This window comes from Streptomyces cylindrosporus (assembly GCF_022698165.1).
GTDB lineage: Bacteria > Actinomycetota > Actinomycetes > Streptomycetales > Streptomycetaceae > Streptomyces > Streptomyces cylindrosporus.
This window is the reverse complement of record NZ_JALDAY010000001.1, coordinates 854,088-908,988: the sequence shown is the minus strand read 5'-3', so window position 1 is coordinate 908,988 and position 54,901 is coordinate 854,088. Positions and strand designations below refer to the sequence as shown.

General features: G+C 71.6%; 55 protein-coding genes and 1 pseudogene (2 of these 56 only partly in view). 33 read left to right on the top strand and 23 right to left on the bottom strand.

Annotated elements, in window-relative coordinates; all coding sequences use genetic code 11:
- Positions 1–9 carry the end of a cysteine desulfurase/sulfurtransferase TusA family protein gene (locus MQP27_RS04035; protein ID WP_242760866.1) on the top strand. Its footprint begins 1,368 nt before the window's first position, so the window shows 9 of its 1,377 coding nt (coding positions 1,369–1,377); the start codon falls outside the window, past its left edge; it ends in the stop codon at positions 7–9.
- Positions 10–18: 9 nt separating this feature from the next.
- Here MQP27_RS04035 and MQP27_RS04030 read toward each other — a convergent pair whose 3' ends face one another.
- Positions 19–993 carry a carbohydrate kinase family protein gene (locus tag MQP27_RS04030; protein ID WP_242760865.1) on the bottom strand — a complete coding sequence of 325 codons (975 nt, stop codon included), beginning with the start codon at positions 991–993 and terminating at the stop codon, positions 19–21.
- A gap of 196 nt (positions 994–1,189) precedes the next feature.
- Between MQP27_RS04030 and MQP27_RS04025 the strand changes: the two genes are divergently transcribed.
- Positions 1,190–1,399, top strand: a complete 210-nt coding sequence (locus MQP27_RS04025) for a hypothetical protein (protein ID WP_242760864.1) — start codon at positions 1,190–1,192, stop codon at positions 1,397–1,399.
- A gap of 209 nt (positions 1,400–1,608) precedes the next feature.
- Positions 1,609–3,561, top strand: a complete 1,953-nt coding sequence (locus MQP27_RS04020; protein WP_242760863.1) for a hypothetical protein — start codon at positions 1,609–1,611, stop codon at positions 3,559–3,561.
- An 85-nt stretch (positions 3,562–3,646) separates the two neighbouring features.
- Here the strand turns inward: MQP27_RS04020 and MQP27_RS04015 are convergent, their stop codons facing one another.
- Positions 3,647–4,003 carry an iron-sulfur cluster assembly accessory protein gene (locus MQP27_RS04015; protein WP_030582488.1) on the bottom strand — a complete coding sequence of 119 codons (357 nt, stop codon included), beginning with the start codon at positions 4,001–4,003 and terminating at the stop codon, positions 3,647–3,649.
- 239 nt (positions 4,004–4,242) lie between these two features.
- Between MQP27_RS04015 and nadA the strand changes: the two genes are divergently transcribed.
- Positions 4,243–5,427, top strand: a complete 1,185-nt coding sequence (gene nadA / locus MQP27_RS04010; protein ID WP_242760862.1) for a quinolinate synthase NadA — start codon at positions 4,243–4,245, stop codon at positions 5,425–5,427.
- Positions 5,428–5,519: 92 nt separating this feature from the next.
- On the opposite strand, the pseudogene MQP27_RS04005 reads toward nadA, so the two are convergent.
- The 6 genes and pseudogenes from MQP27_RS04005 to MQP27_RS03980 form a co-directional block, all read right to left on the bottom strand.
- Positions 5,520–5,742 (bottom strand): annotated as a pseudogene (locus tag MQP27_RS04005) (serine/threonine protein kinase); the annotation flags it as partial.
- A gap of 17 nt (positions 5,743–5,759) precedes the next feature.
- The gene (locus tag MQP27_RS04000; RefSeq protein ID WP_242760861.1) at positions 5,760–6,830 is read right to left on the bottom strand and encodes an ABC transporter substrate-binding protein; all 1,071 of its coding nucleotides are present in this window, start codon (positions 6,828–6,830) and stop codon (positions 5,760–5,762) included.
- A gap of 80 nt (positions 6,831–6,910) precedes the next feature.
- The gene (locus tag MQP27_RS03995; protein WP_242760860.1) at positions 6,911–7,594 is read right to left on the bottom strand and encodes a response regulator; all 684 of its coding nucleotides are present in this window, start codon (positions 7,592–7,594) and stop codon (positions 6,911–6,913) included.
- A complete protein-coding gene (locus tag MQP27_RS03990; RefSeq protein ID WP_242760855.1) occupies positions 7,591–8,814 on the bottom strand; it encodes a sensor histidine kinase in 1,224 nt (407 codons plus the stop codon). Before MQP27_RS03990 ends, MQP27_RS03995 begins: the two co-directional genes overlap by 4 nt.
- A gap of 162 nt (positions 8,815–8,976) precedes the next feature.
- On the bottom strand, positions 8,977–9,255 hold the full coding sequence (pspAA, locus tag MQP27_RS03985) for a PspA-associated protein PspAA (protein ID WP_242761397.1): 279 nt from the start codon (positions 9,253–9,255) through the stop codon (positions 8,977–8,979).
- A 31-nt stretch (positions 9,256–9,286) separates the two neighbouring features.
- Positions 9,287–10,066: a PspA/IM30 family protein gene (locus MQP27_RS03980; RefSeq protein WP_242760853.1), complete on the bottom strand. Its 780-nt coding sequence runs from the start codon at positions 10,064–10,066 to the stop codon at positions 9,287–9,289.
- Positions 10,067–10,357: 291 nt separating this feature from the next.
- Here MQP27_RS03980 and MQP27_RS03975 point away from each other — a divergent pair, with 291 nt between their 5' ends.
- The 3 genes from MQP27_RS03975 to MQP27_RS03965 all read left to right on the top strand — a co-directional run bounded on the left by MQP27_RS03975 (position 10,358) and on the right by MQP27_RS03965 (position 12,880).
- Complete coding sequence (locus tag MQP27_RS03975; RefSeq protein ID WP_242760851.1) at positions 10,358–10,954, top strand: DUF3043 domain-containing protein; 597 nt, start codon at positions 10,358–10,360, stop codon at positions 10,952–10,954.
- Positions 10,955–11,034: 80 nt separating this feature from the next.
- Positions 11,035–11,739, top strand: coding sequence for a class I SAM-dependent methyltransferase (locus tag MQP27_RS03970; RefSeq protein WP_242761395.1), 705 nt, complete (start codon positions 11,035–11,037; stop codon positions 11,737–11,739).
- Between the two features lie 76 nt (positions 11,740–11,815).
- Complete coding sequence (locus MQP27_RS03965; RefSeq protein ID WP_242760845.1) at positions 11,816–12,880, top strand: S1C family serine protease; 1,065 nt, start codon at positions 11,816–11,818, stop codon at positions 12,878–12,880.
- Between the two features lie 44 nt (positions 12,881–12,924).
- Here MQP27_RS03965 and MQP27_RS03960 read toward each other — a convergent pair whose 3' ends face one another.
- Positions 12,925–13,137, bottom strand: a complete 213-nt coding sequence (locus MQP27_RS03960) for a hypothetical protein (protein WP_242760844.1) — start codon at positions 13,135–13,137, stop codon at positions 12,925–12,927.
- 149 nt (positions 13,138–13,286) lie between these two features.
- On the opposite strand from MQP27_RS03960, the gene MQP27_RS03955 reads away from it, so the two are divergent.
- Positions 13,287–14,495, top strand: a complete 1,209-nt coding sequence (locus tag MQP27_RS03955) for a bifunctional adenosylcobinamide kinase/adenosylcobinamide-phosphate guanylyltransferase (protein ID WP_242760843.1) — start codon at positions 13,287–13,289, stop codon at positions 14,493–14,495.
- Here MQP27_RS03955 and MQP27_RS03950 read toward each other — a convergent pair.
- Complete coding sequence (locus MQP27_RS03950) at positions 14,484–15,026, bottom strand: methyltransferase domain-containing protein (RefSeq protein WP_242760841.1); 543 nt, start codon at positions 15,024–15,026, stop codon at positions 14,484–14,486. The genes MQP27_RS03955 and MQP27_RS03950 overlap by 12 nt on opposite strands.
- A gap of 138 nt (positions 15,027–15,164) precedes the next feature.
- Between MQP27_RS03950 and cobT the strand changes: the two genes are divergently transcribed.
- From cobT to MQP27_RS03935, 3 genes are all read left to right on the top strand, one after another.
- Entirely contained in the window at positions 15,165–16,241 is a 1,077-nt protein-coding gene (gene cobT, locus MQP27_RS03945; RefSeq protein ID WP_242760840.1) for a nicotinate-nucleotide--dimethylbenzimidazole phosphoribosyltransferase, read from the top strand.
- A gap of 170 nt (positions 16,242–16,411) precedes the next feature.
- Positions 16,412–18,148: a phosphatidylglycerol lysyltransferase domain-containing protein gene (locus MQP27_RS03940; protein ID WP_242760838.1), complete on the top strand. Its 1,737-nt coding sequence runs from the start codon at positions 16,412–16,414 to the stop codon at positions 18,146–18,148.
- Positions 18,149–18,158: 10 nt separating this feature from the next.
- The gene (locus MQP27_RS03935) at positions 18,159–18,857 is read left to right on the top strand and encodes a hypothetical protein (protein ID WP_242760836.1); all 699 of its coding nucleotides are present in this window, start codon (positions 18,159–18,161) and stop codon (positions 18,855–18,857) included.
- On the opposite strand, the gene MQP27_RS03930 is transcribed toward MQP27_RS03935, so the two are convergent.
- The gene (locus tag MQP27_RS03930) at positions 18,803–19,561 is read right to left on the bottom strand and encodes a G protein-coupled receptor family protein (protein WP_242760835.1); all 759 of its coding nucleotides are present in this window, start codon (positions 19,559–19,561) and stop codon (positions 18,803–18,805) included. The two genes, MQP27_RS03935 and MQP27_RS03930, sit on opposite strands and share 55 nt — an antisense overlap.
- 60 nt (positions 19,562–19,621) lie before the next feature.
- On the opposite strand from MQP27_RS03930, the gene MQP27_RS03925 reads away from it, so the two are divergent.
- A complete protein-coding gene (locus tag MQP27_RS03925) occupies positions 19,622–20,416 on the top strand; it encodes an adenosylcobinamide-GDP ribazoletransferase (RefSeq protein WP_242760833.1) in 795 nt (264 codons plus the stop codon).
- Positions 20,417–20,457: 41 nt separating this feature from the next.
- Entirely contained in the window at positions 20,458–21,069 is a 612-nt protein-coding gene (locus MQP27_RS03920; protein ID WP_242760832.1) for an RDD family protein, read from the top strand.
- Here the strand turns inward: MQP27_RS03920 and MQP27_RS03915 are convergent.
- A complete protein-coding gene (locus tag MQP27_RS03915; protein WP_242760830.1) occupies positions 21,029–21,808 on the bottom strand; it encodes an endo alpha-1,4 polygalactosaminidase in 780 nt (259 codons plus the stop codon). The genes MQP27_RS03920 and MQP27_RS03915 overlap by 41 nt on opposite strands.
- 256 nt (positions 21,809–22,064) lie before the next feature.
- Between MQP27_RS03915 and MQP27_RS03910 the strand changes: the two genes are divergently transcribed.
- From MQP27_RS03910 to sucB, 3 genes are all read left to right on the top strand, one after another.
- The gene (locus MQP27_RS03910; protein ID WP_242760823.1) at positions 22,065–23,600 is read left to right on the top strand and encodes a leucyl aminopeptidase; all 1,536 of its coding nucleotides are present in this window, start codon (positions 22,065–22,067) and stop codon (positions 23,598–23,600) included.
- Positions 23,601–23,870: 270 nt separating this feature from the next.
- On the top strand, positions 23,871–25,259 hold the full coding sequence (gene lpdA, locus MQP27_RS03905; protein WP_242760819.1) for a dihydrolipoyl dehydrogenase: 1,389 nt from the start codon (positions 23,871–23,873) through the stop codon (positions 25,257–25,259).
- Between the two features lie 59 nt (positions 25,260–25,318).
- Positions 25,319–27,139, top strand: coding sequence for a 2-oxoglutarate dehydrogenase, E2 component, dihydrolipoamide succinyltransferase (gene sucB, locus MQP27_RS03900; RefSeq protein WP_242760818.1), 1,821 nt, complete (start codon positions 25,319–25,321; stop codon positions 27,137–27,139).
- A 64-nt stretch (positions 27,140–27,203) separates the two neighbouring features.
- On the opposite strand, the gene MQP27_RS03895 is transcribed toward sucB, so the two are convergent.
- Entirely contained in the window at positions 27,204–27,917 is a 714-nt protein-coding gene (locus MQP27_RS03895; RefSeq protein WP_242760817.1) for a hypothetical protein, read from the bottom strand.
- Between the two features lie 257 nt (positions 27,918–28,174).
- Here MQP27_RS03895 and MQP27_RS03890 point away from each other — a divergent pair, with 257 nt between their 5' ends.
- From MQP27_RS03890 to MQP27_RS03875, 4 genes are all read left to right on the top strand, one after another.
- Positions 28,175–28,798 (top strand): GntR family transcriptional regulator, encoded by a 624-nt coding sequence (locus tag MQP27_RS03890; protein WP_242760816.1) that lies wholly within the window; start codon positions 28,175–28,177, stop codon positions 28,796–28,798.
- Between the two features lie 235 nt (positions 28,799–29,033).
- The gene (gene aceE / locus MQP27_RS03885) at positions 29,034–31,736 is read left to right on the top strand and encodes a pyruvate dehydrogenase (acetyl-transferring), homodimeric type (RefSeq protein WP_242760815.1); all 2,703 of its coding nucleotides are present in this window, start codon (positions 29,034–29,036) and stop codon (positions 31,734–31,736) included.
- Between the two features lie 55 nt (positions 31,737–31,791).
- Entirely contained in the window at positions 31,792–32,766 is a 975-nt protein-coding gene (locus MQP27_RS03880; RefSeq protein WP_242760814.1) for a helix-turn-helix transcriptional regulator, read from the top strand.
- A gap of 56 nt (positions 32,767–32,822) precedes the next feature.
- A complete protein-coding gene (locus MQP27_RS03875) occupies positions 32,823–33,341 on the top strand; it encodes a DUF4240 domain-containing protein (RefSeq protein WP_242761393.1) in 519 nt (172 codons plus the stop codon).
- A 3-nt stretch (positions 33,342–33,344) separates the two neighbouring features.
- Here the strand turns inward: MQP27_RS03875 and MQP27_RS03870 are convergent, their stop codons facing one another.
- Positions 33,345–33,578: a hypothetical protein gene (locus MQP27_RS03870; RefSeq protein WP_242760813.1), complete on the bottom strand. Its 234-nt coding sequence runs from the start codon at positions 33,576–33,578 to the stop codon at positions 33,345–33,347.
- Positions 33,579–33,679: 101 nt separating this feature from the next.
- Positions 33,680–34,687, bottom strand: coding sequence for a methyltransferase (locus MQP27_RS03865; RefSeq protein WP_242760812.1), 1,008 nt, complete (start codon positions 34,685–34,687; stop codon positions 33,680–33,682).
- A 251-nt stretch (positions 34,688–34,938) separates the two neighbouring features.
- Between MQP27_RS03865 and MQP27_RS03860 the strand changes: the two genes are divergently transcribed.
- Positions 34,939–36,066, top strand: coding sequence for a lipid II:glycine glycyltransferase FemX (locus tag MQP27_RS03860; RefSeq protein ID WP_242760811.1), 1,128 nt, complete (start codon positions 34,939–34,941; stop codon positions 36,064–36,066).
- Between the two features lie 7 nt (positions 36,067–36,073).
- On the opposite strand, the gene MQP27_RS03855 is transcribed toward MQP27_RS03860, so the two are convergent.
- Positions 36,074–36,823 carry a peptidoglycan recognition protein family protein gene (locus MQP27_RS03855; protein WP_372511131.1) on the bottom strand — a complete coding sequence of 250 codons (750 nt, stop codon included), beginning with the start codon at positions 36,821–36,823 and terminating at the stop codon, positions 36,074–36,076.
- A 334-nt stretch (positions 36,824–37,157) separates the two neighbouring features.
- Here MQP27_RS03855 and MQP27_RS03850 point away from each other — a divergent pair, with 334 nt between their 5' ends.
- On the top strand, positions 37,158–38,342 hold the full coding sequence (locus MQP27_RS03850) for a MarP family serine protease (RefSeq protein WP_242760809.1): 1,185 nt from the start codon (positions 37,158–37,160) through the stop codon (positions 38,340–38,342).
- Between the two features lie 49 nt (positions 38,343–38,391).
- On the opposite strand, the gene MQP27_RS03845 is transcribed toward MQP27_RS03850, so the two are convergent.
- Positions 38,392–38,880, bottom strand: a complete 489-nt coding sequence (locus MQP27_RS03845) for a GNAT family N-acetyltransferase (protein WP_242760808.1) — start codon at positions 38,878–38,880, stop codon at positions 38,392–38,394.
- 73 nt (positions 38,881–38,953) lie between these two features.
- Between MQP27_RS03845 and MQP27_RS03840 the strand changes: the two genes are divergently transcribed.
- A complete protein-coding gene (locus MQP27_RS03840) occupies positions 38,954–39,847 on the top strand; it encodes a TIGR01777 family oxidoreductase (protein ID WP_242760807.1) in 894 nt (297 codons plus the stop codon).
- A 252-nt stretch (positions 39,848–40,099) separates the two neighbouring features.
- Positions 40,100–41,440, top strand: coding sequence for an NAD(P)/FAD-dependent oxidoreductase (locus MQP27_RS03835; RefSeq protein ID WP_242760806.1), 1,341 nt, complete (start codon positions 40,100–40,102; stop codon positions 41,438–41,440).
- An 86-nt stretch (positions 41,441–41,526) separates the two neighbouring features.
- Here the strand turns inward: MQP27_RS03835 and MQP27_RS03830 are convergent, their stop codons facing one another.
- Positions 41,527–42,966: an NsdA family TPR-like regulatory protein gene (locus MQP27_RS03830; RefSeq protein ID WP_242760805.1), complete on the bottom strand. Its 1,440-nt coding sequence runs from the start codon at positions 42,964–42,966 to the stop codon at positions 41,527–41,529.
- Positions 42,967–43,182: 216 nt separating this feature from the next.
- Between MQP27_RS03830 and lipB the strand changes: the two genes are divergently transcribed.
- The 4 genes from lipB (at position 43,183) to MQP27_RS03810 (ending at position 46,244) form a co-directional block, all read left to right on the top strand.
- A complete protein-coding gene (gene lipB / locus MQP27_RS03825) occupies positions 43,183–43,983 on the top strand; it encodes a lipoyl(octanoyl) transferase LipB (RefSeq protein ID WP_242760804.1) in 801 nt (266 codons plus the stop codon).
- Between the two features lie 74 nt (positions 43,984–44,057).
- A complete protein-coding gene (gene lipA, locus MQP27_RS03820) occupies positions 44,058–45,047 on the top strand; it encodes a lipoyl synthase (RefSeq protein WP_242760803.1) in 990 nt (329 codons plus the stop codon).
- Positions 45,048–45,273: 226 nt separating this feature from the next.
- Positions 45,274–45,474 (top strand): SCO2195 family GlnR-regulated protein, encoded by a 201-nt coding sequence (locus tag MQP27_RS03815; protein ID WP_242760802.1) that lies wholly within the window; start codon positions 45,274–45,276, stop codon positions 45,472–45,474.
- A gap of 68 nt (positions 45,475–45,542) precedes the next feature.
- The gene (locus MQP27_RS03810; protein WP_242760801.1) at positions 45,543–46,244 is read left to right on the top strand and encodes a DUF4191 domain-containing protein; all 702 of its coding nucleotides are present in this window, start codon (positions 45,543–45,545) and stop codon (positions 46,242–46,244) included.
- A gap of 97 nt (positions 46,245–46,341) precedes the next feature.
- Here MQP27_RS03810 and MQP27_RS03805 read toward each other — a convergent pair whose 3' ends face one another.
- The gene (locus MQP27_RS03805) at positions 46,342–46,809 is read right to left on the bottom strand and encodes an RDD family protein (protein ID WP_242760800.1); all 468 of its coding nucleotides are present in this window, start codon (positions 46,807–46,809) and stop codon (positions 46,342–46,344) included.
- A gap of 197 nt (positions 46,810–47,006) precedes the next feature.
- On the opposite strand from MQP27_RS03805, the gene glnA reads away from it, so the two are divergent.
- The 4 genes from glnA to pspAB all read left to right on the top strand — a co-directional run bounded on the left by glnA (position 47,007) and on the right by pspAB (position 50,434).
- A complete protein-coding gene (glnA, locus tag MQP27_RS03800; protein WP_242760799.1) occupies positions 47,007–48,416 on the top strand; it encodes a type I glutamate--ammonia ligase in 1,410 nt (469 codons plus the stop codon).
- Positions 48,417–48,550: 134 nt separating this feature from the next.
- Positions 48,551–48,808, top strand: a complete 258-nt coding sequence (locus MQP27_RS03795; protein WP_242760798.1) for an SCO2583/SCO2584 N-terminal domain-containing protein — start codon at positions 48,551–48,553, stop codon at positions 48,806–48,808.
- A 111-nt stretch (positions 48,809–48,919) separates the two neighbouring features.
- The gene (gene htpX / locus MQP27_RS03790; RefSeq protein WP_242760797.1) at positions 48,920–49,846 is read left to right on the top strand and encodes a zinc metalloprotease HtpX; all 927 of its coding nucleotides are present in this window, start codon (positions 48,920–48,922) and stop codon (positions 49,844–49,846) included.
- Positions 49,847–49,849: 3 nt separating this feature from the next.
- Positions 49,850–50,434 carry a PspA-associated protein PspAB gene (gene pspAB / locus MQP27_RS03785; RefSeq protein ID WP_242760796.1) on the top strand — a complete coding sequence of 195 codons (585 nt, stop codon included), beginning with the start codon at positions 49,850–49,852 and terminating at the stop codon, positions 50,432–50,434.
- A gap of 2 nt (positions 50,435–50,436) precedes the next feature.
- Here pspAB and MQP27_RS03780 read toward each other — a convergent pair whose 3' ends face one another.
- Positions 50,437–50,727 carry a hypothetical protein gene (locus MQP27_RS03780; RefSeq protein WP_242760795.1) on the bottom strand — a complete coding sequence of 97 codons (291 nt, stop codon included), beginning with the start codon at positions 50,725–50,727 and terminating at the stop codon, positions 50,437–50,439.
- Positions 50,728–50,993: 266 nt separating this feature from the next.
- On the opposite strand from MQP27_RS03780, the gene MQP27_RS03775 reads away from it, so the two are divergent.
- Complete coding sequence (locus MQP27_RS03775) at positions 50,994–51,527, top strand: DUF1269 domain-containing protein (RefSeq protein WP_242760794.1); 534 nt, start codon at positions 50,994–50,996, stop codon at positions 51,525–51,527.
- Between the two features lie 41 nt (positions 51,528–51,568).
- Here the strand turns inward: MQP27_RS03775 and MQP27_RS03770 are convergent, their stop codons facing one another.
- The 3 genes in view from MQP27_RS03770 to MQP27_RS03760 are tightly spaced (at most 34 nt apart) and all read right to left on the bottom strand, a layout consistent with a single transcriptional unit that may run on beyond the window.
- Positions 51,569–52,300 carry a GAF and ANTAR domain-containing protein gene (locus MQP27_RS03770; RefSeq protein WP_242760793.1) on the bottom strand — a complete coding sequence of 244 codons (732 nt, stop codon included), beginning with the start codon at positions 52,298–52,300 and terminating at the stop codon, positions 51,569–51,571.
- Between the two features lie 34 nt (positions 52,301–52,334).
- The gene (locus tag MQP27_RS03765) at positions 52,335–53,198 is read right to left on the bottom strand and encodes an ANTAR domain-containing protein (RefSeq protein ID WP_242760792.1); all 864 of its coding nucleotides are present in this window, start codon (positions 53,196–53,198) and stop codon (positions 52,335–52,337) included.
- A gap of 9 nt (positions 53,199–53,207) precedes the next feature.
- A protein-coding gene (locus MQP27_RS03760; protein WP_278195681.1) for a CheR family methyltransferase crosses the window boundary here: on the bottom strand, positions 53,208–54,901 show its 3' portion. 190 nt of this gene lie beyond the right edge of the window; the window shows 1,694 of its 1,884 coding nt (coding positions 191–1,884); the start codon falls outside the window, past its right edge; it ends in the stop codon at positions 53,208–53,210.

Sequence of the window (54,901 nt, the reverse complement as noted above, 5' to 3'; positions counted from 1 at the left end):
GTCTCGTGACCCTCTCGGTTACGCCAGGTGCTTGCGGACCTCGGCGGCGGCCTCGTCGCCGTAGGTCTTGGTGAAGCGGTCCATGAAGTGGGTGCGGCGCAGCTGGTACTCCTGGGTGCCGACCGTCTCGATGACCAGGGTGGCGAGCATGCAGCCGACCTGTGCGGCCCGCTCCAGCGAGACACCCCACGCCAGTCCGGACAGGAAGCCCGCGCGGAAGGCGTCACCGACGCCCGTGGGGTCGGCCTTGCGCTCCTCCTCGGGGCAGCCGACCTCGATGGGCTCCTCGCCGACGCGCTCGATGCGGACGCCCTTGGCGCCGAGGGTGGTGACGCGGTGGCCGACCTTGTCGAGGATCTCGGCGTCACTCAAGCCCGTCTTGGACTCGATGAGCCCCTTCTCGTACTCGTTCGAGAAGAGGTACGTCGCACCCTCCAGCAGTATCCGGATCTCGTCGCCGTTCATCCGGGCGATCTGCTGGGAGAAGTCGGCGGCGAAGGGGATGGACCGGGAGCGGCACTCCTCGGTGTGGCGCAGCATCGCCTCGGGGTCGTCGGCGCCGATCAGGACCAGGTCGAGGCCGCCCACACGGTCGGCGACCGTCTTCAGCTCGATCTGGCGGGCCTCGCTCATCGCGCCCGTGTAGAAGGAGCCGATCTGGTTGTGGTCGGCGTCGGTGGTGCACACGAAGCGGGCGGTGTGCAGGGTCTCCGAGATGCGGACGGAGTCGGTGTCGACGCCGTGCCGCTCCAGCCAGGCGCTGTACTCGTCGAAGTCGAAGCCGGCCGCGCCGACCAGGATCGGGCGGGTGCCGAGCTGGCCCATGCCGAAGGCGATGTTCGCGCCGACGCCGCCGCGGCGGACGTCGAGGTTGTCGACGAGGAAGGAGAGCGAGACCGTGTGCAGTTGGTCCGCTACGAGCTGGTCGGCGAAGCGGCCGGGGAAGGTCATGAGGTGGTCGGTGGCGATGGAGCCGGTGACTGCGATGCGCACGGCGGGGACTCTCCTGTGGGGAGACGGATTGACAGTTCACGCTACCCGGTCGGCGCGGGGTGCTGAAGCGATTGGGGCAGGGGGCGGAAGCGATTGGGGCAGGGTGCGGAATCGGCCGTCGCGGCGCGCGGAAGCGGCCAAAACTACCCGATAGTAGATCTTTCTTCGCGGGCGTCGGCGTGCATACGGTTCCGCTATGACGAACCTGAAGGTCCCTGCTGCGGCCCCGGTCGATCTGGAAGGCGACCTCGCGTCGCTGCGCGGTGACTGTGCCCGGATGGTCCCCCATTGGGCCGCGCCCGACCGGATCACCGCCCGGCCGGTCTCCCCGTCGCTCATCCACGGCGTGACCGTACCGCCGAAGTCGGCGAGGCTGCTGGACGCGATGTCCGACTACGGCGACTGACGGCGCCGCCACCGCCCGCGACACCGGGCCCCGGCGGCCGGAGAGGCGTCCGTGGCCCGGATCGGCGCGTGCGAGGGAACCGTGCGCTCCCCCGGTGCGTCCCATCGCCGTCCCCCGGAAAGGGGATGCGCGATACGACCCCTATCCGCCCGTTTTTGACAGGGCCGGGTCAGGGTCATGGACAGCTGTGCACGTGAAGGAGCGATGCGGTGAACACCGAGCGACCCGACAACGACGCCGCGGGCTCCGCCGAAAAGCGGGGCGACGGCGAGGAGCAGCGCGCCACGGGCGCGGGGGCTCCCGGGGGTACGGAGGCCGACTCGGCCACTCCGGAGCGGGCCGCGGCCGTGGAGGCGGGGGCCGACGGGGGTTCGGTGACCGCGAGCACGGAGAGCGGGGGCGGGGACGCCGGGGGCGGGGTGACTGACGCCGGAGGCGCCAAGGCCGAGACGACTGGCGCCGGGGAAAACGAGGCCGGGGGCGCGGGGACCGGGGCGACGGACGCCGGAGACGTCGAGGTCGGCACCACGGACGCCGGAGACGTCGAGGTCGGCACGGCTGACGCCGGAGACGTCGAGGCCGGCACCACGGACGCCGGAGACGTCGAGGTCGGCACGGCTGACGCCGGAGGCCCCGAGGCCTCCGCCACCACCCCCGCTGAAGCCTCCGGATCCCCCACCACCAGCCCCACCGAAGTCCCCGGCCCCCACGAAACCCCCTCCGGCTCCCCCCGCCCGCCCCGGCGGCGCTCCCCCGCTCTCGTCGCGTCCGTTGCCGCTGCCGTGTTGCTCGTCGGTGGGGGTGGGGCCTATCTCGCTGCCTCCGCCTCCGGTGGGGGCGGTGGGGGTACGGGCTCCGGGGCGTCCGGTGATGGCGGTACTCCGCCGCCGCTCGAGCTCGACGGGTACAGCGGTGGCAACGGGATCGCGCCCGGGGAGCCGAATCCGTACGGCGTGACGTACAAGGCCGACGGGGATCTTCCGGGTGGGCCCGGGTCCGCGGCCGTGTACAAGGCCTCCGGCGAGGTCACCAAGGACGAGGTCGCGCGGCTCGCGAAGGCGCTCGGGCTGGACGGGGCGCCCGTGGCGCGGGGGCAGGCCTGGCAGGTGGGGCCGAGCAAGGACGGGTCCGGGCCGAGCCTCGTCGTGAACAAGCAGGCTCCCGGGACCTGGACCTTCCACCGCTACGCCGCCGGGACCGACGCCTGCCAGAGCACGATCGTGTGCCAGAAGGACCCCGCCAACCCCGCGAACGACACCGTCAGCGAGGAGGCCGCCAAGAAGGCCGCCGCGCCGATCCTGAAGGCGGTGGGTCAGGACGACGCGAAGGTCGACGCGAGCCAGGTCATGGGCGCCCAGCGGGCCGTCAATGCCGATCCCGTGGTGGGCGGGCTGCCGACGTACGGCTGGACGACCGGGCTGACCGTGAGCGCGCAGGGCGAAGTCGTCGGCGGCAGCGGGCAGTTGAAGGCGCCGGTCAAGGGGGACACGTACCCCGTGCTGGGCGCGAAGAAGACGCTGGAGCTGTTGAACACGGCACCCACCGTCGACCACCGCATGGGCATCGGCGGCTGCGCCACCCCCGTACCGCTGAAGGACCGTCTGGAGGCGCCGTGCGGTCAGGGGACCTCGGCCGCGACGGCCTCGGCCGCTCCGACGCAGAACACCGTCACCGTCGAGAAGGCCGTGTTCGGGCTGGCCTCGCACACCGTGGGCGGACAGCCCGCGCTGGTGCCGTCCTGGCTCTTCGAGGTACGGGCGTCGGGCGCGCAGGACCCCTTCACGGTGACGTATCCCGCGATCGACCCGAAGTACCTGGCCTCGAACACGCCCTCCGGTGAGCCGAGCTCGGCGCCGGCCACCCGGGACATCAAGGTGGACGGCTACGTCGCCGACGGCAACGCGCTGACCGTGACTTTCACGGGCGGGGTCTGCGGCGACTACGACGCGAAGGCGACCGAGGGTTCGGCCGAGGTGACCGTGACGGTGACCGAGACGCCCTGGCAGGGCAAGGTCTGCATCATGATCGCCAAGGAGATGACGAAGACCGTGCAGCTGGACGAGCCGCTCGGCGACCGGAAGGTCGTGGGCTCGGACGGCAAGGAGATCCCGCAGGTGAAGCCGGGGGCGCGGCTGCCGAGGACGACGGCCGGGGTGCAGTAGAGCCCGCTCCCCGGACGTGCGCGAAGGCGGCGGCCCTGTCGGAGGGGGCCGCCGCCTTCGGCGTGTTCTGGTGGTGGCGCGGTGCTCAGCTGAAGCTGTCGCCGCAGGCGCAGGAACCCGTCGCGTTCGGGTTGTCGATCGTGAAGCCCTGCTTCTCGATGGTGTCCACGAAGTCGATGGACGCGCCGCCCAGGTACGGGGCGCTCATGCGGTCGGTGACGACCTTGACGCCGCCGAAGTCCTTGACGACGTCGCCGTCGAGGGAGCGCTCGTCGAAGAAGAGCTGGTAGCGCAGGCCGGAGCAGCCGCCGGGCTGTACGGCGACACGCAGGGCCAGGTCGTCACGGCCTTCCTGGTCGAGCAGGGCCTTGACCTTCGCCGCGGCGGCGTCGGACAGGATGATGCCGTCGGTGACGGTGCTGGTCTCGTCCGATACGGACATCTACATCTCTCCCGGGTTGTACGGAGACTGCTTGCCGACTGGTGCAACCGGCAAGGCCGCGGATTCATTCCGGGCCGGACGCCGTTTTTCGGCGCCTTCTTCATGCTCGCACATGCGGTCGCCGTCAGAAAATGCCGCTTCGGGATTCACGTCACATCGACGCAATGACCATCGTCAAAGTGACACGAAGCGGGTTATGATAGATAACGTCAGTTCGACGAAAAGAAAGGGTGCGTGTCGTGACCACCGCCCAGACCCCGGAGCTCGACGTACAGCCGTCTCCGCTCGCCCTGCTGCTGCTCGGCCGTGAGGCCGACCCGAAGAGCGAGCGGGGCGTCGAGTGCCCCGGCGACCTGCCCTCGCCCTCCGACCCGGACCTGGTCGAGCGTGCCCGCGCCGCCAAGGCGAAGCTCGGCGACAAGGTGTTCGTGCTCGGCCACCACTACCAGCGCGACGAGGTCATCCAGTTCGCGGACGTCACCGGCGACTCCTTCAAGCTGGCCCGGGACGCGGCCGCCCGCCCGGAGGCGGAGTACATCGTGTTCTGCGGTGTGCACTTCATGGCCGAGTCCGCCGACATCCTGACCTCGGACGACCAGAAGGTGGTCCTGCCCGACCTCGCCGCCGGCTGCTCGATGGCCGACATGGCGACGGCCGAGCAGGTCGCCGAGTGCTGGGACGTGCTGACCGAGGCCGGCATAGCCGAGCAGGTCGTGCCCGTCTCGTACATGAACTCGTCCGCGGACATCAAGGCGTTCACGGGCAAGCACGGCGGCACGATCTGCACCTCGTCCAACGCCCAGCGGGCCCTGGAGTGGGCCTTTGAGCAGGGCGAGAAGGTGCTCTTCCTGCCCGACCAGCACCTCGGCCGCAACACCGCGGTCCGCGACATGGGCATGTCCCTGGAGGACTGCGTCCTCTACAACCCGCACAAGCCGAACGGCGGCCTGACCGCCGAGCAGCTGCGGGACGCGAAGATGATCCTGTGGCGCGGCCACTGCTCGGTGCACGGCCGCTTCTCGCTGGAGTCGGTCGAGGACGTCCGCGCCCGTATCCCCGGGGTGAACGTCCTGGTCCACCCCGAGTGCCGGCACGAGGTCGTGGCCGCGGCGGACTACGTCGGCTCGACGGAGTACATCATCAAGGCGCTGGAGGCCGCGCCCGCCGGTTCCAAGTGGGCCATCGGCACGGAGCTGAACCTGGTCCGCCGCCTGGCGAACCGTTTCGCGCCGGAGGGCAAGGAGATCGTCTTCCTCGACAAGACCGTCTGCTTCTGCTCGACCATGAACCGCATCGACCTCCCGCACCTGGTCTGGGCCCTGGAGTCGCTGGCCGAGGGCAAGCTGGTCAACCGCATCGAGGTCGACAAGGAGACAGAGGCCTTCGCGAAGCTGGCGCTGGAGCGGATGCTGGCGCTGCCGTAACCCTCGTAGGTCCGTCCCCGCTCACGTCCGGTCCGGGTGGGCGGGGTCGAGGCGGGTGCCCAGGGCAGCGACCCGGTCGCCGGGGCCGGCCTGGGCGGGACGGAGGGCGCCGGGCAGGGCCGCTCGACCTCGGGATCGGCATCGACGACGGGCGCGGCGAAGGCGCCGCTCAGCTTGCGGACGGCGTCGATCTCCTGCCGGAAGCGCGCGGAAGACCTGATCCTCGGCGTGCTGGGCATGCACCACCTTGACGGCGACCTCCCGCCCGGACCGAGCCCGCTCCCGGTACACCATCCCCATCCCACCGGCCCCCAGCCGATCCGGCCGCCGGGCTAGGTGGGTCGGACTCGGAAGCGGCCCGGTTCTGACGGATCTCGTTCCACGACCTGGACCGGTGGCCAGGTCCACTGCCAGTTGTTGATGCCCGGGGTGCGGGTGAAGTGGATCCGGCCCCGGGTGGCTTCGGTTGTGATGTGGGGCCAGGATTTCGCGATGTCCGCCCTGGTTGTGCCGTGGGTGCGCAGGGCCGAGGTCAGGGCTTTGACCGTGTCGTAGCCCTCGAAAGCGACGAAGGAAGGCGCGGTCGTCAGCTTCTCGCGCAGGGACGCGGCTACTCGTTCGCCGAGCGGGCCGAGGGGTGCGGGCAGGTAGCGCAGGAACGGGATGCCCGTGCCGTACGGCGTCGCCCATTCGGTGAGTTCCGGCTGGCCGGCCGGGGCACCGATCAGGACGTCCGCCACGCGCCGGTCGCCTCGGACGGACCGCACGATCGATGCCGCCGGTTCCGGGTGGCCGGTCAGCAGGAGAAGGGCTGTCGCGCCGTTGGCGGCCAGTTCGTCGCAGACGGCTGTGGGGGTCAGCGCGGTCATGTCGAGTTCCGTCACCGTGCCGGCGTGCGGAGCCAGGTGGTCGCGGAGGATGCGGGTGCCGGCGGCCCAGTAGACGCTCGGCTGCGTCGCCACCGCGATGTGGGTGTGGCCCGCGGAGAGGAGGTGGTCCGCGTAGATCCGCCAGGCGTGGGACTGTGCCGGGGCCACGCGGGCCACCCAGTCCGTCGGGTGGTCGGTCAGTTCGTCCAGGACCGCCGACGAGCAGAGGAAGGGCACGCCGAGGGCGTCCGCCCTGGTGGCGACCGCCCGCGCCACGACACTGTGGTACTCCCCCGCCAGCGCGGCCACGCCCAGCTCCGCCAGTTCGTCCACCGCCGCCGTGGCCCGCCGCGGGTCGGCCGCGGTGTCCCGGACCAGCAGTTCCAGCGGCCGTCCCGCGATCCCGCCGGCATCGTTGACCTCGTGCGCCGCCAACTCCAGGCCGGCCAGCAGGTGTCGGCCCGCCTCGACCCAGCCGGGGCGGGTCAGCGGGACGAGCGCACCGATGCGGATGGACGGGCCGCGAGCGGGCAAGGGTCATCACCTCAGCGAGTCAAGAGCGTGCAGCCTATCCGTGCACCGGGACACGGTCCAAGGACGTTTCCGCCCTTCGCTCACTCCACCCGTGGACGTACCAGCCCCGACTCGTACGCGATCACCACCAGCTGGGCCCGGTCGCGTGCGCCCAGCTTGGCCATGGCCCGGTTGACGTGCGTCTTCACGGTCAGCGGGCTGACCTCCAGGCGCTCGGCGATCTCGTCGTTGGAGTGGCCGCCGGCGACCTGGACGAGGACCTCGCGCTCGCGGACGGTGAGCGCTTCGAGGCGTTCGGCGCGGGCGGGGTCGCGGTCGTCGTCGAGGCCGTCGCCCTGGGCGAGGAAGCGGGCGATCAGGCCCTTGGTGGCCGTCGGGGAGAGCAGGGCCTCACCGCCGGCCGCGACCCGGATGGCGTTGAGCAGTTCGTCCGGTTCGCTGCCCTTGCCGAGGAAGCCGGAGGCGCCGGCCCGCAGGGACTGCACGACGTAGTCGTCGACCTCGAAGGTGGTGAGGATGACGATGCGGACGTGGGCGAGAGTCGGGTCGGTGCTGATCATGCGGGTGGCGGCGAGACCGTCGGTGCCGGGCATCCGGATGTCCATCAGGACGACGTCGGCCCGCTCCTGCTTCGCGAGGCGTACGGCCTCGGCGCCGTCGGAGGCCTCGCCCACCACCTCCATGTCGGGCTCCGAGTCCACGAGTACGCGGAAGGCGCTGCGCAGCAGGGCCTGGTCGTCGGCGAGCAGGACACGGATGGTCATGCGCTTCCCCCGGTGGTGGCCGTGCGGGTCTTGACCGGCAGGATCGCATGCACGCGGAAGCCGCCGCCGTAGCGGGGGCCGGTGGTGAGGGTGCCGCGCAGGGCGGTGACGCGCTCGCGCATGCCGAGCAGGCCGTGGCCGCCGCCGTCGGAGGGGTCCTGGTCCTCGCCGCTGCCGTTGTCGAGGACCGTGATCTCGACGTTCGGGCCGACGCGTACGACGCTGACCTCGGCCTTCGCCTCCGTACCGGCGTGCTTCTGGACGTTGGTGAGGGCTTCCTGGATGACGCGGTAGGCGGCCAGGTCGACGGCGGCGGGGAGGGTGGTGCCGTGGTCGGCGCGGGCGACCTCGACGTGCAGGCCGGCGCTGCGGAAGGTGCCGACGAGTTCGTCGAGGCGGCTGAGGCCGGGGGCGGGTTCGGTGGGGGCCTCCGGGTCGCCGGACTGCCGGAGCAGGCCGACGGTGGCGCGGAGTTCGTTGAGCGCGGAGCGGCTGGCCTCGCGGACGTGGGCGAGGGCTTCCTTGGCCTGGTCGGGCCGCTTGTCCATGACGTGGGCGGCGACACCGGCCTGGACGTTGACCAGGGCGATGTGGTGGGCGACGACGTCGTGCAGGTCGCGGGCGATCCGCAGCCGCTCCTCGGCGACCCGCCGCCGGGCCTCCTCCTCGCGGGTGCGCTCGGCGCGTTCGGCCCGCTCGCGGATGGCCTGTACGACGGCTCTACGGCTGCGTACGGCATCGCCCGCGGTGGCGCCGATGCCGGTCCAGGCGAAGATCGCGAGGTTCTCCTGGGCGTACCAGGGGAGGGGGCCGCCGAGCATCGCGGCGCCGGTCAGCACGGTCATCGTGAGCAGGCCGAGGCGCCAGGTGGTGGGGCGGTCGGTGGTGGCGGCGACGGTGAAGAGGGCGACGACGGCGGCCATGGCGACGGGGGCGCGGGGGTCGCCGACGACGCACTCGACGACGGAGATCGTGCCGGTGAGGGCGAGGACGGTTCTGGGGGCGCGGCGGCGGAAGACCAGGGCGAGGGCGCCGAGGGTCATGAGCACGAGGGCGAGGGGGCCGGGGGTGCGGACGCCCCAGGTGACGCCGTTCGCGCCGTGCGGGTCGACGAACGAGCCGGCCACCATGCAGGCGAGTACGCCGGCCGCGAGGGTCGCGTCCAGCGCGAGGGGGTGCGCCTTCAGGCGACACCGGGTGCGTTCCAGCTTGCCGCTCACGTCTGAACAGTACGGGGCGGTGATGGGCGCCGGAACTGCTGTTAGCGGTACCTCGCCACGCCGCCCCTGGGGGCTGCCGCCCCCAGACCCCCGCATCGGCCCTGAACGGGCCTCGTCCTCAAACGCCGGACGGGCTGGATATGCCGACCGGATCAAGAACCGTCAGCCCGGGATCAAGCCGTCGTCGCTGAGCAGGTCGCGGACCTCCTGGAGGGTCGCGTCCGGGGACGGGAGGATCAGGTCGGAGGGTTCCAGGGACTCGTCCGGAAGAGGGGTGCCCAGTTCGCGGACCTTGGACAGGAGTGCCTGCAGGGTGCGGCGGAAGCCCGGGCCGTCGCCGTTCTCCATTTCGCGCAGGAGCTCGTCGTCCAGCTTGTTGAGTTCGGTGAGGTGGCTGTCCGCCAGCCTCACCTGCCCCTCCCCCATGATCCGTACGACCATGTCGCCCATGTCGGCCTCCCGGTCCGGGCCCCTACTGCTTGTCGAAGCGCGGGGTGTCCTGCGACTGCTGCTGGGACTGAGACTGCCCTGTGCCGCCCTCGATCGCCTGCTGGGGCGAACCGCCGGCCAGCTCCGCCTTCATCCGCTGCAGTTCCAGCTCCACGTCCGAACCGCCGGAGATCCGGTCCAGCTCGGCCTGGATCTCGTCCTTGTGCATACCGGACTGGTCGTCCAGGGCGCCGGAGGCGAGTAGCTCGTCGATGGCGCCCGCGCGGGCCTGCAGCTGGGCGGTCTTGTCCTCGGCACGCTGGATCGCCAGGCCGACGTCGCCCATCTCCTCCGAGATGCCGGAGAAGGCCTCGCCGATCCGGGTCTGGGCCTGGGCCGCGGTGTACGTGGCCTTGATCGTCTCCTTCTTGGTGCGGAAGGCGTCGACCTTGGCCTGGAGGCGCTGGGCCGCGAGGGTGAGCTTCTCCTCCTCGCCCTGCAGCGTCGCGTGCTGGGTCTCCAGGTCCGTCACCTGCTGCTGGAGCGCCGCGCGCCGGGACAGCGCCTCGCGGGCCAGGTCCTCGCGGCCCAGCGCGAGCGCCTTGCGGCCCTGGTCCTCCAGCTTGCCCGACTGCTGCTGCAGCTGGTTGAGCTGGAGCTCCAGGCGCTTGCGGGACGTGGCGACGTCCGCCACACCCCGGCGCACCTTCTGAAGCAGCTCCAGCTGCTTCTGGTACGAGTAATCGAGGGTCTCGCGCGGGTCCTCGGCCCGGTCAAGGGCCTTGTTCGCCTTCGCGCGGAAGATCATCCCCATACGCTTCATGACACCGCTCATGGGCTTCGCGCGCCCCCTTCTGACGGACTTCCAGCTCCAGCTCTGCGACAGAACCCACAGTACGGGCCCTGCATCCATTGACGCACTGTTCCGGGACGGATGCGCTCATCCCCAAGGACGACTGCACCCGGTCCCGCTCCGGCGTAGGGAGTAGGTGTCCCCCCGACGTAACCGGATCGTGCGCAACGCCCCCTCTGTCCCTTACATGACGACTGGTGTTGCCGGATCGTTCCCCGCGGGGCTGGGGTCCAACCCCGGGACCCCTTACCCTTGGGTTTTGTGTTCCGTAGCCGTGCCAAGGAAGAGAAGGCCCCCGCCGACAAGGCGGCCGTGACCGACTCCAAGCAGACCCGTGACCCGCAGGCCCCGAAGGGCCGCCCCACGCCCAAGCGCAGTGAGGCCCAGACCCAGCGCCGCAGCGTCGCCAACACGTCGCTGACGCGCAAGGACGCCGCCAAGCGTCAGCGTGAGGAACGCCGTGCCGCGCTGGAGCGGCAGCGCCAGGCGCTGGCCGGCGGCGACGAGCGGTACCTGCCCGCCCGCGACAAGGGCCCGGTGCGGAAGTTCGCCCGCGACTGGATCGACTCGCGGTTCAACGTGGCGGAGTTCTTCCTGCCGATGGCCGTGGTCATCCTCGTGCTGAGCGTGGTGCGGGTGGCGGCGCTGCAGAACATCGCACTGCTGCTGTGGCTGGTCGTGATCGTGCTGATCGTGCTGGACGCGTTCGTCAGCGCGTTCCGCCTGCGCAAGGCGCTCGCCGCGCGCTTCCCCGGCCAGAGCACCAAGGGCGCCACGCGCTACGCCCTGATGCGCTCCCTCCAGATGCGCCGGCTCCGGCTGCCGAAGCCGCAGGTCAAGCGCGGAGAGCGGCCCTGAGCACGACGTCGTTCTCCGGGGGTGCGGCAGATGCCTGGCTGGCGAAGCTGGGCGGTTTGCGCAACGCCGTACGGCAGGAGCTGGTATCCCGGCAGCTCGACGAGCAGATAGCCGGGCGGTTCCCGGTCGGGCAGCGGCTGCGGGTGCTCGACGTGGGGATGGGCCAGGGCACGCAGGCCCTGCGGCTGGCCCGGGCCGGCCATCAGGTGACCGGCGTCGAGCAGGACGCCACGATGGTCGCGGCGGCGCGGGAGGCCCTCGCCGGTGAGCCCGAGGGCATCCGGGAGCGGGTGCGGATCGTCCAGGGCGACGGCCGGGACACCGGGGTGCACTTCCTGCCGGGCAGCTTCGACGTGGTGCTCTGCCACGGCGTGCTCATGTACGTCGAGGAGCCGGACGCCCTCCTTGCGGGGCTCGCGCGCATGCTCGCACCGGGCGGCCTGCTGTCGCTGCTGGTGCGCAACGCCGACGCGCTCGCGATGCGGCCCGGCCTGTACGGCGACTGGGCGGGCGCCCTGGCCTCCTTCGACACCGTCTCGTACACGAACCGCCTGGGCCTGGACGTACGGGCCGACCGGCTTCAGACGCTGACGGACGCGCTCGCCGGCATCGGCGCGCCGCTGCACGCCTGGTACGGGGTGCGGGTGTTCACGGACACGGCGGCGGATGACGCGCAGGCGCCGGACGACGTGGAGACGCTGCTCGCGGTCGAGGAGCGGGCCGGGCGGACGGATCCGTACCGCTCGGTGGCGGCGCTGCTGCACCTGTGCGGTGTGCGCGGCTGACCGCGGGAATCCGCGGATGCGCTCGTTCGGGTGAGCAGGACAAGCCGGACGATCACCCCGAAGTGAGACTCGGGGCATGGACGTTTCCCGTACCCGTGCCCTCCGTCTGCTCGCTCCCCTCGCCGCGCTCGCGCTGCTGACCGCCTGCTCCGACTCCGGTTCGGCCGAGAAGGCGGACACGTCGACCAGGCAGGCCGCGCAGGCCGCCGTACCCGCGTCGAGCAGCGACCTGCAGAGCGACTACCAGAAGGTGATCAAGGACGTTCTGCCGTCGGTCGTGCAGATCCAGGCGAGCAGTGATCTCGGGTCGGGGGTCGTGTACGACGACAAGGGGCACGTCGTCACCAACGCGCATGTCGTCGGGAACGAGAAGACGTTCAAGGTGACGACCGCGGGCAGCGAGGACACGCTCACCGCGAAGCTCGTCTACTCGTATCCGGAGCAGGATCTCGCCGTCATCAAGCTGGACAAGGTGCCGGACGGGCTGAAGGCGGCGGCCTTCGCGGACTCCTCGAAGGTCCAGGTCGGCCAGATCGTGCTGGCGATGGGCTCGCCGCTCGGGCTGTCGTCCAGCGTGACGCAGGGAATCGTCTCGGCGACCGGGCGGACCGTGAGCGAGGGCGGCTCGGACGGCGGCACGGGCGCGACGATCCCGAACATGATCCAGACGTCCGCGGCGATCAACCCCGGCAACAGCGGCGGCGCCCTGGTCAACCTCGACGGGCAGGTCATCGGCATCCCGACGCTCGCCGCCATCGACCCCGGCATGGGCAACAGCGCGCCCGGTATCGGGTTCGCGATCCCGGCGTCGATGGTGAAGACGGTCGCCGACCAGATCATCAAGGACGGCAAGGTCACCGACTCGGGCCGGGCCGCGCTCGGCATCACGGGCCGTACCGTCGTGGACGACAGCCTGCGGCCCGCCGGGGTCGCCGTGGTCGAGGTGAAGCGCGGCGGGGCGGCCGACAAGGCCGGGATCCAGGCCGGGGACGTCATCACCCGGCTCGGTGACACGGACATCACCACCATCACGTCCCTGTCCGAGGCCCTTGCTGCGCAGCAGCCCGGGGACAGGACGTCCGTGACGTTCACCCGCGACGGCAGTGAGAAGAAGGCCGACGTGACGCTCGGCGAGCAGTGAGGGCAGGGGCGGCCTGCGAGCCGGTGGGCCGCCCCCGTCGCGGACTACGCCTCGGCGGAGCGCAGGCTCATCGGCCCGTAGATCTCCGCGGTGTCCTCGAACAGCCGCACCTGCTCGGCGCCGCCTTCGAGCAGGGCCTTCCAGTGCTCCCCGATCCACGACTCGGCGTCGCCCTGCGTGGTGAACTCCTCGGGCTGCACCGCGGGCTGGACCTCCCCGCCGTCGGCCTTCTCGAATCGCCACGTCCATGCCGCCATGTCGCCTCCGCTGGGTTGAGCCACCTGGTGAGCAACCTACGGTAGTTGATCGCCTACCGGTCGGTGGGGGCTGATCGCGCAGTTCCCCGCGCCCCTTAAGGGCGTATCCCGTGACGCAAGAGTAGAGGTGAGCGGCGAAAATCATTTCTGTGGACGTGACTTTGCTCGGTACCGGTGCTCCCGTGGGGCTCCCCCGCCCCGGCTGTCCCTGCGCTGCTTGTGCGGTTGCTCTCGGTCAGGACGCGCGGGCCGCTACCGCGCTGCTCGTGGACGGGACGCTGTTGCTCGATCTGACGCCCGGTGCCGCCTTCGCCGCCGCTCGGGCCGGGCATTCGCTGGCTGGAGTACGGCAAGTGCTGCTGTCGCATCCGCACGACGGGCCGGCCGTGGAGGTGCCGGCCGGGCTGCCGCAGCCGGGGCGGGTGCCGGACGGGCGGGAGCTGGCGCTGTTGACGGGCCATCGGGTGCGGGCGGTGGCGATGGACGCGCCGGGCACGGGGTACGCGGTGACCGGGCCGAACGGGCAGCGGCTGCTGTATCTGCCGCCGGGTGCCGCGCCCGCCGGGCTGGAGAACGGCAACGGGGCCGTGGAGTCGTACGACATGGTGCTCGTCGATGTCGTGGGGCGGCCGGACGCGCTCGCGAAGCTGCGGGCGGTGGGCGCGTTGGGGCCGACCACCGACGTGGTCGCCGTACATCTGGATCATGATGTGCCCCCAGGTGCCGAGTTGCGGCGGCGGCTCGCGGCGGCCGGGGCGCGGGCCGTGCCGGACGGGGCGACGCTGACCGTGGGCGTGTACGAGGACGTGCCCGATGTGCCGCGGCGGACGCTGGTGCTGGGCGGGGCGCGCTCGGGCAAGTCGGTGGAGGCCGAGCGGCGCCTGGAGGCCTTCCCGGACGTGCTGTACGTGGCGACCGGCGGGCAGCGCGGCGGCGACACCGAGTGGGCGGCGCGGGTGGCCGCGCACCGGGAGCGGCGGCCGGGTTCCTGGCGTACGACGGAGACCTGCGACCTCGTGCCGCTGCTGGCCGGGGACGGGGCGCCGCTGCTGGTCGACTGTCTCTCGCTGTGGCTGACGGACGTGATGGACTCCGTCGGGGCGTGGGACGACGCGGTGTGGGCGGACGGCGGTGAACGGGCCCTGCGGGAGCGGGTGCGGGAGCTGACGGAGGCGGTGCGCGCGAGCCGGCGGACCGTGGTCGCCGTGTCGAACGAGGTGGGGTCGGGCATCGTGCCGGCCACGGCCTCCGGGCGGCGGTACCGGGACGAACTCGGGCGGCTGAACGCGGCGTTCGCGGGCGAGTGCGAGCAGGTGGTGCTGGTGGTGGCGGGACAGGCTCTGGTGCTACGAGGGTGAGGGGTCCCGGCGGGCCACGACGCGGTGGGTGTTGGTGGCGAAGCGGTCGAGGACCAGGCGGGTCGTGGTGAGGACCGTGCAGGGCTGGGCGTCGAGTTCGGTGCGCAGGCCGGCCGCGTGGGACTGGGGGAACTCCAGCACGAGGATGCCGGTCGGGCGGAGGGCCGCCACGGCCGCGTGGAGTTCCTCGGGGGTGGACGGGGGGCGCAGGAGGGTGACGACGTCGTAGCGGGCGCGCAGGGCCCTCGCGAGGGGCGGGTCGGTGAGGGTGCCGACGTAGGCCTCCTCGACGCGGTCGGCCTCGCGGGCCCAGGTCACACGCGTGGTGGCGTCGACGCCGTCGAAGGACGTGTACGGGAAGAACTCGCGGGCGGTCTCCGGGAAGTGCGCCTCGCCCGTTCCGATGTCGAGCCAGCTCTCCGGCTCGGGGAGAACTCTGAGGACCGCGCGGGCCGTTGAGCGGTGGCGGCGTTGCCGGTCGAGGTCGCGGACGCGGGTGCGCAGACGGTTCACGGAGTTCATGGCGTTCATGGACGGCTCCCGGGGGCATAGGACAATCCACTGCAAAACGGAAAGTATGGGATCTCGATCTTGGGGGCAACGACGTCGGAGGCGCGTGGTGGCGATGTGGCGCGATGACGTTCGACCGGTGCCGGTACTGTTCGGCGAATGAGCTCGCTTAATCTCGACGACTTCACCGATCTGATCGAGCGCCCCGACGGCGGGGTCCGCCGCGACGCGGAGGCGCGCCGGGAACGTCAGATCGTGCCGCCCGGATCCCTGGGCCGCCTCGACGACCTGGGTGAGTGGCTGTCCGCGGCACAGGCCTCGGTGCCGGTACGGCCGATCGAACAGCCCCGGGTGGTGCTCTTCGCCGGCGACCACGGCGTCGCCGAACTGGGCGTCTCGGCACGGCCCGCGGGCAGCGCCGGCGAGCTCGTGCGGGAGATCCTGGAGGGCGGCCGGCCGGTCTCCGTGCTGGCCCGCCGGCTCGGCGTGCCGGTGCGGATCGTCGACCTGGCCCTGGACTGCGACCCGGACTCGCTTCCCGACGAGGTGGTACGGCACCGGGTGCGGCGCGGCAGCGGCCGTATCGACGTCGAGGACGCGCTGACGGCCGAGGAGGCCGAGGCGGCGTTCCGGGCCGGGGTCGCGGTGGCCGACGAGGAGGCCGACGCCGGGACCGATGTGGTGGTGCTCGGCGATGTCAGCGTGGGCGGGACGACGGCGGCCGGGGTGCTGGTGGCCGCGCTGTGCGGGACCGACGCGTCGGTGGTGACCGGGCGGGGCGGGCTCGCGATCGACGACCTGGCGTGGATGCGCAAGTGCGCGGCGATCCGGGACGCGCTGCGGCGGGCGCGGCCGGTGCTCGGGGACCAGTTGCAGTTGCTGGCGACCGTGGGCGGGGCCGACCTCGCGGCGATGACGGGCTTTCTGCTGCAGAGCGCGGTGCGGAAGACGCCGGTGATCCTCGACGGGGTCGTGGCGGCCGCGTGCGCGCTGGTGGCGCAGCGGGTCGCGTTCCGGGCACCGGACTGGTGGCTGGCGGCGCACGACAGCGGGGAGCCGGGGCAGGCGAAGGCGCTGGACCGGATGGCCCTGGAGCCGCTGCTGTCGCACGGGGTGACGGTGGGCGAGGGCGCCGGGGCACTGCTGGCGCTGCCCCTGGTGCAGGCCGCGGCGGCACTGGCGGCGGAGCTGCCCGAGAAGCCGACGGTCGAAGGAGAGCCGGAGAAGGAGGAGTAGGGCCCGGGCGGCCTCGGCACCGCCGGGACGCGCCGCCGGGGCCGGGCGCCGTTACGGCGGAGAAGGGTGCGGAGAGAGGTGGCGAGCCGGAGAACCGAGCCGAAAGTTGTCAGCATGGCAGACCAAAGATGGTGGGGTTCGCCGGGGCGTCGCCCATATGATCCTCTCTCATGGGAGATGCCCGAAATGCCTCGCGGCGGGCCGCCGCGTTTGCCGTCTGGTACCTGCGGGCCGTCGCGTTCGTCAACTTCCTCAGTGCGGTGTGGGTCTCCCTGGGGCAGGACGTGCGGCGGCACAACCAGGAGAACTTCTTCACGCCGTACCTGCTGACCGCCGGCTTCGCCTCCGGTGTCTTCACCGCGTTCCTCGCCATCACCATGCGGCGCCGCAAACGCGCCGCATGGATCCTCAACCTCGCGCTGGCCGGCCCCTTCCTCGCCCTGTTCGGCTTCGCGCTGAGCTTCCCGGAGATCCGCCAGTACGCCCAGAACTGGATCTCCCTCGCCCTCACCGCCGCCTTCGTGGTCGCGCTGCTGGTCGGCCGCAAGGAGTTCTACGCCAAGGGCGACCGCTCCAACCCGAAGCTCGCCGCGGCCGTCGCGGTCGGCGGCACGCTCGTCGCCTCCGTGCTGGCCGGCCTCCTGGTGACGGTCACCAACCAGGCGCCGGACGCGGCGAGTTCGACGTTCCCGGAGCGCTGGCGCTACGGCACCTTCCGGCTGGTGTCGGTCGCCGTGGACGAGTCCCGCTTCCCCGGCGTCGACGTGCCGAACTGGGTGAACGTCGGCATCAACGCGCTCAGCACCGTGCTGGTGCTGGCCGTCTTCTACGCCGCCTTCCGCTCCCGGCGTGCCGTCGACCCGATCACCGAGGACGACGCGAAGCGGCTGCGGGTGCTGCTCGACAAGCACGGCGAGCGGGACTCGCTGGGCTACTTCTCGCTGCGCCGGGAGAAGAGCGTCGTGTGGTCGCCGACCGGGAAAGCGGCCGTCGCCTACCGGGTGGTGGGCGGTGTCTCGCTGGCCTCCGGTGACCCCATCGGCGACCCGGAGGCCTGGCCCGGCGCCATCGACCCGTGGCTCGCCGAGGCGCGGGCGCACGGCTGGATCCCGGCGGTGATGGGCGCGAGCGAGGAGGCCGGGACCGTGTACGCGCGGCACGGGCTTGACGCGCTGGAGCTCGGTGACGAGGCGCTGGTGGAGGTCGCCGAGTTCACCCTGGAGGGGCGGGCCATGCGGACCGTGCGGCAGGCCTACAACCGGGTGAAGCGGGCCGGGTACACGGTACGGATCCGGCGGCACGAGGACATCCCGGCGGACGAGATGACGTATCTGCTGAAGCGGGCGGACGACTGGCGGGACGGGGCCACCGAGCGCGGGTTCAGCATGGCGCTCGGGCGGCTCGGGGATCCCGAGGACGGGCAGTGCGTGATGCTCGAATGCTCCGACGGGCAGGGCGAGTTGAAGGCGGTGCTGTCCTTCGTGCCCTGGGGGCCGCACGGACTCTCCCTCGACCTCATGCGGCGCGACCGGGACTCCGACAACGGGCTGATGGAGTTCATGGTGCTCGAACTCCTGCGCCGCGCCGGGGAGATCGGGATCACCCAGGTCTCGCTCAACTTCGCCATGTTCCGCTCGGTCTTCGAACGCGGGGCGCGGCTCGGTGCCGGGCCGGTGCTGCGGCTGTGGCGCTCACTGCTCAGCTTCTTCTCGCGCTGGTGGCAGATCGAGTCGCTGTACCGCGCCAACGCGAAGTACCGGCCCATCTGGGAGCCGCGGTTCCTGCTCTTCGAGAAGAGCGCGGACCTGCCGCGCATCGGTATCGCCTCCGCCCGGGCGGAAGGCTTCCTGGAGGCGCCGGGGCTGCCCAAGTGGATGCACCGTAAGCACCTCGAGACGCACCGCTGAGGACCACCGCATGAACACCCTCGCCCGCTGGGCCCGTGCCGAATGGGGGCTCCTGTACGTCACGGTGCGCGAGCCGCTGGTCAAGCGGCGGTGGCGGGCGGTCCCGATGACGCTCGGGGCGGTGGCGCTGACGGCGGCCATACAGCTCGTGCAGAACCAGTCGTGGGGCTACCGGTTCGTGCAGGAGGTGGGCGGGGTGCGGGCCGAGGATCCGCTGTGGCTGGCCCTGCTGCGCACTCCGGTGTCGCTGTTCGTGCCCGCGCCCGATCTGCCGGTGTGGGGTGCGCTCGCGCAGATCCTGTTCGTGTTCGGCGTCGCGGAGATCTGTCTCGGCCAGTGGCGCACCCTGGTCATCGCGTACACCGCCACCCTCGCCGGGACGCTGTACGCGCGCCTGGGCATCTGGCTCGGCTTCGACAACCCCTTCGGCCTGCCCTCCTCGGACGCCCTGGTCGTCGACACCGGCCCCTCGGCGGCCGTGGTGGGCCTCGCCGTCTTCGTCGGCTGGCGGTACGGCGCCCATGTCACGGCGGGCGCGGTGGCGGCGGCGATGGTGGTCGAGGTGATGCTGAAGGGAAACCTCGCCGGCAAGGAGCATCTGGCGGCGATCGTGGCGGTGGTGGCGCTGATCGGGCTGTCGGCACTGCGCCGCCGTCACCGGCGCTCCAGGACCGGGGTGGGGTCGGGCTTTCCGCCGATCCAGTCCTGAATCCTGCGGCGGGGGCCGGCCCAGCGGCGGTCGTGGTGGTAGGCGCGCAGGATGGACTTGGCGCGGGCGCGCGGGCGGCGGCCGTAGAAGCGGCGGGCCCACGGGGAGGCGGGGCGGGCCAGGCGGATCATGCCGATCAGGCCGACCAGCGGGACGATCACGCTGAAGATCGCCATCCGGGTCTTGCCCTTGCTCAGGACGACGAGGGAGAAGAGGAAGTTGATCGCGATCGTCGAGATGACGCTGCCGCGGTCCTGCAGCTCCTCCTGGCTCATGTCGTTGACGCCGAACGGCGAGAAGCCCGCGAGCATCAGACCGACCAGGGCCGCCGTCAGCACCACGACCTCGACGCTCTTGCGGCCCTCCTCGGTCCAGTAGACGTCGTCGAGGTGCAGGATCAGCGCGAACTCGTCGAGGACCAGCCCCGCGCCCATCCCGAAGATCACCGCGCAGACCGCCGCGCCGAACCCGTGCCGGCCGCTGGCCACCGCCCCGAACCCGCCGACGACGGCCAGGATCACGCCGGGCACCACGTGGTGGATGTGCAGCCCGCCCGCCTTGACGTTGCCGAAGGGCCCCTTGCCGGCCCGGATGAGCCGGGTGATGACCCGGGTGATGAAGAACGTCAGCACGAACGCGGTGAGGGCGAGGAGCAGCGGCAGCTTGCCGGGCTCGATGATGTTGCGCTGCAGCCAATGTCCCATGTGCGAACTTTATCCAGGGCGAGCCTCCCTGCCCTGGCGACCGCCGGGTAACCTGCGCCGGTGCCCGAACCCTCCAAGACCCCCTGGCCGGACGGCCTCCGCTTCGCCTTCGGCACGCTCACCGCGCTCCCTGTGAAGGTGACCCGCTGGGACCGGGACGCGGCCCGCGCCGGCATGCTCTGCGCCCCACTGGCAGGGCTGGTCGTCGGCTGCTCGGCCGCCCTGGTCGGCGTGCTGCTGCTCGCGCTCGGCGCGGGCCCGCTGCTCGCCGCCGTCGCCTCCGTCGCCGTGCCCGCCGCACTGACCCGGGGGCTGCACCTGGACGGCCTCGCGGACACCGCGGACGGGCTCGGCAGCGGGAAGCCCGCCGAGGACGCGCTGCGGATCATGAAGCAGTCGGACATCGGGCCGTTCGGGGTCATCGCCCTGGTCCTCGTGCTGTTCGCCCAGGTGGCCGCGCTGGCCCAGGCGTACGGCGGCTCCTGGGGCCGGGGCGCGCTGGCCGCCGTCGTCTCGGCGACCGCGGCCCGGCTGGCGCTCACCCTGGCGGCCCGGGAGGGGGTGCCGGCCGCGCGTCCGGAGGGGCTGGGGGCGGCGGTCGCGGGGGTGGTCCCGGTACGGGGGGCGGCTGCCGCGGCCGTGGCGGTGACCGCGGTCGCCGCCGGGGCGGGGGCGCTCGTGTCGTCGTACGACATCGTCCGTACGGCGATCGCGGTCGTCGTGGCCGTGGGGGTCGCCGAGCTGCTCCTGAGGCACTGCACGCGCCGCTTCGGCGGGGTCACCGGGGATGTGTTCGGCGGGCTCGCCGAGACGGCTGCGACGGTTTCGCTCGTGGTGCTGTCCCTGGGGCACTAGTCTCGTGCGCCGTACACGGACAAGTGTTGTGCGATCGGGGGATGTTCGTGCCGAAGCTGCGTCGTGCCGTGGCCTGGTTCATCGACTTCGCGCTGGTGCTGTCGCTGGCCGCCGGGCTGGCCGTGCTCACCTTCCACCGGATAGCCGGGCTCGTCACCGACGTGCCCGAACTCGCCGCCCGCGGCGGCCTCGACCTGCTGTCCTCGCGCGGTGACGTGGTCGGCGCCTCGGCGGACTTCGGCGTCTCGCTGTGGGACAAGGCGGTGCTCGACGTCGAGGAGGCCTTCGGCGTCCTGATCGTGGCGACCTTCCTCTACCAGTGGGGCTGCCTCGCCCTCGCCGGCCGCACCGTCGGCAAGGGGCTGCTGGGGCTCAAGGTCACCCCGAGCGCGCCGCGCCGGGCCGCGGTGCGGGCGCTGGTCACCACGGCCGCCGACATCGCTGTGTACGCCGTCGCCTGCGTGCTGCTGATCGAGCGTCACGTCCTGCTGTCGGTCATGGTGTGGGCGGTGGCGGTGCTGCTCTTCCTGTTCAACGCCCTGCCGGTGCTCTCCCCCACCCGCCGTTCCTTCGCCGACCGGGTCGCCGGTACGACGGTCACCGGGCTCGGGATCAGCACGCCCGGCGCCACGCGCCCAGTTCGTACTTCTTGAGCATCGAGCTGAACTCCAGCCGCCGGACCTCCGGGCAGAAGCGGCTGGTCGGCAGCTCGTACTCGACGTGGAAGACCGCCTTGTCCGCCCTGATGAAGGGCTTCATGGCCGCGCACTCGCCGTACTGGGCGCACTGTTCGTTGACCGCGAAGTCGAAGTCCCCCACCAGGTCCGGGATCTGGTCGAGGTCGTTCTTCAACCCGACGGCCATGCCCCGGTCGTGGGCCAGCTTGGCGATCAGGCGGTTGTAGCGCAGTTGGTCGGCGGCGGTCAGCGGGAAGCCGGTGCTGTTCTTGTAGCCGTCCATGTTGTCCGGCTCCACCGCGTCGAAGCCCTTCTTGCGGCACATGTCGAAGCGGGCCGCCATCAAGGGCTCCAGGACCTTCGTGCGGCGGATGTCGAGCCAGCGCTCGCCCTCCCAGCCGTTGCCCTTGCCGAGCACGGACTTGGGGAACTTCTTCGCGTCGGGCCGCCAGTCCTCGAAGGCGCCGGTCGAGACGTAGCAGATGACCTTGCGGCCCTTGCGGTGCAGTGTCGTCACCGTCGCCCTGGACTGGTCGAAGCCGTCGATGTCGTAGACCGGCACGTCGACGGAGGTGTCGACCTTGCCGCTGAGCTGCCACTGCCAGGCCACGCCGGGGCGCGGCTGCCAGCGGCTGCCGGACGACCCGGAGTCGGAGAGGCTGCCGCAGCCCGCCAGGAGCAGGACCAGGGCGAGCAGCAGGGCGGGGCGTTTCAAGGGGCGGGCTCCAGGGTGTGGGCGGGGTCCGCCAAGGATCGGCTCCGAAATGACCGCGGCGCAACTCACAGGTGAATGGCGGTGGGAATGAGCCGGGGGCCCGTGCGCGCGTAGGCTCAGCCGCAGTGGCAGCCGCACCGGGGAAGGCCCCGCTGGAACCGCCGCCAGAGGTCCGACTTAGGGTCGGCCGTCGGGCCCGGTCGACCCACACAGATCGGCCACTGCAACTTCACATCGGAAGCGAGATTTCACCACCGTGACTGCTCTCACTCTCAGCACCGCCGCGGCGCCCGGCCTGCGGGCCGACGCGATCGTCGTCGGTGTCGCCAAGGGCGCCAACGGCCCGGTCGTGGCACCCGGCGCCGAAGCCGTCGACAAGGCCTACGGCGGCAGCCTCGCCGGCGTTCTGGAAACCCTCGGTGCCGCCGGCGCCGAGGGCGAGGTGACGAAGCTGCCGGCCCCGGCCGGCTTCAAGGCCCCCCTCGTCGTGGCGGTCGGCCTGGGCGCCGAGCCCGAGAAGGACTCCGGTTACGGCGCGGAGGCCCTCCGCAAGGCCGCCGGTGCCGCTGCCCGCACCCTCGCCGGCGCCAAGAAGGCCGCCTTCGCCCTGCCGGTCCTGGACGCCTCCGACGTCGGCGCGATCGGCGAGGGCGTGCTGCTGGGCGCGTACTCCTTCGACGCCTACAAGAACACCGCGCCCGCGAAGAGCGGCGACAAGGCCAAGAACGGCAAGGCCCCGCTCGCCGAGGCCGCGCTGCTCGGCGCCAAGCCCCGCGACAAGGAGCACAAGGCGGCGCTCGAGCGCGCCACCGCGGTCGCCGAGGAGCTCAACCGCGCCCGCGACCTGATCAACATGCCGCCGAACGACCTCAACCCGGAGGCCTTCGCCGCGATCGCGCAGACCGCGGCCAAGGAGCACGGCCTCAAGGTGCAGGTGCTCGACGTGAAGGCGCTGGAGAAGGGCGGCTACGGCGGCATCCTCGGCGTCGGCGCGGGCTCCGCGTCCGGCCCGCGGCTGGTGAAGCTGTCGTACACCTCCGGCAAGGCGAAGAAGCACCTCGCGCTCGTCGGCAAGGGCATCACCTACGACTCGGGCGGCATCTCGCTCAAGCCGGCCGGCCACAACGAGACGATGAAGTGCGACATGAGTGGCGCCGCCGCCGTGTTCGCGGCCGTCGTCGCCGCCGCGCGGCTCGGCCTGGAGGTGAACGTCACCGGCTGGCTGGCGCTCGCCGAGAACATGCCGTCGGGCTCCGCGACCCGTCCCGGTGACGTGCTGCGCATGTACAGCGGCAAGACGGTCGAGGTCCTCAACACCGACGCCGAGGGCCGGCTGGTCCTGGCCGACGCCCTGTGGGCCGCCTCCGAGGAGAAGCCGGACGCCATCGTCGACGTCGCGACCCTCACCGGCGCGATGATGCTGGCGCTGGGCAGCCGCACCTTCGGGATCATGGCCAACGACGACGCCTTCCGCACGGCCGTGCACGAGGCCGCCGAGGAGGTCGGCGAGCCGGCCTGGCCGATGCCGCTGCCGGAGCACCTGCGCAAGGGCATGGACTCCCCGACCGCCGACATCGCCAACATGGGCGAGCGGATGGGCGGCGGCCTGGTCGCGGGCCTCTTCCTCAAGGAGTTCGTCGGCGAGGGCATCGCCTGGGCCCACCTGGACATCGCCGGGCCCGCGTACAACGAGGGCGGCCCCTTCGGGTACACCCCCAAGGGCGGTACGGGTACGGCGGTCCGCACGCTGGTCCGTCTCGCCGAGCTGACGGCCGCGGGCGACCTCGGCTGACCCTGCTCCTGGTGAGGGGGCTCCGCGCGCGGGTAGGGCGGAGCCCCCTCTTTCCCGCGTGTGCGCTCAACTCCTTCTCGCGTGTGCGCTCAACTGAACGTGGGACGTCTCACACACCGGCCCGGCGTCTCGTTCACCTCCGACAAGTGCGAAGATGGGGCTCGGCAGGACAGGGCCCCCACCACAGGGCCGAAGAAAGAGCGGCCGGACACCAGCCGCCGCCCGGTCACCGCTGACCGGCGTACGGCGCACATGCATGGAGGACGTGACGTGGCGAACGACGCCAGCACCGTTTTCGACCTAGTGATCCTCGGCGGTGGTAGTGGCGGTTACGCCGCGGCCCTGCGTGGGGCCCAGCTGGGCCTGGACGTCGCCCTGATCGAGAAGGACAAGGTCGGCGGTACCTGCCTGCACCGGGGATGCATCCCCACCAAGGCCCTGCTGCACGCGGGCGAGATCGCCGACCAGGCCCGCGAGAGCGAGCAGTTCGGCGTGCGGGCCACCCTTGAGGGCATCGACATCGCCGGGGTCCACAAGTACAAGGACGGCGTCGTCGCCGGCCTGTACAAGGGCCTGCAGGGGCTCGTCGCCTCCCGCAAGGTCAACTACATCACCGGTGAGGGGCGCCTCTCCTCCCCCACCTCGGTCGATGTGAACGGCCAGCGCATCCAGGGCCGCCACATCCTCCTCGCGACCGGCTCCGTGCCGAAGTCGCTGCCGGGCCTGGAGATCGACGGCAACCGCATCATCTCCTCGGACCACGCCCTCGTCCTGGACCGCGTACCGAAGTCCGCGATCATCCTGGGCGGCGGTGTCATCGGCGTCGAGTTCGCCTCCGCCTGGAAGTCCTTCGGTACGGACGTCACCGTCATCGAGGGCCTCAAGCACCTCGTCCCCGTCGAGGACGAGAACTCCTCCAAGCTTCTTGAGCGCGCCTTCCGCAAGCGCGGCATCAAGTTCAACCTCGGCACCTTCTTCCAGAAGGCCGAGTACACCCAGGACGGCGTCAAGGTCACCCTCGCCGACGGCAAGGAGTTCGAGGCCGAGATCCTGCTGGTGGCCGTCGGCCGCGGGCCCGTCTCCGCCGGTCTCGGCTACGAGGAGCAGGGCGTCGCCATGGACCGCGGCTACGTCCTGGTCGACGAGTACATGCGCACCAACGTCCCGACCATCTCCGCCGTCGGTGACCTGGTCCCCACGCTCCAGCTCGCGCACGTCGGCTTCGCCGAGGGCATCCTGGTCGCGGAGCGTCTGGCCGGTCTGAAGACCGTTCCGATCGACTACGACGGCGTCCCCCGGGTGACTTACTGCCACCCCGAGGTCGCCTCCGTGGGCATCACCGAGGCCAAGGCCAAGGAGATCTACGGCGCGGACAAGGTCGTCGCCCTGAAGTACAACCTGGCGGGCAACGGCAGGAGCAAGATCCTGGGCACCTCGGGCGAGATCAAGCTCGTCCAGGTCAAGGACGGTGCCGTGGTCGGCGTCCACATGGTCGGCGACCGGATGGGCGAGCAGGTCGGCGAGGCCCAGCTGATCTACAACTGGGAGGCGCTGCCGGCCGAGGTCGCCCAGCTCATCCACGCCCACCCGACGCAGAGCGAGGCGCTCGGCGAAGCGCACCTGGCCCTCGCGGGCAAGCCGCTGCACGCGCACGACTGATCCCTCGGTCGAGAAGCGACGACACAGACTTCCGCAATTCGTAAGGAGCAACCGAAACCATGGCGGTTTCCGTAACCCTTCCGGCGCTCGGCGAGAGCGTCACCGAGGGCACTGTCACCCGCTGGCTGAAGGCCGAGGGTGAGCGCGTCGAGGCCGACGAGCCGCTGCTCGAGGTCTCGACCGACAAGGTCGACACCGAGATCCCCTCGCCCGCCGCCGGTGTCCTCGCCTCCATCAAGGTCGCCGAGGACGAGACCGTCGAGGTCGGCGCCGAGCTGGCCGTGATCGACGACGGTACGGGCGCCCCCGCTGCCGCCCCGGCCCCGGCCGCCGAGCCCGCGCCCGCCGCGGCTCCCGAGCCGGCCCCGGCCGCTGCCGCACCGTCCACCGAGCAGGCCGCCCCGGCGCCCGCTCCCACCGCCGAGGCCACCGCCGGTGGCGGCTCCGCCGAGGGCACGGACGTCGTCCTGCCCGCGCTCGGCGAGTCCGTCACCGAGGGCACCGTCACCCGCTGGCTGAAGTCGGTCGGCGACTCCGTCGAGGCCGACGAGCCGCTGCTGGAGGTGTCGACCGACAAGGTGGACACCGAGATCCCGGCGCCCACCTCGGGTGTGCTGCTGGAGATCACGGTCGCCGAGGACGAGACCGCCGAGGTCGGCGCCAAGCTCGCCGTCATCGGCGCCCCGGGTGCCGCTCCGGCGGCAGCCCCGGCCCCCGCCGCCCCGGCTCCGGCCCCCGCGGCTCCGGCGCCCGCCGCCGCTGCCCCGGCTCCGGCCGCCCCCGTGGCTCCGCCGGCCCCGGCTCCGGCCCCCACCGCTCCGGCCCCCGCCGCTCCGGCTCCCGCGCCCGCCCCGGTCGCCGCCGCCCCGGCCCCGGCCCCCGCGCCGGCCGCTCCGGCTCCGGTCGCCCCGGCCGCGCCCGCGCCCGCCGCGGGTGCCACCGACGAGGGCGCCTACGTCACCCCGCTGGTGCGCAAGCTCGCCGCCGAGAACGGCGTCGACCTGGCCGGCGTCAAGGGCACCGGCGTCGGCGGCCGTATCCGCAAGCAGGACGTCATCGCCGCCGCCGAGGCCGCGAAGGCCGCCGCCGCTGCTCCGGCCCCCGCGGCCGCCGCCGCCCCGGCCGCCGCCAAGAAGGCGCCGACCCTGGAGGCCTCCCCCCTCCGCGGCCAGACCGTCAAGATGCCGCGCATCCGCAAGGTCATCGGCGACAACATGGTCAAGGCGCTGCACGAGCAGGCGCAGCTGTCCTCGGTCGTCGAGGTCGACGTCACCCGCCTGATGAAGCTGCGCGCCCGCGCCAAGGACGCGTTCGCGGCCCGTGAGGGCGTCAAGCTCTCCCCGATGCCGTTCTTCGTGAAGGCGGCGGCCCAGGCGCTGAAGGCGCACGCGCCGATCAACGCCAAGATCAACGAGGCCGAGGGCACGATCACCTACTTCGACACCGAGAACATCGGTATCGCGGTGGACTCCGAGAAGGGCCTGATGACCCCGGTCATCAAGCACGCGGGCGACCTCAACCTCGCCGGCATCGCGAAGGCCACGGCGGAGCTGGCCGGCAAGGTCCGCGCCAACAAGATCACGCCCGACGAGCTGTCCGGCGCGACCTTCACCATCTCCAACACCGGTTCGCGCGGTGCGCTCTTCGACACGATCATCGTGCCGCCGGGCCAGGTCGCGATCCTCGGCATCGGTGCCACGGTCAAGCGCCCGGCGGTCATCGAGACCGAGGAGGGCACGGTCATCGGCGTCCGCGACATGACCTACCTGACCCTCTCCTACGACCACCGCCTGGTGGACGGCGCCGACGCGGCCCGCTACCTGACCGCGGTCAAGGCGATCCTGGAGGCCGGCGAGTTCGAGGTCGAGCTCGGCCTGTAAGGCTCGGAGTACGTCAGTGCCCCCGTCCGGAGTCTCCGGGCGGGGGCACCGTCGTATGCGCGGACTAGTGCGGCCTGAGCGTGCGGTCGCTCCAGTCCCACAGCGTCTCCACCCACACGTTCGGGATGTCCAGGTGGGGCGCGTAGGTGAGGTGGCGGGTGCGGTAGGCGTGCAGGACGTCGTACGTGGCGTCCAGGCAGTCTCGGGAGGTGAGGTCGCCGGTCTTCGGGTCGACGCCGACCAGGAAGCCGCGGCTCTCGACGGTGTGGATCATCTTCCAGGCACGGTTCACGTCGCTCGTGGAGGACGACACGCAGCGGTAACGGCTGTACGGGTGCGTCGACTTGCCGGGGTAGTGCGCGTCCCGGGACATCTCGCTGAGCATGCGGTCGTACGACCCCTGCGCGTGCCAGGCGCCGATGTAGCCGCCGGGCGGGGTGTAGAGCTTGTTGCTGGGGTTCTCGACGGCGCCGTAGACCCACTGGTTGGTTCCCGTGACCCGGAAGCCCCAGCCGACGTGGCCGAACTTCTGCGCGCCGTCCGGCTTGACGAAGACGCAGGCTCCGCCCGGCCCGGCGGGCTGCCGCGCGGAGTTGAGCGCGCCCGACATGCCCTTGATCTGCGTACCGCCGCCGTCCGTGTCACTGACCGCCGGCCTGCTGCTCCGACTCGACGCGGCCGTGGGCGTCGGCTGACACCCCGTCACGCCGATCACCGTGCCCGCGACCAGCACCGCGGCCGTCCAGCCGATCCTGCTGCGCCGTCCCCCGATGTTCATGCCGTCCCCCAGACGTTCCCGGAGCTCCCCGCACGGGAACTCCTTGCCGACCGCGACGGCATGGGCGGCCCCGCGGGTTCGCGCTGTGACACGGCGGTGACGCCTCCGGGCCGTACCCGGTACGGGTCTTTACAGGGGGCCCGGGTCTGCAGGGCGTGTAAGTCTCGTCTCACCTGCATGAAAGCGCCCCCGTGCGCCCCTCCTGGACGGGCCCGCGGCCTTATTGTCTAAACGTCAAACGCCCTTAAGGAGCTCTCATGACCGCGCCCGTCGTCCACTCGCTGCGCGAACAGATCCGCGAGCACATCGTGGAGGGGATCGTCAGCGGGCGCTGGAAGCCGGGCGAGCGGATCGTGGAGCGCCGGATCGCGACCGAGCTGGAGGTCAGCCAGACGCCGGTGCGCGAGGCGCTGCGCGAGCTGGAGTCACTGCGGCTGATCGAGTCGGCGCCGAACAAGGGCGTGCGGGTGCGCAACCTCACGGCGGCCGACCTGGAGGAGAGCTACCCGGTCCGGGCCGGGCTGGAGGCCATCGCCGCGGAGCTTGCGGCGGAGCGGCTGGCGCAGGACTGCTCGGCGCTGGAGCCGCATGTCCTCGCGCTGTACGAGGCCGACCGGGCGTCGGACGGGACCGGCCAGGTGCGGCACACGGTGGCCTTCCACCGTGAGCTGGTGCGGGCGGCCGGCAACTCGGTGCTGCTGCACACCTGGGAGGGCCTGGGCATCGAGGTCTTCACGGCGCTGTCGATCCGCTGGCTGGGGACCGTTCAGCAGTCGTACGCGGAGGAGCACGAGGAGCTGGTGGCCGCGTTCAAGAGGCGCGACCCGAGGATCCCGGAGCTGGTGAAGGCACATGTGCTGGGGTGCGCGCCGCGGGCCTGAACCCACCCGAGCACAACCCCGCTCACCTGCGAAAACACCGGCTGCGAGGCGGCACGCGGTGTCTTTACGGGAGACACTCCGTGCCGACTTTCTCGGAATCAAGATATTTTGCCCCGGACCCTTTGATCGATCATCGATCAGCGAGTTATTGTCACCGACGGACCTCCACCGAGGTCCCCAGCCCTGTCCTGCCAAAGACCAAGGGCACCCCCCTTCGACTGAGGAAGGCGGCGACATGACCGACCCCAACGCCATCCAGCCGAGCGAGCTCGACCAGCTCCCCGACCGGGACCCCGAGGAGACCGCCGAATGGCAGGCCTCCCTGGACGCGGTCGCCAAGGCGGCCGGCCCGCACCGCGCCGCGTACCTGATGCGCCGCACGCTGGAGAGGGCGGAGGGCAACGGGATCGCGCTGCCGAAGCTCCTCGAGACCGACTACGTCAACACCATCCCCACCGCCGCCGAGCCGGGCGTGCCCGGTGACGAGGAGATGGAGCGCCGTATCACCGCGTGGAACCGCTGGAACGCGGCCGCGATGGTGACCCGGGGCAGCAAACACGGCGTCGGCGGCCACATCGCCACCTTCGCCTCCGCGGCCTGGCTCTACGAGACCGGCTTCAACCACTTCTTCAAGGGCAAGGAAGCGGACGGCTCGGGCGACCAGCTCTACATCCAGGGCCACGCCTCCCCCGGCATCTACGCCCGCGCCTTCCTCGACGGCCGGCTGACCGAGGCGCACCTCGACAACTTCCGCCAGGAGGCGGGCGGGGGCGGCCTGCCGTCCTACCCGCACCCGCGGCGCCTGCCCTGGCTGTGGGAGTTCCCGACGGTGAGCATGGGCCTCGGCCCGCTCTCCGCGATCTACCAGGCGCGCTTCAACCGCTACCTGACCGCCCGCGGCATCAAGGACGTCTCGTCCTCGCACGTGTGGGCCTTCCTCGGCGACGGCGAGATGGACGAGCCCGAGTCGACGGCGGCCCTGGCACTCGCCTCCCGCGAGGGCCTCGACAACCTCACCTTCGTCATCAACTGCAACCTGCAGCGCCTCGACGGCCCGGTGCGCGCGAACTTCAAGATCGTGCAGGAGCTGGAGGCCCAGTTCCGCGGCGCGGGCTGGAACGTCGTGAAGTCGCTGTGGGGCTCCGCCTGGGACGAGCTGTTCCAGCTCGACACCACGGGCGCGCTGGTACAACGGCTGCGCGAGGTACCGGACGCCCAGGTGCAGACGTACCAGACCCGTGACGCGGCCTACATCCGCCAGGACTTCTTCGGCGCCGACCCGGCGCTGGTCGAGATGGCGAAGCTGCTGAGCGACGACAAGATCATCGAGTGCTTCCACCTCTCCCGCGGTGGCCATGAGGCGCGCAAGGTGTACGCCGCCTACAAGGCCGCCCTCGACCACAAGGGCGCGCCGACCGTGATCCTGGCCCAGACGGTCAAGGGCTTCACGCTCGGCGAGGGCTTCGCGTCGAAGAACGCCAACCACCAGATGAAGAAGCTGACGGTGGACGAGTTCAAGCAGATGCGTGATCTGCTCGAACTCCCCATCAAGGACAGCGACTTCGTCGACGGCGTGGTCCCCTACGGCCACCCGGGCGCCGACTCCCCCGAGGTGCGCTACCTCCAGGAGCGCCGCGCGGCCCTCGGCGGCCCGGCCCCGGCTCGCCGCACGCACGCGCTCGCGCCGCTGCCCGCCCCGGCGGAGAAGGCGTTCGCCTCCTTCGACAAGGGCTCGGGCACGCAGAACGTGGCCACCACCATGGCCTTCGTCCGTCTCATCAAGGACCTGGTCCGCGACAAGGAGACCGGCAAGCGCTGGGTGCCGATCGTCCCGGACGAGGCGCGCACCTTCGGCATGGAGTCGCTGTTCCCGTCGCTCGGGATCTACTCCCCCAAGGGCCAGACGTACGAGCCGGTCGACCGTGACCAGCTGATGTACTACAAGGAGGCCAAGAACGGCCAGATCCTCAACGAGGGGATCACCGAGGCCGGTTCGATGGCCGACTTCATCGCCGCGTCGACCGCGTACGCGACGCACGGCGAGGCGATGATCCCGTTCTACATCTTCTACTCGATGTTCGGCTGGCAGCGCACGGCCGACCAGATGTGGCAGCTCGGCGACCAGCTGGGCCGCGGCTTCCTGGTGGGCGCGACGGCCGGCCGTACGACCCTGACGGGTGAGGGCCTCCAGCACGCCGACGGCCACTCCCCCGTCATCGCGGCGACCAACCCGGCGGCGCTGACGTACGACCCGGCGTTCGCGTACGAGGTCGCGACGATCGTCAAGGACGGCCTGCGCCGCATGTACGGAGAGGCGGCACCGGGCGAGGACCCGAACGTCTTCTACTACCTCACCGTCTACAACGAGCCCCTCCCGCAGCCGGCCAAGCCGCAGGGCCTCGGCATCGACGAGGGCATCGTCAAGGGCCTGTACCGCTTCAACACGGCCGAGTCGGCAGGGCTTTCGCCGATGGCCAACGCCCCCCGCATCCAGCTGCTCGGCTCCGGTACGGCGATCCACTGGACGCTGGCCGCGCAGAAGCTGCTCGCCGAGGAGTGGGGCGTGGCGGCCGACGTGTGGTCCGCCACCTCCTGGACCGAACTCCGCCGTGACGCCCTGGAGGCCGACGCGGCCCTCCTGCGCGGCGAGGAGCGTGTCCCGTACGTCCGTCAGGCGCTGCACGGCGCCGAGGGCCCGGTGCTCGCGGTCTCCGACTACATGCGCCAGGTCCCGGACCAGATCGCGCAGTGGGTCGAGCAGGACTGGTCCTCGCTGGGCGCGGACGGCTTCGGGCTCTCCGACACCCGCGAGGCGGCCCGCCGCCACTTCGGCGTCGACGCCGAGTCGATCGTCGTGGCGGCCCTGGCCCAGCTGGCGAGGCGCGGCGAGGTCAAGGCGACGGCGGTGAAGGAAGCGCGCGAGAAGTACGGCCTGTAAGACAGGACGTCAAGGAGGCCCTCACTTCGGTGGGGGCCTCCTGCATGATGGCCGTATGCGCGCTGCCCGCCTCATCAAGATGGTGCTGCTTCTGCAGTCCCGGCCCTCCATGACCGCCGCCGAGCTGGCGCGGGAGCTGGAGGTGTCCGAGCGGACGGTGGCGCGGGACGCGCAGGCGTTGTCGGAGGCGGGGGTGCCGGTGTACGCGGACCGGGGGCGGGCCGGGGGGTACCGGCTGATCGGCGGGTACCGGACCCGGCTGACCGGGCTGGCGCGCGGTGAGGCCGAGGCGTTGTTCCTGAGCGGGGTGCCGGGGGCGCTGCGCGAGATGGGGCTGGAGGACGCCGCCTCCGCGGCCCGGCTGAAGGTGTCGGCGGCGCTGTTGCCCTCCCTGCGGGACGCCTCCCGCACCGCGGCCCAGCGCTTCCACCTGGACGCGCCCAACTGGTTCACGGAGCCCAAGGCGCCCGAGCTGCTGCCCGCCGTCGCGGACGCGGTGTGGGACGACCGGCGGGTCACCGCGCGCTACCGGAGCCGGGAGGCCGAGGTGGAGCGGGAGCTGGAGCCGTACGGTCTCGTGCTCAAGGCGGGCGTCTGGTACGTGTGCGCGCGGGTCGCCGAGGGCGGTTCCTTCCGGGTGTATCGGATCGACCGGTTCACGGCGGTGACGGAGTCCGGCGACCGCTTCGAGCGGGACGAGGGGTTCGACCTGCCCGGTTTCTGGGAGGAGCGGGCCGAGCAGTTCGCGCGATCGATCCTGCGGGCCGAGGTCGTGGTGCGGCTGTCCGAGGACGGGGTACGGAGGCTGCCGTACGCCGTGGATCCCGCGTCCGCCCGGGAGGCGCTGGCCGCCGCGGGCGCCCCGGACGAGGAGGGCCGGGTGACGGTGACGCTTCCCGTGGAGTCCGAGAAGGTCGCCCACGCGCAGCTCGCGGGGCTCGGCCCGGAAGTGGAGGTGCTGGCTCCGGAGAGCCTGCGGGCGCGTTTCACCGACGACGCGATACGACTGGGCCGCCTGTACGGGACATAACAATCCGCCACACTCCACGTGCGCCCCACCCGCCCAGGGCCGATGCTGGACCCGTGATGGACGAGACGGAGTTCTGGGAGCTGGTGGACGCCACCCGCGAGGCCGCCGAGGGCGACCCCGAGGAGCAGGCCGACCTGCTCGTGGACCGGCTGCTCCAACTGGACCCGGACATGGTGCTCGACTTCGCCCGTCACTTCGAGGCCCGCTACAACCGCGCCTACACCTGGGACCTGTGGGGCGCCGCGTGGGTGCTGCTCGACGGCGCCAGCGACGACGCCTTCGACTTCTTCCGGTGCTGGCTGATCGGGCAGGGCCGTGAGGTGTACGAGGGTGCCGTGCACCATCCGGACTCGCTGGCCGACCTGCTCGACGACTTCGACGAGGAGCTGGACGGCGACGGCGAGGAGCTGGGCTACTCCGCGGACGAGGCCTACGAACAGCTCACCGGCGCCGTGGCCCCCGACCTCGGCATCCCACCGGCCCCCTCCGAGCCGGAGGGCACACCGGTCGACTTCGAGAACGACGGGGCACTGGCGGAGCGCTACCCGAAGCTGTGGGAGCGCTTCAGGGGCTGACGTTCAGGCCGCCGCCGTACGCCTGCGGGTCTGGTCCGACGGGATGTAGGCCTGTGTCTGGTCGGCCCGCACCGCATGGTGCATCGGTGCCGCGTTCGCCTGGTCGAGGGCGTTCGCGGTGACCGCGGCCGGGCCCAGGACCACCGCTGCGGCCGCGCAGAGCGCCGCCCAGGGGCCGCGGGCGGTCCGGACCCAAGTGGCCGGCTTCTCCGTGGTGTTGGTGTGACTGCCGTTCATCTTCCCCACCTCCAGTCAGTGCGTGTGCATGACGATAGGAAGGCGACCAAAGGGAGTTCGGTGAGGCGGCTACGAGGAACCTGTGAGCGTCGGCGGGTCCTTCAGGCGGCGACCGCCTCCACCACCGACAGCACGGTGGGCGTCGGCAGCACGCGGGCGAGGCGCAGTCCGGCCGCCGTGAACAGCTCCGCGAAGTCGGCCTCCGTGCGCTCCCGGCCCACCAGGGATGCCATCAGCAGCAGGTCGAGCGTCTTGGCCTGGTGCGGTGCGTTGCCCCGGGGCACCACCGCGTCGACGACCAGGATCCGGCCGCCCGGCGCCATGGCCCGCCGGCAGTGGTCCAGGATCGTGACGCACCGGTCGTCCTCCCAGTCGTGCAGGATGCGTTTGAGGAGGTAGGCGTCCCCGGCGGGCGCGCCCGTGAAGAAGTCGCCCTCGGCCAGGCTCCAGCGGCCCGCGGTCTCCTCGGTGTCGAGACGGTGCCCGGCGAGGACGTGCCCCTGGTCGTACAGCACGCCCTTCAGGGCCGGGTGACGGCGCAGCACCTCCAGGAGCAGGCCGCCGTGACCGCCCCCGACGTCCACGACCGTGCCGGTGGCGGGGAGTTCGCAGACGGCGGCGATCGGCTCGTTCTCCGGGTCGGACATGGCGGCCATCCCGGTGTGGAAGACGGCCGCGGTCTCCTCGTCGCGGGCGAAGTGCTCGAAGAACGGCACCCCGAAGATGCCCTCGAACGCCGAGGTCCCCTCGGTGAGACAGCGGCCCATCTCGGCGGCCGGCCACCACATGGTCCGGTCGGTGTTCATGAGGACCGCCGAACGCGCCGAGTACGGGGCGTCGGTGCGCAGCGCGTCACCGGCCGCCGTCAGCGCGAAGCGGCCCTCGCCGTCCTCCGCGAAGACGCCGCGGGTGGCGAGCAGCCGCAGCACCCGGTGGAGGTTGCGGGCGTCCGTGCCGGTGGCGGCGGCCAGTTCCGCGGGGGTGCGGGGGCCGTCGGCGAGGTGGTCCGCGACTCCGACGGCGGCCGCCGCCCGCAGCGCGGCCGGGATCAGGAAGCCGAGTGATTCGTCGATGAGGAATGCGGCGGAACCCCGCGAATCGGTCGTCATGCGCTCAAGGATGACGGCCGGCCGGCTGCGCACGGCCCGGCACGCGCGCACCTCGTGGGGGCTCACGGAAGCAGGGGTATGGGGCATGGTCGGCGCGTACCCGGGCGGGGTACCACGGGGACGAAAGCCGCCCGGGCGCCGTCGGGCGTTCACCTGGGCGCAGGCGTGGGTGCAGTTCACAGTCGTGGACTCTTGACCGGCCCCGAGATCCCCGGCTTACGGTGGCCGCCCCGAACAGGAGCACCCTGCCCATGACCAGCCCGTACGTACAGGAGATCACGCGCGAGGAACATCTGGCCCACTTGCGGCTGTATCCGGACGTGAGTCATCTCCAGATACCCGAGTGGGCCGCCGTGAAGCCCGACTGGCGGGCGGAGAGCGTCGGTTGGTTCGAGGGGAAGCTGCTGGTCGCGGTGGCGCTGGTGCTGTACCGGAAGCTGCCGGGGACCCCGCGCTACCTGGCCTACGTCCCCGACGGGCCGACGATCGACTGGCGGGCGCCGCGCCTGGAGCGGTGGCTGGATCCGCTCGTCGCGCATGTGGAGGAGCGCGGGGCGTTCTCGCTGCGGATCGGGCCGCCGCTGGTGGTACGGCACTGGGAGGCGGCGACCGTGACGGCGGGGATCGCCGACCCCGACGTACGGCATCTGCACGATCTGGCCACCGACGGTCTCGACGGGCACGCGCTGGACGCGGCCGAGCGGCTCGGGCGGCTCGGGTGGCGGCGGTGCGCGGAGGACGAGGGCAGCGGGTTCGGGCTCGGGCAGCCGCGCTACGGGTGTCACATACCGCTGGCCGGGCGGTCGGTGGACGACCTGAGCGACGGGCTCGCGCCGCACTGGGAGAAGGCGCTGCAGACGGCCGAGATGTCGGGGGTGCGGGTCGGCTGGGGCTCGGGCGCCGACCTCCCCGACTTCCACCGCCTCTACACCGCGACCGCCGCCCACGACGGCTTCAAGGCCCGCCCCCTGGACTACTTCCAGCGCATGTGGAGGGCGCTGAACGCCGAGGACGACGACCGACTGCGGCTGTACCTCGCCGAGTACGACGGCGAGGTCCTCTCCGCCGCGCTCATGATCAACGTCGGTTCCCGGTCCTGGCACTCGTACGCCGCCTCCGGCCGCCGGGGGCGTGAACTGCGGCCCAGCAGCGCCCTGTTGTGGCGGATGCTGTGCGACGCGCGGTCGTCCGGGGCCGACACGTACGACCTGCGCTCCATCACGCCCCACCTCACCGAGTCCCGGCTGCTCGGACGGCTGGGCTTCAAGACGGGGGCGGGCGGCCGGGCGGTGGAGTACCTCGGGGAGTGGGAGCGGCCTGTCGGCAGCCAGGGAAAGGCCCTGCAGCGGGCGTTGGGGATCTATCTGGGTCGCAGGTGAGAAGAGGTCACGGCGTCCTGCCCTGCAGCCGGGCCGCCAGCTGCCTGATCTCCGGGAGGCGGGCCGTGAGGGCCGCGCCCGGGCAGCTGGTCATGTAGCCGTCGTTGTGGCCGGCCAGGGCGGGGAGGGCGGCCGTCGTGCCGGAGCGGTAGCGGCTGAGGTTGTTGCTGGAGGTCAGCCGGACCTTCGTACGGGGGTCGACGTCGGCCAGGCCCAGCTTCCAGGCGGCCAGCGCGGCGATCGCGTCGGTCATCGCCTTCGGGACGGGGACGCCGGCCGTGAAGGTGCCGAGGGCGGCGATGCCGGCCGTGCGGTGGTTGAAGCCCTGGGTGTGGGCGCCGGTGACGGGGCGGTCGACGCCGCCGGCCCGGCCCTCGTAGATGGTGCCGCACCTGTCGACGAGGAAGTTGTAGCCGATGTCGTCCCAGTTCCGGGCGCCGGTCTGGCCGGCGTAGAGGTAGCGGATGATGCGGGGCGCGTCGGCGCAGGCGTACCCGTTGGGCGAGTCGGTGTGGTGGACGAAGACCGCGACGACCTTGTCGTCGTAGCGCGGGGGCGGCTGGGCGTGCCGGGCGAGGTCGTCCAGCCAGACGGAGCGCGGCACGATACGCGGCTTGGTTGCGGTGTGCCGGACGGCCGCGGGCCGGGCCACGACGGCAGGTCCCGCCACCCGGGAGGCGGTGGCGTGCTCGACGCCGTCCACGCACAGCACCAGACCGACGACGGCGGCGATGCCGGGCAGACAGGCGGCCAGCACCCGCGCGGCGCGGGGCAGCGGGCGCCGCGCACTCCGGCGGCGCCCGGCCCGCCGTATCCGCACCGCGCGCGGCACCAGCCCCGCGCGCCGCGCTATTCGGGCCGCACTGCGTCTTCGCGCCCCCCGCGCTCTTCGGACACGCATGGCTCCACTCTCGGCCGTATCCCCTCCGCCCGCGATGTGTGCTGTGCCACCCGGTGGAACCATCGTCCTGGTCCGAGACGTTTTTCCGGGTGCACGCACACATGGGCCGCCCCGGTGGAAGCCATGCGCGCGTGGCTGATCACCGGGCCCTTTCCACGCGTATTAGGGGATCTGAGAGAGAGGCGGCTCCGTGGACCTGCTCGACATCCTGCTGATGCTGGTGGTTCTGGCCTACGCGGCATCCGGATACCGGCGCGGACTGGTCGCCGGCTGTGTCTCGCTGGCCGGGTTCGTGGGCGGCGCGGTCATCGGCGTGTGGGTGCTGCCCTGGATGATGGACCTGACGACGGCCGGGACCACCGCGGCGACGGTCACGGCGGTGCTGACCGTGCTGGTCCCGGCGGTGGTGGGACACGAGCTGGCCGGGCGGCTGGCGCTCAGGCTGCGCCGGGAGCTGGACCAGGGGCCGCTCAGGGTCGCCGACGGCATAGGCGGCGCGGCGGCCAACTCGATCGCCGTGCTGATCGTGGCCTGGGTCGCCGCGAGCGTCCTCGGCGCCTCCTCGTCCCCGCTGGTCACCACGGCCATCCGGGACTCGACCCTGCTGCGCTCCGTGCAGGAGGTCATGCCGGACACCACTCCGGCCTGGTTCTCCCGGGCCACCTCGGCGCTCACCCAGGCGGGCTTCCCGCAGGTCTTCAACCCGTTCGAGAACGAGTCGACGGCGGAGGTCGCCAAGCCCACCGGCGACAGCGTCACCGCGAGCGCGACGAACGCCGCCAAGCTGAGCACCGTGAAGATCGAGGGCGTCTCGGGCAACCAGGGCCGCGAGGGCAGCGGGTTCGTGTACGCGCGCGAGCACGTGATGACGAACGCGCACGTGGTGGCCGGCATCGACGACCCGACCGTGCGGATCGGCGGGGTCGGACGGTCGTACGAGGCACGGGTGGTGCTCTTCGACCCGGACAAGGACGTGGCCGTGCTGTACGTGCCCGGGCTGAGCGCGCCGGTCCTGAAGTTCGACGGCAGCGCGGCGCGCGGGGACTCCGCGGTGGTCGCGGGCTATCCGCAGGACGGGGACCTCAACCTTCAAGCGGCGACGGTGGCCAACCGGGTCCGGGCGACCGGCCAGAACATCTACAGCGACGCCACGGTCACCCGCGAGATCTACTCGATCCGCTCCACCGTCCGCCCCGGCAACTCCGGCGGCCCCCTGCTGACCACCGACGGCCGGGTCTACGGCGTCGTCTTCGCCCGCTCGACCTCCGACGACGAGACGGGTTACGTCCTGACGGCGGCCGAGGTCTCCTCCGACGCCACCCGCGCGGCGAACGCGACGGCGGCGGTGGACACGGGCGACCTGGTCACGTCGTGACGCACCGCCTCCCGGATGCCGAAGGGCCCGGCCGCGGACGCCGGCCAGGTCAGAGAGCGCACCCCATGAGGACGTCGTCCACGTACTCCCCGTCCAGCAGGAACTCGCCGGGCAGCACGCCCTCCACCACGAACCCCTCGGCCTCGTAGAGCGCCCGGGCCGGGGCGTTGTGGCCGAGGACGCGCAGCGTGAGCCGGCGGGCGCCCTGCCGGCGTGCCTCGTCCCGCACGGCCCGCAGCAGCGCCCGCCCGACCCCCGCGCCGCGCGCCTCCTCGGCGACGGCGAGCCCCTGGATCTGGCGGACGTGCGCGTTGCAGGCGAGCGGGGTCGGACAGCCCAGCCGGACGTAGCCGACGACCACGCCGTCCACCTCGGCGACCAGATGGTCCCGCGGCCCGAACCGCTCGTTGTAGAAGGGCTCGTACGGCGGCTGCGGACGCGGCTGTACGGAGTGCAGCGGTGACCAGGTGACGCGGTCGAGGCGGCCCAGCGCGTCCTCGTCGTCGAGGGTGGCGTGACGTATGTGCGGAACTGGCATGCCCGCCAGCCTAAAGGGCGCGCGTCCGCCACCAGACGGGGTTTTTACGCAGGTACGGAGCAGAATGGCCGGCATGGAACGATCCCGAATCGCGGTGGCCGGAGCGTCCGGACTGATCGGCTCCGCCCTGGTGCGGTCCCTGACGGCCGACGGGCACGAGGTGGTGCGCCTGGTGCGGCACGAGCCCCGGTCGAAGAGCGAGGTCCGCTGGGATCCGGAGGGCGGGCGGGTGGACGCGGCCGGGCTCGCCGGCTGCGACGCCGTGGTCAACCTCGCGGGCGCCGGAGTCGGCGACCGCCGCTGGACGGACGCCTACAAGGCCCGGATCCGGTCCAGCCGGGTGCTCGGCACCACGGCGCTTGCCGAGGCGGTCGCCGCCATGGACGAGAAGCCGCGGGTGTTCGTGAACGGCAGCGCGATGGGGTACTACGGCGAGACCGGCGACCGGATCGTCGACGAGGACTCGCCGGCCGGCAGCGGGTTCCTGCCGGAGCTGTGCGTCGAGTGGGAGGGCGCCGCGGCGCCCGCGCGCGCGGCGGGCGTGCGGACGGCGTTCGTGCGCACGGGACTTGTGGTGGCCCGCGGGGGCGGGGCCTGGGGGAAGCTGTTCCCGCTGTTCCAGGCCGGGCTCGGGGCGCGGCTGGGCGACGGGCGCCAGTACTGGTCGTACGTCTCGCTGCACGACGAGGTGGCCGCGATCCGGCACATCCTCGACACCGACGGGCTGGCCGGGCCGTTCAACGTGACCGCGCCGACCCCGCTGACGAACCGTGAGATCACCGCGGCGATGGGGCGCGTGCTGCACCGGCCCACGCTGTTCGCGGTCCCGGCGCCGGTGCTGCGCGCCGTTCTCGGCGAGATGGCCGGGGACGTGCTGGGCAGTGCGCGGGTGGTGCCGAAGCGGCTGCTGGAGTCAGGGTTCACGTTCGCGTTCCCGGACATCGAGTCGGCGATCCGGGCGGCGTAGCGGACGCGCCAGGGGAAGGGGCCCGGACGCCTGAAGGGCGAGGGCCGGTCGGCCCAGGGGAAAGGGCCGGACTCCGGGCGTCAAGAGCCGGACGCACCAAGGACCGTATGCGACCGTTGTGCGACCGTGCTCTGTGCATGCGCGACTGTTCTTGACCGATCACGGCCCTAACCTCGACCCGAACTCGGGTATCCCCGGAGCCTGTTGGGGGCATGACGTCTCCACCGGCCGCGCAACCTCGAGGAGGGGCACGTGCTTGAGCCCGCGTACCAGGCGGAAGTGGTCGTCGTGGGGGCCGGGGTAGCCGGCCTGTCGGCGGCTCATCGGCTGACCAGCGCAGGAGTGACGACCGCGGTCCTGGAGGCCGCCCCTTGGGTCGGGGGCCGGATGTCGACGGAGAAGGTCGACGGGTTCCGGCTCGACCGCATCGGGCAGCTCCTCTCCACGGCGTATCCCGAACTACGCCTGACACCGGGCCTCGAAGGACTCGTCCTACGCCCCTTCGCACCCGGTGTCCTGCTGCACAGCGACGGACGTCACCACCGGGCGGGCACCCAGGGCGCAGGGAGCGCAAGGGGCGCACTCCATGCCGTACGCGCCCTGGCGAGCGCCCCCGCGAAGAGTGCGCCCCGGGCGAGCGCCCCGCTCGGCAGCGCCGTCGACCAGGCCCGGCTCGGCGCGGCGCTGGCCCGGCTGGCGGGGATGCCGGTCGAACGGCTGCTGTCCCGGCCGGAGTTGCCCGCGGGCCGGGCCCTCGCCGCGCGCGGGGTGCCCGCCCGCACGGTCGACGGCTTCCTGCGTCCGCTTCTCGCCGCCCTGCTCTGCGACCCGGAGCTGACGACGTCCAGCCGCTGCGCGGACCTCGCGCTGCGCGCCTTCGCGGGCGGGCGGCTGTGTCTGCCGGAGGGCGGCGCCGAGATGCTGCCGGAGCTGCTGGCCCGGACGCTGCCGCCGGGCACCGTGCACACCGGCGTCCGCGTCACGTCGGTCTCGACGAACTCGGTGACCACGGCCGAGCACGGCGAGATCGCCTGCCGGGCGGTCCTGCTGGCGACCGACGCGAGGGCCGCGGCCGCCCTCCTGCCCGGCCTGCGCGTCCCCGACTTCCACGGGTTGACCGTGGTCCACCACACCACCGACGATCCGCCGGAGACGGGAGCGGCCCTGCTCCTGGACGCCGACCGGGGCGGCCCGGTGGCCCACACGGCGGTGGTGAGCCGGGTCGACCCGAGCCGCGCCCCCGAGGGCCGCGCCCTGATCTCCTCGACGGTCCTCGGCCCGCCCCCACCCGAACTGGACACCGCCGTACGGATCCACCTCGCCCGCCTCTACGGCACGTCGACGGCCCGCTGGGAGACCCTGGCCGTCCACCACACCCCCGAGGCGGTCCCCGCCATGCGCCCACCCCACGACCTGCGCCGCCCGGTACGCCTCCTGGCGGGCCTGTACGTCTGCGGCGACCACCGGGACACCAGCACGGTCCAGGGAGCCCTCCACTCGGCCCACAGGGCGACGACGGCAATCCTGACGGACATGCGGACGACGGGCTCGATGCACAGGTCCGACCCGATCCCGACAACGCAGGCCGCGTAGATGTCTTCAAGGGGCGCGGGGAACTGCGCGACCAGCCACCAAGCACCCGCAGCCGGCACACAACAGTCGAAGCTACGGCGGCCCCCCTACCCCAACGCCGCCACCTTGTCCCGATAACTCCGCACCGGCGCCGCGTCCTTGTACGGCTCCAACCGCCGCTCGAAGTCCCGTACGTACTCGACGGCCCGCACCGACCGCATCTCCGCAGCCGCCCCCGCCGCCTCCGCCCCCAGCGCGCAGGCCTGGTCCAGCTCCCCCAGGCCCAGCCGGGCGGAGGCCAGCACCACCCGGCAGAACAGCCGGCTGCGCGCATACGCCGGCGCACGCAACTGCAGCGACCGCTCCGCGTGCTGCGCGGCCGCCCGGAACTGCTGAAGGTCCCGGTGCGCGTGCCCGAACTCGTCGGCCAGCTGCGCCTCGTCGAAGAACCGCGCCCAGTACGGCACCTCGTCCCCGGAGCGCGCCGCCTCCAAGGCGCGCTCCGCCCGCACCAGCGAGCCCGTGCAACTGCGCACCTCCCCCAGCACCCCGTGCCCGCGCGCCTCGGCCGCGTGCAGCAGCGCCTGCAGCACGGGCGGGGCGTTGGTCCCCACCCCCTGCTGCGCCACCCGCGCGAGCTGCACCGCCTCGCGCCCGTGCCCGAGATAGACGGCCTGCCGGCTCATGGTGACGAGGACATAGGAGCCGTACGCCCGGTCACCGGCGGCCTGCGCCAGCCGCAGCGCCTGCACGAAGTACCGCTGGGCGAGCCCGTGCGCCGCGATGTCGTACGACGTCCAGCCCGCGAGCCTGGTGAGGTCGGCCGCGGCGCCGAACAGCTTTCGGCCGGTCTGCTCGCCGTACGTGCCGCGCAGCATCGGCTCGCACTCGTGCTCCAGGTAGCGCACGAGGGCCTGGCGGGCGTGGCCGCCGCCGTACATGTTGTCGAGGGTGCGGAAGAGCTCGCCGACCGAGCGCAGCGCGGCGATGTCGCCGCCGGTCACCTTCTGGCCGGGGCCGCGCTCGCCCTGGCCGCGCTGGCGCGGGACCGCGGGACGGCCCTGTGCGGGGACGCGGGCGGCGGGCTGTTCGCCGCGGGCCACCTTGTCGTCGGCGCGGCCGATCAGCCAGTCCCGGCTGGGCACCACGAGCCCGGCCGGGGTGAACGCGATCTTGCGGAGCTCGGCATGGCTGCCCGAGTCCTTGCGCCACAGCCCGCCGACGATGTCGACGGCCTCCTCCGGGGTGGCGGCGAACTCCAGCCCGGCGTAGACCGGGGCGCAGGCGTCGAGCCCGAGGTCCTGGGCGGTGAGGCGGCGGCCGAGGCGGCGGGTGAAGACCTCGGCGATGAGGGCGGGGGTCGTGCCTCTGGGCTGCTGGCCGCGCAGCCATCGGGTGACCGACGTCTTGTCGTATCTCAGATCAAGCCCGTGTTCGAGACCGAGCTGGTCCACGCGACGGGCGAGTCCCGCGTTGGAGAACCCCGCTTCTGCGATGAGCGCGGCGAGCTGTCGGTTGGGGGTGCGCTGCGCGGGTCGTTCCGTCATCTGCGGTGGTGTCTCCTGCCCGGATTGCCTGTGAGCAGCCCTTATGGCCTCAATAGGACGGCGCGAATGTAGCGGAGAGTGAGCAGGCGATCGCACACTTCGACGCTCGTTCATCCGATCGTGTGAGGATTGCCCGCGAGGCTGACGCAAGACGGGCAGTCGTACAGTGGCGTAGGCACGTTTCGTGCCTTACGACCGTCTAGGGAGGCGCTTGCCGTGAGTGAGCTGCGGTTCGTCCGTATGGGATTCGGTGCCGAGGCCGTGGACTACCAGGTGGCGTGGGACGAGCAGCGCCGGGTGCACGCGGCGCGCTTCGCCGACGAGATCCCGGACACCGTGCTGATGCTGGAGCACCCGCCGGTCTACACCGCGGGCCGGCGCACGGCGGACAACGAGCGCCCCCTCGACGGCACCCCGGTCGTCGACGTGGACCGCGGCGGCAAGATCACCTGGCACGGCCCCGGCCAGCTGGTCGGCTACCCGATCCAGAAGCTGCCGCGCCCCGTGGACGTGGTCGCGCATCTGCGCCGGCTCGAGGAGGCGATGATCCGCGTCTGCGCGGAGTTCGGCGTCGAGACCAGCCGGGTGGAGGGCCGGGCGGGCGTCTGGGTGCTGGGCGACCCGGTGGACAAGCGCCCCACCCTGGGTGGACTCTCCCTCGACTTCGACCCCCGGCTGACCGACGAGGAGTTCGACCCTCGCCTCAACGGCCCGGAGTACGCGCCCTCCAACGCGGGCCAGCGCCGCGAGGACCGCAAGATCTGCGCCATGGGCATCCGCGTCGCCAAGGGCGTCACCATGCACGGCTTCGCCCTGAACGTGAACCCGGACACCTCCAGCTTCGACAAGATCATCCCCTGCGGCATCCGCGACGCGGGCGTGACCTCGCTCGCGCACGAGCTGGGCCGGGACCTGACCATCGCCGACGTCCTGCCGGTCGCCGAGCGGCACTTGACGGACGTACTGGGGAACGCGGACCTGCGGCCGAGGGTGATCGAGAAGACACCGGCGGCCTGAGACAGGCCGTCGGCTTTCAATTCCACGGGCGTACCCTTGAGCACGCCGAAGAATCAATCGCTAGGGAGCCGGTCGTGTCCGCAGTCGCACCCGACGGACGCAAGATGCTGCGCCTGGAGGTCCGCAACAGCCAGACCCCCATCGAGCGCAAGCCCGAGTGGATCAAGACCCGGGCGAAAATGGGCCCCGAGTACACCAAGATGCAGAACCTCGTGAAGAGCGAGGGCCTGCACACGGTCTGCCAGGAAGCCGGCTGCCCCAACATCTACGAGTGCTGGGAGGACCGCGAGGCGACCTTCCTCATCGGCGGCGACCAGTGCACCCGGCGCTGCGACTTCTGCCAGATCGACACCGGCAAGCCCGAGGCCCTCGACCGTGACGAGCCGCGCCGCGTCGGCGAGTCCGTGGTCACCATGGACCTGAACTACGCCACCATCACCGGCGTCGCCCGCGACGACCTGGCGGACGGCGGCGCCTGGCTGTACGCGGAGACGGTCCGCCAGATCCACGCGCAGACGGCGGAGCGCGAGGCCGGCCGGACCAAGGTCGAGCTGCTCGCCCCCGACTTCAACGCCGTGCCCGAGCAGCTCGAAGAGGTCTTCTCCTCCCGCCCCGAGGTCTTCGCGCACAACGTCGAGACGGTCCCCCGGATCTTCAAGCGCATCCGCCCCGGCTTCCGCTACGACCGCTCACTCAAGGTCATCACGGCCGCCCGCGACTACGGCCTGGTCACCAAGTCGAACCTCATCCTCGGCATGGGCGAGACCCGCGAGGAGGTCAGCGACGCGCTGCGCCAGCTGCACGAGGCCGGCTGCGAGCTGGTCACCATCACGCAGTACCTGCGCCCGTCCGTGCGCCACCACCCCGTCGAACGCTGGGTGAAGCCGCAGGAGTTCGTGGAGCTGGAGGAGGAGGCCGAGCAGATCGGCTTCTCCGGAGTGATGTCCGGCCCGCTCGTCCGGTCCTCGTACCGGGCCGGCCGGCTGTACCAGATGGCCGTCGAGAAGCGGGGCGCGTACGTCGGCAGGCGGTGTGACGGCACGGAGTGCCAGGCAAGCGTGTGAATCTGCGCACAAGTAGCTACTAGCCGGTAACGGCCGGTTCGACGCGGTCCTGAACGTCCTCGCAGCTGAGGGCGGCCATCAGGGCCGCGTCGGCGTTTGAGGCCCTCGTATCAAGGTTTCATTGGTGTTTGACCGGTCGGTCACGCCCTGGTAACACCAAACAGTGACCCTGGAATCACACCACGTGCACTCCCGTCCAGAGCCGTCCCGAGGGGGGACCCCCACTATGCAGGCCGCGCCGGTTCGCGCCACCGCCATCCCGTCGTTCACCGATGCACTCCGTGCCGTCGAGTCGCTGCTCATGAGCAGCGGCCAGCGCACCGCCCGCCGCAACGCCTGGACCTCCGTCCTCGAGGACCGCCGTCGCGCCAAGGACCGGGTCGAGGCACAGCGTGTCCTGGACCAGGTCACCACGATCCGCCCCTGACCCCTCCCTCCCCCGCCCCCGCGGGCACTGCCGTCGTCGGCACTCCCGGGGCCACGTAGACTTCGGGCATGGCGAGGAAGGACAACGCGGCGGACGCCGCTAACCCCGGGCGACTGAAGCAGATCGCCCTGACGTACAAGATGACCCGCAAGGCCGACAAGAAGATCGGTCTTGTACTCGCGGCTGTCGGCATCATCACCTTCGGTGTCTTCCTCGCGATCGGTTTCTTGATCGGTCACCCCATCTATCTCGGCATCCTGGGCCTGTTCCTCGCCTTCCTCGCGACGGCGATCGTGTTCGGGCGCCGGGCCGAGCGGGCGGCCTTCGGACAGATGGAGGGCCAGCCGGGCGCCGCCGCGGCCGTGCTCGACAACATCGGCCGGGGCTGGACCACGACTCCGGCGGTGGCGATGAACCGCAGCCAGGACGTGGTGCACCGGGCCGTCGGCAAGGCCGGCATCGTGCTGGTGGCCGAGGGCAACCCGAACCGGGTGAAGACCCTGGTGGCCGCCGAGAAGAAGAAGATGAACCGCATCGTCGCGGACGTGCCGGTGCACGACATCATCGTCGGCACGGGCGAGGGCCAGGTCGAGCTGAAGAAGGTCCGCACGACCATGCTGAAGCTGCCGCGGGTCCTGACCGGTCCACAGGTGACGGCCACGAACGACCGGCTGCGCGCGATGGGCGACCTGATGAGCAACATGCCGCTGCCGAAGGGGCCGATGCCGAAGGGCATGAAGCTGCCGAAGGGCGGCGGAAAGGCCCGCTGACTCCTCGTACGAAAGAACTTCTCGTACGAAACAAGGGGCGCCCGGATCACCGGGCGCCCCTTCGTCTTGGGTACGGGTTCGTCCTGGGTACGGGGGTTCAGATCCGGAGTTCGACCGTGCGGGCCAGCTGGTCGTGCAGGCCCCGGCCGTCGCGGTCCCAGATCAGGGCCGGGATGGCGACGCAGAGCAGGGCCGTGCGCAGCAGGGCGCGCAGGGGACTCGGCCGGCCGGTGGCCAGGGCGACCACGCGGAGGCCGAAGAGGCGCTTGCCCGGGGTGAAGCCGACCGTGCCGACGGTCAGGACGCCGAGCAGGAAGAAGACGAGCAGGGCCCAGTTGCCGGTCGCCTGGTCGTAGCCGTGCGTGATCAGGCCGTATGCGATCAAGAGGCACAGGCCCCAGTCCACGACCAGGGCGCCGATCCGGCGACCCGGTCGGGCGACGGAACCCGGTCCCTCCTCCGGCAGACCCAGCCGCTCGCCGCGGTATCCGAAGTCGACACCGGCGTCCTCCGCGGCCGCGCGGGGGCCCGAGAGCCACGACCCAACTGCTTCCCTCTTGTCCACCCGTCCACCGTACTGCCCCCGTTTCGCGATACGGACAGGTGGGGTCAACCGGGCTCGGGCCGGTTAACTTGTGCGAAACAAATGGGTCACGCCCGAGAAATCACGCGTCCCTAGGGTCGAGGTCAGCGTGTGCCACCGCACTGGCCGCACGAACGAACTACCACCCCGGCAGGACGGTCGGGAGTAGGAGGAGCTGGATGTTCCAGAACGCCGACGAGGCCAAGAAGTTCATCGCGGACGAGGACGTCAAGTTCGTCGACGTCCGCTTCTGCGACCTGCCGGGCGTCATGCAGCACTTCACGGTGCCCGTCGAGGCGTTCGACCCGGACGAGGAGCTCGCGTTCGACGGCTCGTCGATCCGTGGCTTCCAGGCCATCCACGAGTCCGACATGGCGCTGCGCGCGGACCTGTCGACCGCCCGGGTCGACCCCTTCCGCCGTGACAAGACGCTGAACATCAACTTCTTCATCCACGACCCGATCACGGGCGAGCAGTACTCCCGCGACCCGCGCAACGTGGCGAAGAAGGCCGAGGCCTACCTCGCGTCGACCGGTATCGCGGACACCGCGTACTTCGGTCCCGAGGCCGAGTTCTACGTCTTCGACAGCGTCCGTTTCGCCACGTCCGCGAACGAGAGCTTCTACCACATCGACTCCGAGGCCGGCGCCTGGAACACCGGTGCGCTAGAGGACAACCGGGGTTACAAGGTCCGCTACAAGGGCGGCTACTTCCCGGTCCCGCCGGTCGACCACTTCGCCGACCTGCGCGCCGAGATCTCCCTGGAGCTGGAGGCGGCCGGCCTGAAGGTCGAGCGCCAGCACCACGAGGTGGGCACCGCCGGCCAGGCGGAGATCAACTACAAGTTCAACACGCTGCTCGCGGCCGCGGACGACCTCCAGCTGTTCAAGTACATCGTGAAGAACGTGGCCTGGCGCAACGGCAAGACCGCGACCTTCATGCCGAAGCCGATCTTCGGCGACAACGGCTCGGGCATGCACGTCCACCAGTCGCTGTGGGCCAACGGCGACCCGCTGTTCTACGACGAGGCCGGCTACGCGGGCCTGTCGGACACCGCCCGCTACTACATCGGCGGCATCCTCAAGCACGCCCCGTCGCTGCTCGCCTTCACCAACCCGACGGTGAACTCGTACCACCGTCTGGTCCCGGGCTTCGAGGCGCCGATCAACCTGGTGTACTCGCAGCGCAACCGCTCCGCCGCGATGCGTATCCCGATCACGGGCTCCAACCCGAAGGCCAAGCGCGTCGAGTTCCGCGCGCCCGACTCCTCCGGCAACCCGTACCTCGCCTTCTCGGCGCTGCTCCTCGCGGGCCTGGACGGCATCAAGAACAAGATCGAGCCGGCCGAGCCGATCGACAAGGACCTCTACGAGCTGGCTCCCGAGGAGCACGCCAACGTGGCCCAGGTCCCGACCTCCCTCCCGGCCGTCCTCGACTCCCTGGAGCGCGACCACGAGTTCCTGCTCGCCGGTGACGTCTTCACGTCCGACCTGATCGAGACGTGGATCGACTTCAAGCGCGCCAACGAGATCGCCCCGCTGCAGCTGCGTCCGCACCCGCACGAGTTCGAGCTGTACTTCGACGTGTGATCGACGCGTGATCGACGCGTCGCAGACGGTCTGACGACGGCGCCCCCGCTCCGGTTTCCCGGGACGGGGGCGCCGTCGTATGGTTTTCTGCACAGCTGTTCGACCAGGTGACAGGGCGACGGGGAGACACGGGGATGTCCCAGCAGGACGATGACGAGCGGGAGTTCGACATCAGGTGGGCCGATCAGGCCGAGCACAAGGAGCCCTCGGCGCGGGCGCGGATGCTGGCCGCCCGGTGGAAGGAGAATCCGCCCGAGCCGCAGCCCTTCCGGGCCGATCCCGAGCCGGTGGCGCCGCGGCGGTCCTCATGGGTGTCGACGGCGATCGTGCTGGGCAGCGTCGCGGCGATCATCCTGCTCCTCGGGTACAGCGGTTTCGGGGCTCGCTACTAGGGACCTCATGAGGACCTTTTGCAGCTACTAGGGCCGATCGGAACCACTTCATGGGAGTGGCCGGGTGCACACTGGACAGCGGGACGAGTGCCTGACTGCGGGGTGATGCAGATGCAGAGCCGCTTCCGGAGCGACCGGCGGCTGACCGTGCGGATGACGGTCACGATGTTCCTGCTGGGGTTGCTGTACGTGGCGTTCGTCGCCGCGCTGATCGTGTTGCTGAAGTCCTGGTTGCTGGTCGTCGTGCTGATGGCGGCGATGTTCGTCGCACAGTTCTGGTTCTCCGACCGGATCGCGATGTTCGCCATGCGCGGGCGGGTCGTGGGGCGCGAGGAGTATCCCGAGCTGCACGCGGTGGTGGACCGGCTGTGCGCGATCGCCGACATGCCCAAGCCGGTGGTCGCCGTGTCCGAGATGGACATGCCGAACGCGTTCGCCACCGGGCGCAGTCCCGACCACGCGGTGGTCTGCGTGACCACCGGGCTGCTGCGGCGCCTTGAGCCGGCCGAGCTGGAGGGCGTGCTCGCGCACGAGCTGTCGCACGTGGCGCACAAGGACGTCGCGGTGATCACGATCGCCTCGTTCCTCGGTGTGATCGCGGGCCTGATCGTGCGGTTCGCCTTCTACTCGCAGCTCTTCGGCGGTGGCCGGCGCGACCAGAACACCGCGGCGGTCTTCGCGGCCGTGATGGGGGTGTCGGCGGCCGTGTACGCGATCAGCTTCCTGCTGATCAGGGCCCTGTCCCGGTACCGGGAGCTGGCCGCCGACCGGGCTGCCGCGCTGCTCACCGGCCGGCCCTCGGTGCTCGCCTCCGCGCTGACCAAGGTCTCCGGCGACATCGCCCGGATCCCGACCAAGGACCTGCGCACCGCCCAGGCCTTCAACGCCTTCTACTTCACGCCGGCCACCGGCAAGGAGCCCGGCTTCGAGCGGTTCTTCTCGACCCACCCGACCCTTGACCAGCGCCTCGATCAACTCGGCCGGATCTCCGCCGAGTTGGGGGAGGCGGCGACCCCGGAAAACCCCGGAAAGGCGTGATGCATGGGGCTCTTGGACATCCTGCTCGGCCGTACCAAGCCGGCGCTGCCCGATCTGGACCAGCTCTTCGGACTGCCGTCGGCGGCCGTGACCCTGGAGGCCGCGGCCGGTTTCACACCGACCGGCACGGGTGCGGTGTGCTTCGCCACGGTCGAGGGCGCCGCCTTCGAGCAGACGCACCGGGAGGTCCAGGCTCTGCTGGACGCGGACGCCGACCGGGAGGGCCCGCCGGTCGAGCTCAGCCAGGACACGTACGGCTACTCCTGGCTGGTCTCCCGCCGCTCCCCCGAGCAGCTGTCCGACCTGGTCAACGACCTGCACGCGGTGAACAGTTCGATGGAGGTCAATGGCTTCGGGCCGCAACTGCTGTGCTCACTGGCCGGGTTCGAGGGCGAGGGCGGACGGCGGCTCGCGCTGGTGTACCTCTACAAGCGCGGCACGTTCTATCCGTTCGCGCCGCTGCTCGGTGCCGGGCAGCGGCGCGACAACGCGCTGGAACTGCAGGTCAAGGCGGCTCTCGCGGGCGACCTGAAGATGGAGCAGGACCTGAGCCGGTGGTTCCCCGTGTGGGGTGCCCCCGGCCTGTAGGCCTACTTGCCCTTCTCGCGCTCCTGGCGGCGGGACTCCAGGGGGCGCTCGCGACGGTAGCGGCGCTCCCACTTGGCCTGCATGTCCCGGCGCTTGCGGTAGGCCTGGTACGTCGCGGGCATGGACCCCGACGACGACGAGGATCCCCCGGACGACGAGGACCGCGAGGCGGAGCCGTCCCGCCCGTACTGCATGTACAGGAAGAAGACGCCGGCCGCGGCGAGCCACCAGACGTGGTTTCCGAATCCTAAGAGGGCCAGGACGACGGTCCCGGATATCAAGATGGTGCCCATGACGGGCCTCCGTGGGCGTGGGTGTGTACGAGTGTCGATGGAGTGCATGCCGACGGGGCGCTGGGGGATGAGCGTCCCTCCGTCGGTGCGTAGAGAGTAGCCCCGAGTCCGGCAGACGATGCCTGCCCTGCCGAAACCGGTGGTGGGCGGCTCCGCAACGTGTGTCCAGAGTACGGACGCGATCACTCGGCGTGCATCTCCTTTTTCTGCGGCCTAGAGTCGAGCGGGACACACGAAACGGATCAATAGGGCATAAGGGGCTCATCGTGAGCAATCTCTTCGTCGTCGCCTACAACGACCTCGCGACCGCCAACCAGGTGCGCGAGAAGCTGTTCGAGCTGTCCAAGCAGCATCTGGTCGAGCTGGAGGACGCGGTGGTCGTCGAGCGGCGCGACGACGGGAAGATCAAGCTGCACCAGGCGGTCAACCACTCCGCCGTGGGCGCGGCCGGGGGCGCGCTGTGGGGCGGTGTGATCGGGCTGCTGTTCCTGGCCCCGCTGCTCGGGGCGGCGGTGGGTGCGGCGGCCGGGGCGGCCGGGGGCGCGTTCACGGACACCGGCATCAACGACGACTTCATGAAGGACCTCAGCCAGAATCTGCGCCCGGGTGCCGCGGCCCTCTTCGTGCTGGCCAAGAATGCGGCCGCGGACAAGGTGATCCCGCAACTCACCCCGTTCGGCGGTCAGTTGGTGCAGACCTCGCTGAGCAACGCCGAGGAGGAGCACCTGCGCGAGGCGTTCAGGGCGGCGCAGGGCGAGAGCGAGGGCAAGGGCAAGGAGACGAGCAGCGCCGCCTCCTGAGCAGCACCGCCCCCGGAACAGCGCCGGCTCCTGAGCAGCGTCTACTCCACCCGTAGTTCCAGCCGCCGCTCCACCACTTCCCGGGCCACCTCCGTCAGCCGGCGGCGCTGGGAGCGGGCGTGGGAGCGCAGGATGTGGAAGGCCTCGTCGACCGTGATGGAGTGCCGGGCCGCGAGCGAGCCCTTGGCCTGTTCGATGACGACACGGCTGGTCAGGGCCTGGCCCAGCTGGTCGGCGAGGGCGCGGCTCTCCCGCAGCAGCCGGTCCTGGGCCAGGTTCCAGCCGGCCGCCTCGGTGAGCGACTGGCCCAGCTCCAGGAGCTCGGCGGAGAGCGGCGCGGCGCCGCGGCCCAGCAGGACCAGCGCGCCCACGGTGTCCTCGCCGGCCCGCAGGGGCAGCGCGGCGGCCCGGCCGTAGCCGAGCGCCAGCGCCCGCGGGGCGTAACGCGGCCAGTCCCGCCGGGCCAGGTCACCGTCGAGGGGTGTGTCGGACACCGCCCGACCGGTGCGACGAGCATCCCGTCCGGGCCCCTCGTCCCAGGCGACGGCGTCCCGGGCCAACCCCATCAGCTCGTCGCCGACCCCGGTCACCCGGGCCGGGGTGCGCTCGTCGGGGGCGTACAGCACGACGACGGCGCAGCCGTCGAGCAGTTCGGTTCCCTGGGCCGCGAGGGCCTCCAGCAGCCCGGTCGGATCGCCCGCGTCCGTGACCACGCTCGCGGCGAGGTCGACGAACGCCCTCGCCAGTCGCTGCTGTGACACGGGCATGGTCATGAGCTTCCCTTCGCCTCGGGGACGTCCGCCCCTCTCAGTCGAGACACAGCAGCCCCCGCACGATCCGGTCCGCCACCGACTGCGCGGAGACTCCCTCGGCGAACGCATGCGCCTTGATCATTTCCAGGGCGTCGGACACCGAGCAGTCGAGCTGCACGGAGACCATACCGGCGGCCTGATGCACGAGTGCCCGCATGTCGAAGTCGTCACAGAGGCCGGGGGCGCCGTCCGTGCTCAGGATCATGGAACGGGTGATGGCCTCGGCGACCTCGGAGAAGGTGGCCGAATCGACGAAGTCCGGAGCGGGGTCGAAGACCGCGAGGGCCCCGACGCACGCCCCCGAGAGGGTGAGGGGTATGGCGGCCACCTCGGCGATGCCGAGTTCGCCCACCGCCGGACCGTAGCCGGGCCAGCGGTCGCGCAGGGTCAGGCCGGACGCCGCGACCAGGCGCACTTCCCGCGTCGCGTCCCGGGCCGGACCCTCACCGAGCAGGAACTCCAGTTCCTGGGCGGCACGGGACGGTTCGTCGGAGGCGGCCAGGGCGAGCTGGTCGAGCGTGCTCCCGACCAGGGTGAGAGCGGCGCTGCTGGTGCCGCAGGCCTCCGCGACCCCGGCCATGAACAGGGGCCGCGGCCTGTCCCGGTCCCGCGACCAGGTCGTGAGCCGGGCCGCGTAGGACTCCTGGAGCCGGGCCGCGGTCTGGTGACAGGCCGCCGTGGACCGGTGGATCTCGGCGATCCGCAGGTGAGCCTCCCGCAGCGCCTCGGTGTCGGCCTCACCGGCGAGCTTCTCGTGATGCTCGGCACGCGCGGTCTCGTATGCCGACCGGGCACGCGCGACCGCGGCCTTCCGCCCCGCGGATGCCGTGGAATCCTGGGCCCCACTTCCGGTGGCCATACTGGAAGCCTACGCCCCCGCCTCCCACTCGGAGCCGTTTGTCCGGCCTTCTTCCATGAGCAGCACGACTCCGCCGTTGTGGCCGTCGAACGGGCTGCACTGCACCAGGCAGGTGATCGACCGGCCGAGGCGGTTGACGGCCGAGACGGGCAGCGGGTCGGCCCGCTTGCCGCTCTCGACGCAGCGCTGGATGGTCTCGCGCAGCTGTTCCGCGCGCAGCCCGAAGTCGAGGCCGTAGAAGGGCTGGTCGAGGACCTCGTCGGGGCGCAGCCCCCACAGGTCGACGGCGCCCCGGTTCCAGCTCTTGACCTTCATGTTCTGGTCGAGGACGACGACTCCGGCGGCGATGGAGGTCAGCACGGCCTCCAGGAAGGTGCGGGCCTCGTCGAGTTCCTCGGTGCGGACCCGCATCTCCTCGTTCATGGTCTCCAGTTCCTCGTTGCCGGACTGGAGTTCCTCGTTGGTGGTCTCCAGTTCCTCGTTGGTGGACTGGAGTTCCTCGTTCGTGGTCTCCAACTCCTCGATGCTCGACTGGAGTTCCTCGTTGGTGGTCTCCAGTTCCTCGTTGGTGGACTGGAGTTCCTCGTACGCCGTCTCCAGGTCCTCGCGGACCCGCTTGACCTCCGACTTGAGCTGGGTGGCGACCGTGACGTCGGTGAAGGTGATGTTGGTGGCGACGGACAGGCTGTCGGGGCCGGACAGCGGCTGGACGAGGATGTCGAAGAACTGGACGTCCTCGCCGACCCGGCGCTCGGCGCCGTTGACCCGCAGGGTGCGGCGCTCGTGGGTGGCCTGCTCGATCAGGGAGCGCAGTTCGACGGGGCGGTAGGAGATCTCCAGGTCCTGGAAGGGGCGCCCGACATCGTTGGCGGTGAGACCGAACTGCACGCGCGCGTGGCTGTTGATGAGTACGACCATGCCCTCCGCGTCCACGGCCAGCGCGGGGCTGGGGGTCGCGTCCAGGATGAGGTCGCGCAGCTGCCGGTGCCGGGCCATGGTCTGCAGGCCGGAGGTGTTCCCGGCCCTGATCTTCACCGGGGCGGGCTGGTACGGCGCGACGGCCTCGCCCGGGCGCCTGCGGAACACCCGCTGCCGCATGCTCATGACGTCGAACCGCTCGGCGTCGTTGAGCAGCATCTCGGCCTTGCCCAGGAAGAGGAAGCCACCCTCGCGCAGCGCGAAGTGGAAGCGGTCGATGATCTGGGTCTGCGCCTCGACGTTGAAGTACATCAGTGTGTTGCGGCAGGTCAGCAGGTCGAGGCGGGAGATCGGGGCGTCCCGGGTGATGTCGTGCCGGCCGAAGATGACCCGGCGGCGCAGGTCGGGACGGAAGCCGAAGCGGGCGCCGTTCTGCTCGAAGTACTTGTCCCGCAGGTCGGGGGCGAGCGCGCTGAGGACCTTGGCCGGATACAGGCCCGAGCGGGCGTCGCGCAGCGCCTCGTCGTCGACGTCGGTGCCGTAGATCTTGACGCGTTCCAGGGTCTCGTCCAGGCCGAGCGCCTCGGCGAACATGATCGCCAGCGAGTAGGCCTCCTCGCCGCTGGAGCAGCCCGCGCTCCACACCCGGATCTCCTCGTCCGCCCCGCTCTGCGCGAGCAGCTCGGGCAGCAGCTCGCGCTGCATGAAGGTCCAGGAGTCGGGGTCGCGGAAGAAGGACGTGACGTTGATCAGGATGGTGTTGAACAGCGCGTCGAACTCTTCCG

Excerpts from the sequence above, each read along its gene's own strand:
- MQP27_RS03895 (WP_242760817.1), bottom strand. The coding sequence starts at position 27,917 with ATGAACATCGGGGGACGGCGCAGCAGGATCGGCTGGACGGCCGCGGTG.
- MQP27_RS03930 (WP_242760835.1), bottom strand. The coding sequence starts at position 19,561 with ATGGGACATTGGCTGCAGCGCAACATCATCGAGCCCGGCAAGCTGCCG.
- MQP27_RS03940 (WP_242760838.1), top strand. The coding sequence starts at position 16,412 with ATGGGAGATGCCCGAAATGCCTCGCGGCGGGCCGCCGCGTTTGCCGTC.
- MQP27_RS03830 (WP_242760805.1), bottom strand. The coding sequence starts at position 42,966 with ATGACGGAACGACCCGCGCAGCGCACCCCCAACCGACAGCTCGCCGCG.
- htpX (WP_242760797.1), top strand. The coding sequence starts at position 48,920 with ATGCAGAGCCGCTTCCGGAGCGACCGGCGGCTGACCGTGCGGATGACG.
- MQP27_RS03960 (WP_242760844.1), bottom strand. The coding sequence starts at position 13,137 with ATGGCGGCATGGACGTGGCGATTCGAGAAGGCCGACGGCGGGGAGGTC.
- pspAA (WP_242761397.1), bottom strand. The coding sequence starts at position 9,255 with ATGGTCGTACGGATCATGGGGGAGGGGCAGGTGAGGCTGGCGGACAGC.
- MQP27_RS03860 (WP_242760811.1), top strand. The coding sequence starts at position 34,939 with ATGACCAGCCCGTACGTACAGGAGATCACGCGCGAGGAACATCTGGCC.
- MQP27_RS03995 (WP_242760860.1), bottom strand. The coding sequence starts at position 7,594 with ATGACCATCCGTGTCCTGCTCGCCGACGACCAGGCCCTGCTGCGCAGC.
- glnA (WP_242760799.1), top strand. The coding sequence starts at position 47,007 with ATGTTCCAGAACGCCGACGAGGCCAAGAAGTTCATCGCGGACGAGGAC.
- MQP27_RS03935 (WP_242760836.1), top strand. The coding sequence starts at position 18,159 with ATGAACACCCTCGCCCGCTGGGCCCGTGCCGAATGGGGGCTCCTGTAC.
- MQP27_RS03845 (WP_242760808.1), bottom strand. The coding sequence starts at position 38,880 with ATGCCAGTTCCGCACATACGTCACGCCACCCTCGACGACGAGGACGCG.
- MQP27_RS03870 (WP_242760813.1), bottom strand. The coding sequence starts at position 33,578 with ATGAACGGCAGTCACACCAACACCACGGAGAAGCCGGCCACTTGGGTC.
- MQP27_RS03980 (WP_242760853.1), bottom strand. The coding sequence starts at position 10,066 with ATGAAGCGTATGGGGATGATCTTCCGCGCGAAGGCGAACAAGGCCCTT.
- MQP27_RS04015 (WP_030582488.1), bottom strand. The coding sequence starts at position 4,003 with ATGTCCGTATCGGACGAGACCAGCACCGTCACCGACGGCATCATCCTG.
- MQP27_RS03770 (WP_242760793.1), bottom strand. The coding sequence starts at position 52,300 with ATGACCATGCCCGTGTCACAGCAGCGACTGGCGAGGGCGTTCGTCGAC.
- MQP27_RS03920 (WP_242760832.1), top strand. The coding sequence starts at position 20,458 with ATGTTCGTGCCGAAGCTGCGTCGTGCCGTGGCCTGGTTCATCGACTTC.
- MQP27_RS03865 (WP_242760812.1), bottom strand. The coding sequence starts at position 34,687 with ATGACGACCGATTCGCGGGGTTCCGCCGCATTCCTCATCGACGAATCA.
- MQP27_RS03815 (WP_242760802.1), top strand. The coding sequence starts at position 45,274 with ATGCAGGCCGCGCCGGTTCGCGCCACCGCCATCCCGTCGTTCACCGAT.
- MQP27_RS03795 (WP_242760798.1), top strand. The coding sequence starts at position 48,551 with ATGTCCCAGCAGGACGATGACGAGCGGGAGTTCGACATCAGGTGGGCC.
- MQP27_RS03810 (WP_242760801.1), top strand. The coding sequence starts at position 45,543 with ATGGCGAGGAAGGACAACGCGGCGGACGCCGCTAACCCCGGGCGACTG.
- MQP27_RS03765 (WP_242760792.1), bottom strand. The coding sequence starts at position 53,198 with ATGGCCACCGGAAGTGGGGCCCAGGATTCCACGGCATCCGCGGGGCGG.
- MQP27_RS03950 (WP_242760841.1), bottom strand. The coding sequence starts at position 15,026 with ATGAACGCCATGAACTCCGTGAACCGTCTGCGCACCCGCGTCCGCGAC.
- MQP27_RS03780 (WP_242760795.1), bottom strand. The coding sequence starts at position 50,727 with ATGGGCACCATCTTGATATCCGGGACCGTCGTCCTGGCCCTCTTAGGA.
- MQP27_RS03880 (WP_242760814.1), top strand. The coding sequence starts at position 31,792 with ATGCGCGCTGCCCGCCTCATCAAGATGGTGCTGCTTCTGCAGTCCCGG.
- MQP27_RS03965 (WP_242760845.1), top strand. The coding sequence starts at position 11,816 with ATGGACGTTTCCCGTACCCGTGCCCTCCGTCTGCTCGCTCCCCTCGCC.
- sucB (WP_242760818.1), top strand. The coding sequence starts at position 25,319 with ATGGCGGTTTCCGTAACCCTTCCGGCGCTCGGCGAGAGCGTCACCGAG.
- MQP27_RS03890 (WP_242760816.1), top strand. The coding sequence starts at position 28,175 with ATGACCGCGCCCGTCGTCCACTCGCTGCGCGAACAGATCCGCGAGCAC.
- MQP27_RS03875 (WP_242761393.1), top strand. The coding sequence starts at position 32,823 with ATGGACGAGACGGAGTTCTGGGAGCTGGTGGACGCCACCCGCGAGGCC.
- pspAB (WP_242760796.1), top strand. The coding sequence starts at position 49,850 with ATGGGGCTCTTGGACATCCTGCTCGGCCGTACCAAGCCGGCGCTGCCC.
- MQP27_RS04025 (WP_242760864.1), top strand. The coding sequence starts at position 1,190 with ATGACGAACCTGAAGGTCCCTGCTGCGGCCCCGGTCGATCTGGAAGGC.
- aceE (WP_242760815.1), top strand. The coding sequence starts at position 29,034 with ATGACCGACCCCAACGCCATCCAGCCGAGCGAGCTCGACCAGCTCCCC.
- MQP27_RS03840 (WP_242760807.1), top strand. The coding sequence starts at position 38,954 with ATGGAACGATCCCGAATCGCGGTGGCCGGAGCGTCCGGACTGATCGGC.
- cobT (WP_242760840.1), top strand. The coding sequence starts at position 15,165 with ATGAGCTCGCTTAATCTCGACGACTTCACCGATCTGATCGAGCGCCCC.